The following is a 57,671-nucleotide window of genomic DNA, read 5'->3' on the forward strand; positions in this document are numbered from 1 at the left end:
GCAAAGCTCAAGCTGCTGACCATGGCGCGTTGCTCATTATTTGCGGCACCCGCATGGCCCCCTTCCATGTTTTCGAAATACAAGACATCGTGTCCCATTGCTTTCATCTTCGCGACCATTTTACGTGCATGCGCTGGATGCACGCGGTCATCTCGAGTCGATGTGGTAAAGAAGACTTTGGGGTAATCTGTTTGTTTATCGAGATTATGATAAGGTGAATAGGTTTTGATGTAGTCCCACTGCTCTGCAATATCAGGGTTACCATATTCACCCATCCAACTTGCACCTGCCAGCAATTGATTAAACCGTTTCATATCCAATAAAGGCACTTGGCAAATAACTGCGTTGTATAAATCTGGACGACGAGTAAAAGCCGCACCAACTAACAAACCGCCATTACTGCCCCCTTGGATCCCCAAATGCTTAGGTGATGTAACCTTATGCGCAATTAAATCCTCGGCAATGGCTTCAAAATCTTCATAGGCTTTATGGCGGTTTTCTTTTAATGCAGCTTGATGCCAACGAGGACCATATTCGCCACCACCACGGATATTAGACAAAACATACACCCCGCCTTGTTCTAACCAGTTTTGACCAATACTGGCTGAATAATAAGGTTGCATCGAGACTTCAAATCCACCATAGCCATACAGCAAGGTTGGATTTTTACCATCGTGTTTCATATTTTTTGCATGAACAATAAAATACGGGACTTTCGTACCATCCTTTGACGTTGCAAAACGCTGTTCAGCTACAAATTGACTGCTATCAAATTGTGATTTGGCGCCTTTTAATTTGGTGATCTTTAATTTATCACCCGACACTAAATACAAGCTTGAAGGCGTTAAAAAATCTGTGTAATTGACAAAGAAATCATCTTTATCCGTGTCAGTATTAAACACAGACACAGTGCCGGTTTCTGGAAAACCAATTTGATTTATTTGCCATTGACCATCAGCTTGTTCACTGTAGCGATAGACCTTATTTTTCACATCTTCCATGACCGTGACTAAGATGGCCGACTTGGTAAAGTTTATCCCCTTAATTGAGACCTGCTCGGTGGGTTTTATGAAGCTTTTAAACTGTGCTTTATTGGCCACTAAATCTTTTACATCGGCGTAAATCACTTCCGCTTGTGAAAACCCTTGCCACGCTGATTTTAACGCGATAAAGATTTTGCCATTATTGAGCCCTTTGAAGTCGGCATCAGTGGGAATTGGCAGCTTAATTTGTTTACCTTCATGGATTAAATACATGTCACTGGTGTAAAAGCTCGTGCCATCATAAATTAAATGATAAGCCTTATCACCATCATAAGCGGTATACCCTGCCGCAGAGACTGACTTTTTGTCTGCAGTATAAAGCGTCTTGGCTTCACTGAGCGCACTGCCGCGTTGCCACAGTTTCACCACACCAGGGTAACCAGAATCAGTCATTGAACCTGGACCAAAATCGGTGCCAACAAAGACCGAGTTTTCATCAAACCAACTAATGGCATTTTTGGCTTCGGTTAAACTAAAACCATCTTTCACAAAGGTGCGAGTGGTTATATCAAACTCTCGCACTACAGTTGCATCGGCTCCACCGCGTGAAAGTGATAACAAACAACGCTGATAAGCGGGATAGTGGCAATCCATTCCTTTATACACCCAGTTTTCATTTTCTTGCTTGGCAAGTGCATCAAGGTCGAGTACGGTTTCCCATTTTGGCGAAGCTTTTTGATATTCTTCAAATGTAGTACGGCGATACACACCTCGGACATGGGTTTCATCACGCCAAAAGTTATAGTAATACCCGGCCCGTTCAGAGGCGTAGGGAATGCGCTCTTTATCGTTTAAAATTGCGAGTGTATTTTCAAAAACTTGCTGGTAGCTGGCATGCGATTTTAACTGAGCGAGTGACGCCTCATTTTGCTGCTTAACCCAGTTCAGTGCTTTGTCGCCTTGGACATCTTCAAGCCAAATATACGGATCATCATTGGTCGCCTCAGCATTGGCGGCCCCTAATGTGCTCATTAATAGAGCGCTACTGAGTAAATGTATTCTTTTCAATGTGATTTCCTAACGTTCAACAAGTTCCCAACTGTATTACACCGTGCAACGCACAGCAAGCAATTGACTTTATAAGATAAAACCATAAATGTAACAAACGATGTCAACGCTGAGCTGTTATAAAAAAACTGACTCACAGCCTTATTGTCGGTAATATTAGCTGAACAGGAAATAGCTTTAAGGATAGACAGTGCTTGAATTAAGCCAACGACAGACCATTATCATTGCCATTTTTGTTTTGTTCCTCGGGAAATTTTTAAATAAGCACATTGGTTTTTTAAAAGAGTTCAACATTCCTGAGCCTGTGACCGGTGGTATGGTCGCTTCGTTAATCACCGGGGCACTGTATTTAGTGTTTGATTATGTTATTGAGTTTGAACTTGATGCCCGCGACCAATTTTTATTGATTTTCTTCACGACGATTGGACTCTCGGCACGCTTTACGACGTTAATCCAAGGAGGACGCAGCTTGATCATACTGCTGATCCTCGCAATTATTTACCTAGTGCTACAAAATATGACAGGAATTGCTGTCAGCCAATTTACCGGCCTGCCTTCTGCTGCAGGGGTTCTTGGTGGTTCAGTCTCGTTAAGTGGTGGTCATGGAACAGCAATCGCTTGGTCGCCAATTTTCTCCTCACGATTTGCGATAGAAAATGCGATGGAGATAGGGATTGCCTGTGCAACATTTGGCTTGGTGCTCGGCGGGGTACTCGGTGGCCCCATCGCGCAGTTTTTGATTAAGCGCTATCAATTAACGAGTCAGCAAGCCTCAGCAGTCGTTGTCAGTGGTGACTATAGTCAAGGTGAAAAAATATCTGTAGAGACCATTTTAAATTGTGTGTTAGTAATTAGTGTTGCGATTGGCTTTGGCTTGCAGCTCAATCGGCTTTTGGCATCACTCGGTTTAGCACTGCCTGAGTTTGTTACTGCTTTATTTGCAGGGATCGTATTAACAAATACGATTCCATTGCTATTTAAGTCAACAAATTGGCCGACGGGCACCCATTCACTTAACCTTATTTCGGACCTGAGCTTAGGGCTTTTTTTAGCCATGTCGTTAATGAGTTTACAACTTTGGACACTGGCTGCATTAGCTGGGCCGATTTTAGTGTTATTGGTTGCGCAAGTGATTGTGATTACGCTTTTTGTTGTTTTTGTCGTGTTTCGTTTATTGGGGAAAGATTATGATGCTGCCGTCATCGCCTCGGGCTACATTGGCCTAGGATTAGGTGCAACGCCGACAGCTATTGCCAATATGAATTCGGTCACCGATAAATTTGGCGCTTCAACAAAAGCTTTTATTGTTGTGCCTCTCGTCGGAGCGTTTTTTATTGATATTGCCAACGCATTAATCATTCAATTGATGCTCAATCAGGTTTAACCCCCTGCTAACAACGCGCTGCAGGGGAATAAACGAATGAAGAAAACGCTCTATTCGTCTGCAAAAATGCCAACATAGGTCGGCTGTGTGTTTGTTTTACTCGCGCGATACATGCCTTTGGTATTAAACGGCATACTGATTTCACCTTTAGTATTAATAATGATGACGCCTCCAGTGCCCCCTGCCGTAAGCATGGGGCCAAAAATCACCTCTTTGCCAGCGGTTTCAATACTTTTACCTTGGTATTGCACTCGCGCACAAATATCAGCAGCAACAGTATAACGAATAAAATACTCACCATGCCCTGTTGCTGAAACCGCACACGATTGATTATCTGCAAACGTGCCCGCACCAATAATAGGCGAATCACCAATGCGGCCAAAGCGCTTATTGGTCATGCCACCGGTCGAAGTACCAGCAACAATATTACCCGCTTTATCCAGAGCAACGGCACCAACCGTGCCGACTTTATATTCTACAGGCAATGCTTGATGGGCAGCTTGATAATCAGCATGTTTTTCGGCTTGTTTCAATTTTTCTTTAGCGCGTTTCAACGCCTCTAATCGATGCGGTGTATCAAATAGCGAATTATCAACCAATGGCATGCCTTGGCTTTGTGCAAATGCTTCGGCACCTTGGCCGCTTAACATCACATGCACTGATTTTTCCATGACAAGGCGAGCTAAATTAATTGGGTTTTCAATGTGTTTCACCCCAGATACGGCGCCAGCTTCACGGGTCTCGCCGAGCATAATCGACGCATCCATTTCATGGCTTTCATCATAGGTATAAACCGCCCCTTTACCTGCATTAAAAAAAGGCGAATTCTCTAGAATATTAATCGCTGTTGTGACGGCATCTAAGCTTGTGCCGCCCTTGTGTAATACCTCATAACCCGTTTCAACCGCCTGTTTTAGCGTGTCTCTGTAGGCTTGTTCTTGAGTCGGTGTAAAGCGGCTTTTTTCTATCGTCCCAGCACCGCCATGAATTGCAATAGCTATGGGGTCAGCTTTGGCACTCAATGAAGCTGAGGTGATGACTGCTGCCAGTAGGCTCTGAATAAGCATGTGTTTCATTATTGGTTTTCTCTTCGGTTGACACATTTATAAATCTTACTGTGCAAAATTAGCGCAACAATGACAAACAATTGCGATAAATGGAATTTTCACAGCTTGTTGTTCTAGATCAAGTTTTTAATTTTCAAAAGGCGTAACGTAATCATTAAGGAATAAGGAGATGAATATGACCGCCACCGCAGACATTTTGTCGCAATTAGAAGCCAAACAACGTCAATTGCTTAGCCGTATTCAAGCCATAGAAACAGACTTTAAACAAGGTCGCTCCGCAGACTTTGCTGAACAAGCGGCTGAGACAGAAAATGATCAAGTACTTGATGAGATTCACCATCAAGCAAAAGAAGAACTCATACTGGTCAAAGCAGCCATTGCTCAAATTAAACATGGACACTATGGTCAGTGCAACCAATGCGCAGCCCCTATCGAAGCTGCGCGATTAACTGCACTCCCTTATGTACAAACTTGTATTCACTGCGCACAATAGGATAAAAATTATGAATATTGAAAAACACGACATCCACCGTGAATTCCCTGAGTTTAAAGAAGAGATCCGCGAATTAAAAATGAATAACGGACACTTCTCTCGTTTATTCAAAGAGTATCACGAGCTTGATCATGAAGTGATCCGCATCGAAGAAGGTGTAGAGAATACCACTGATAATTATTTAGAAGGGCTGAAACTAAAACGTTTAAAGCTTAAAGATGAGCTTTACAGCATGCTTAAGAGCCACGCTGAAACAGCATAACCTCTATTGGTTTGTTACTTGCACTCAAGGCGCCTTCGGGCGCTTTTTTCATGCTTGTTAAGTAGTGGTGTACAGTAAAAAATTTCGACATAAAAAAAGAGCGAACAATCGCTCTTTTTATTTAAAACGCCGCTTATTGCGCGTTTTGGTCTGCTTTAATACGTGCTAGACGATTAACTTGGTGCATAGACGTTAGGAAAGAATAAATCGGACCTAAGAAACCACGCTTACGAATATCTAGGAAATCTTCGTCAGATAATTCATTTAGTTTTTTCTCGTCAATTAAGTAAATACCGTTGATATCACGTTTTTCACCGTTGATTTCAATCGTTAGCGTTTGCGCTGACAGTAACTCTTTATCTGCTAAGAATTTAGAGAATGCAGCTGTTACTTGTGAAAACTCAAGATAAGAAATCAGTGATTCTTTACGACGTTTAAGGTAGTCAGTCTCTTCACCTTTTTCATCGAATAACTCACGGCCTTCTTCTTCGTTAACTAAATCGCTCGATTGTACAATTGCAACCATCAGCTTTTCTTTATCTTCAGGGTTAGCAACCAATGCTAATGGGTAACGAACTAATGCGTGTGGAATGTACCTGCCTTCCCATTTATCATCTTTGATGAAAAGGTTTTCGTTTGGCTCAAGACCAAGCATCGCAACTGGCTGAAACTCGCCTGTTTCTGCATTTTTTACATACACAATTGGATATTCATTTGCTACACGTGAAAACTCATGCGCCACGATAGGCACTAAGTGTTGAGTTTTCATAAATTCAGTGTTGATGCCGTTTTTAATTTTTGTTTTAGCATGCGTTACATTGTGTAACGGTTGAATATTTGAATCCGTCATTTTACTGCTCCGATAAATACTATTTTAATGTGTTCAACTTACTGTTGCCCTTAAGGCTACTGGTTTTAGCGATAAATTGGAAGGGGAAAAACGTAGTTTCCCTTTCCAAGCTAAAAAAATAAATGCTTCGAATAAAAACCAAGGTTGGTCAGCTGTAACTCGTGTTTTACTTCTAAAGTTTGGCCATCCCATATTGTTTAATTTTATCAATCAGTTCACGATTAGAAGGTAATTGATTGGTTAACTGCTCGGTTAATTTATCTATTTGCTGCTTTTTCATTTTGGCTTGCGCTACATGAGGATAAGCGGATAAATTGTCCGCCACATTTGTTTTAAAACCCATGCCATATAAAACAAATAAATAACTATCAAGTACAAAGGGCTCAAATGCATTGTCAAAATCATGCTTACTTGGCGGGTGATATTGCCAGTGAGCTAACTTTTCTTGCAACGAAGCTGGAATAGATTTTGGATCGCAATTATCTCTCCAATACTGAGTATCTCTTCGATTTGAAATACAATAATGCAGCTTGATGAAATCAACACTTTTTTGCCATCTTAAAGAAAAAGTGTGATTAAATTTTTTCTCGACATACGGCATTGCTGCAAAATCGCGAGGAAATTGATCGGCAATCATATTCACCCCAGCTTCAATTAAGAAAATAGCCGACGCTTCTAAGGGCTCAATAAAGGCCGCTGACATACCGATGGCGACACAGTTTCTATGCCAAAATTTTTCACGATACCCTAGATTAAGGTTAATCTTTCTTACATCAATATCGTTTGCCATCTTACCGGCGTAATTTCGAAGCACTTTTTCAGCTTCAGCATCGTTAGTGTGTTGACTACTATAGACATATCCGACACCTCGACGAGTTTGCAAACCAATATCCCATGTCCAACCGGCGTCGTGAGCTGTTGCTATCGTATTTGAGGCTATCGGTGTTTGCTCAGATTCATAAGGCACTTGAAATGCCAAAGCGGTATCATTAAAAATAATGTCACTGATCCCTTTCCACTTCACGCCTAAGGTCTCCCCCAAGAGCAAGGCTTTTGATCCTGAGCAATCAATAAATAGGTCACCTTTAATCTCACCTGAGCTATCAGTCAAAACCGAATGGATATTGCCATCAACACTCAGATTCACCTGCGTTACATTCGCACTAATATGCTTAACACCTAATTTCTCAACACAGTGCTGAGTGAGTAACTCTGCAAACTTATTTGCATTGAGATGATAAGAATAATTTTGGATCGCTTGATATTGCGGTGTAGTGATTAACTTAGGTGCAAGACCTAATTGTGAAACACGACTTTGAGAGGCGGCTAATTGATCGTAAGGCATCTCCCCTAATTCACCTGCTAGCCAATAAGGTGCCAGATTAAAGTCATAAGAAGCGTGAAATACCGCATTGAGGGGGTGGAAATAGCTGCTTGATTCACCATTTATAGGCGTATTAGACCAGTTAACGAATTCTGCCCCTTGCTTAAAGCTGGCTTCGCAAAAGGTGATAAATTCAACTTCATCAATCCCTATCTCTTGTAAGGTAGTTCTAATTGTTGGCCACGTTCCTTCACCCACGCCCATAATCGGAATATCGGGTGATTCTACCAAGGTAATATTGACTGAGTCTGGAGCGAGTATATTGAGTTTTTTTGCCAACAATGCAGCTGACAACCAACCCGCTGTTCCCCCACCGACAATTACAATGTCATTTATTCTATTTTTCATATCAGTCTCTTAGGCATGTCAACTCACTAAATTTTACTGAAACCATGTCGATACACTTTATTTAAAAGCGCTCGGTTACTCGGTAAATCTTTGACTGCAAATTCAGTTATTTTTTTCACTTTATCAAAACTCATCGTCGCTTTATCAACCATGGGAAACAGGTCACGACTCGGCTCTAAGTTTTGTTCAAATTCCATCCCATTTAAAACAAATTGATAACTTTCTAGAGGGAATGGTTCATACACATTAGAAAAATCATAATTGCTAACCGGTTGCACCGACCAATGCGCTAATTGTGCTTTGAGGGAGTCAGGAATCGTTGCTTCATCTTTATTTGCTAACCAAAAAGGGTCATTTCGTTTTGATAAAACATAGTGTAACTTTATAAAATCAATGGTTTTATCCCAGCGAAATTTAAATGATTCATTAAATTTTCGTTCGGCATGTACCATGGCGACTCGCTGACGAGGAAATTGCTCTGCAAGCATATTTGATGCGGCTTCAATTAAGAAAATAGCAGACGCTTCGAGGGGTTCAACAAACGCAGCCGATAAACCGATTGCGACACAGTTTTTATGCCAAAATTTTTCACGATAACCGACTTCCATTTTTATTTTTCGGGTCATCAAGCCTTTCGCTTGAGGCCCTGCATAATCCAAGAGGATCCGCTCGGCCTCTTCGTGCGACATAAACTTAGAAGAATAAACATGACCAATGCCACGGCGGTTTGCAAGGCCTATATCCCAAATCCATCCGGCTTCTTGAGCGGTTGAAATTGTACAGCTACTGATTTCTGCATTCGGGTCATCATAAGGGACTTGAACCGTGACGGCATAATCTGTGAGCAAGGTGTCGGCAACTGATTTAAAACCGATATTGAGCGCTTTGCCTAACAATAAAGATGAAAAGCCCGTACAATCAACAAAGAAGTCAGCTTCTATCAATCCGCTATTTTGCGTAGTCACACCTGATATCGCACCGCTTTCATCTAAACACACATCAATGACGTCATCGGCAATAAACTGAACATTTAAATTCTCAATACAATGTTTCTTTAACATGTTAGAAAATTTACCCGCATCTAAATGATAAGCATAACTTTGTAGGCCATCGAACGCTTTGGTTGTGATTTGTTTAGGTGCTAAGCCTAATTCACAGCATAAAGCTTGTGGGCTCACTGCATTTGCATAAGTGAGTGAGTCATCCCCTGCATAACCAAGCTTCCAATAAGGGGATAGATTAAAATCGGTTGGATCATAAATTGAAGAAAATAGATGGTAGTAGTGATTGTTTTCATCATTGACTGGCTTGCTTTTCCAATTGACGAATTTTGTTGCTTGCTTAAATGATGCGCCACACTCTTTTAGAAATTCACTCTCATCAATGCCTATTTTAGCTAACGTTTTACGCATTGTTGGCCACGTCCCTTCACCAACTCCGATGGTTGGGATATTAGGAGACTCGATTAAGGTTATTTTAACCGCATCATTATTTTCACAATTTAAAGATTTCGCTAAATTGGCCGCCGTCAACCAACCTGCCGTTCCACCACCGACAATGACAATTGAGTCTAAGATTGCTTTTATAGCCATCACGCTCTCCTCCTAGACATATAAATAGAATTTATTCATTTACAACAGTAAAGGTAATAATTAAAAAAGGGAAGGCATAGCCTTCCCTTTTAAATATCAATTACTCGAGGTAATTAGAAGCGGTATGCTACTTTAACGGCATAACGTGAACCGTTATCAGTCACAACACGAAGCGTGTTTAAGCCACCACCAAAGTATTGGTTAGTGATTTCATTTGTTAAGTTAACACCTTCAAGAGACACATCTAAGTGCTCTGTCGCATGCCAAGTAACAGACGCATCTAAGAATTGTTGGTCTGAGAAGAAATCGTTACCGTTACCAAGCGCGGTACCTTCTGCATAGAACTCATCACGAGAAGTGTACGCAGCACGAGCTGTAAACATTTCGTTTTCGTAGTAACCCGTTAAGTTATACGCGTTACGTGAAGAACCTGGCAGGCGGATTTTATCGCCATCATCTGTTTCACCTGTTGCATCAACATACGTATAGTTGAACAACATACCGAAGCCATTGCCGAAGTTTGTTTGGAACTGGAATTCAGCACCTTCAATCTTACCACCACGACCTTGGTCAGGAACACTGACTTCATAAGTACCAGGTACTGGTACCTCTGTTAGGTTTTCAATGATTTTCTTCGTCGAAATGAACGATGCGATATCTTTGTTAAAGATTGCAAATGAAACAAGTGATGATTCGTTGTAGTACCACTCTAAACCGATGTCCATTTGATTTGCGCGGAATGGTTCGATCCCAGGGTTACCACGTGAAGCTTGTAAACGACCACTTTCAGGTGGAGTTTGCGGTAAACCTTTATAACCTGGCGTTAATTGGCTGTAACCAGCACGAGTCATTACTTTAGCCGCAGATACACGTAAGATCATATCTTCACTCAGATCTAACGCAGCATTGAAGCTAGGTAACCAATCACTGTAAGAACCTTCAAATACATCTTTACCTGTCAAGTTACCGTTATAAGCAGAACCTTCGGTATCAGTTTGAACATAACGAAGACCTAAGTTACCACGATAGCTATCGCCACTGAAGTTACCTTGTGCATACATTGCAAACACATCTTCTTTAACACTACCCCAGTTACCTTCTTGGAAATCCCAAGCTGTAGTGGCGTTGTTTAGTGCATTCCAGTACGCTTTACCATCAAGCTTAACATAAGAAGTCGGTGTACCACCTGTTACAACTTCACCGAAGTCTGATAAATAACCATCAGATACATCGCCAATGTTATTAAAGCTCAGTTGTGATGCATCAATAGTTGCACCGTATGCTGCATTTGAGAACTCATGTGAACGAAGTTTTAAACCCGCTTCAAACTGAGTAATTGCACCCCAGTCAACATCTAAGTCTAAATCAACTTGTGCATAAACTTCTTCATCTTCTAACTCAGTACGAGCAAGTGAATGACCTTGGAAAGCCTGCCAAGACGCATCACGCAGATCAACACCGTTTGGCACCATGATCATGCTGTTAGCTAAGTCCATGTTCACGTCTACAGTGATACCTGTAGAAGCATTAACTGGTTGACCCCATAAACCATTCGCATTACCACCATTACCACCGTCTGCCCACGTTTTACCGATAGCGCCAGATAGTTTATATGTATCACCTTGGTATGAAGCTTGAAGGTCAACTACGTTGCTCGTCATGACCGCATTACGAGTATTTGTATCTTGAGCTAACCAACCCGCATCATTAACTGTACCAACTAGCGGCTTGCCATTTGGAGCAATACGACCTGAAACGTTAGTCATCGTGTCGCCATCGGCACCAATTGTTAAAAAGTTTTGGTTTGTATTGAATGCGTCAAGCTCAGTGCGAAGATAATGTAGCGTGAAATCTAAATCATCAGATGGAGCAAACTGCATAGTCAGATCAAGAGCTGTTCTTTCACGATCTTGGTCAAAACCAGCAATACCAGATGCTGACCATGATTCTTCCCAGTAGTTTTCAGATTTACGACCACGACCAATTTGCTCTAGTTGAGAACCCATTGCCATGATACCGAATGTTTCATCTTCATTTTTCCAGCTACCAAGAACGGTTGCACCGAAGCCGTTATCGTCGCTTAATGAATTTGTATTTGCTTCTACTGATGCATAAACAGTCAGAGAGTCAAGCTCTAAAGGCTTACGAGTGCGCATTACAACAGTACCGCCCACACCGCCTTCATCTAAAGATGCAACAGGAGATTTGTAAACTTCAAGACCAGCAATCATTTCTGATGGCAAAAGATCCATATTGAAGCTACGCTTGTTCGCACCTTGAGAGAACCAAGATGTTGAAGCAACAAATTGACCATTTAATTGAACTTGAGTAAGCGTTGGATCAACACCACGAATTGATACTTCAGCACCTTCACCTACGAAACCACGGTTTATTGAGACACCAGCGACACGTTGTAGTGATTCAGCAATGTTTTTATCTGGGAATTTACCAATATCTTCTGCTGAAATAGAGTCAACAACCGCATTGGCAAAACGCTTAGTATTAACAGCCGCTTCTAAAGAACGACGAATACCGCGTACTTCAATGACCTCAACATCTTCTTGAACTTTGGCTTCTTCAGCCGCATAAACAGTACCAGTAAAACCTGCAGTCATCACAAGACCGATGTTTACTGCTAGTAAGCTTTTTTTGAAATTTTTAGCTAACACAGGATTCCCCTTGAATCAATTTTGTTGGTTTTTTATATCACTTCTGCCCAGTGATGATGACAACGCTGTCATCTAGTAACAAACCATACACGCAAAATTACAACTTCGCTACATTTTTTTTGCTCTTTTTGTACAAAAAAACCGCTCAACCCTGTTTTTAAATACAAAAAATTAACAAATTAGAGCGTTAAAGAATGACGCTAATCGTATTCTGCCCCTTTGCAGGCTCAATAGTACCTAGCGTTACGTAGGGATGTAAAGATATAAGCGATGAGAAAGTATTGATAAAAAGTGTAACTAAATTTAATAGATGCATTATAAATAAGAATTAATGTTTAAAATCAATAACTAAAAACATTTACTGATAAAAACACTAACTGGTTCGACCTTTATTAAGAACAAAGGTACACCACCTATAAGTTTGGAGGAGAAATTTTAAAGTTTCGCACTAGCTTGTTTATTCAAGGGGACCTAAAAGCCGTTCTATTTAAATTATCGGGCAGAATAACTTAACTATGCTTCGCGGTAGAATACACAAATGACAGCGCTGTCATTTGTGTATTCTACAACGCCTACTTTTAAAAATCCATCCTATTTAGACAGAAAAAATAAAATTCCATATCAATAATCAGACTTAAAACGCGAGCCAAAGCCATCACTCATATTTTCCCCATTTTTATTATTAACGTTTAAAGATCCCCTTTAATTAATCGCCTGTTAAGCTAGGTAAATAGAGGCTCTTTTCTAATCGACATGGTTCGCATAGCGTTACACTTTTTATGTTTCTATGAGACAAACAACAAAAGTTATCTTTGCACGCTAAAAGCTGATTATTGCATCAAGCTGTCTTATTAAAAATTTTTTCCTCTACCATACTTGAACGGTTTGATACGAATTTAAATTAAGTTCTTCCACTGAATTTTTCTATAATTTCATCCGCCCCTTCAAATTAAAATTACAAATAGCTATGCTTTTTAAGAACGGTTCACGAGCGATAAAAAATGCACCCAATTGGGTGCATTTTTTATCGCGTGACTCACACTAACATTTACGGAGCCCAATAAACCTCAACGGTGACATCATCTTGCTGAAGCACTGCACTTACAGGCATCTCACTCACCTTGTTATTCAACTTTGCTTTTTGATAAACATCGAGTTTTTCTTGGCCACTAATCAATAGCTTAATAACTTTAGAATTAAGAATACCGCTCAAGCTCAATGTCATTCGCTCGGTGATATCACCTGTAACTTCACTTTTATGCGCTGTAATCGCACAAACGAGTTGATCAGTCGTTAAGCCATGTTCCAATCCACCAGCCTCAGGAAATAACGATGCTGTATGCCCATCAGGACCCATGCCTAAAATCGTCACATCAAAGGGTTGTTTAAGTGTTTGATAAGCTGCTTCACATTCAAGTACGCCCACTTGGGCTGTCTGCGATGCGTTTTTCATGACAACAAAATTAGCTTCTTTTGCATGCCCTTGAAGTAGGGTTTGCTTGATAAATGTTTCATTACTTTTCTCGTGTTCTACATCGACCCAACGCTCATCGACCATCGCTACATCTATTTTATGCCATGGTAATGCTAAAGCTGATAAGTGTTTATAGGCTGGTGCCGGAGACGAACCACCGGATACAAGCAACGTTGCACGACCATCGGTTTCAATACCATTTGTTAATGCGGCTTCTAACGATGTTGAAAGCTCAGCATTTAATGCCTCTTTAGAATCGAAAAACTTTTCAATAATTGCCATCTTAATCTTCATCTCCTGCATTAAACCAAGTGTGATTGTTTTCAGCTAATAACTCATCAGCGTCCACTGGACCCCATGAACCCGCACGATACAATGCAGGAGTGCCTACTTTTTGCCATTGCTCTATAATCGGGTCTATCCACTTCCACGCTTGACGCACTTCATCACGATGGATAAATAACGCGGGGTTATTCGCGGCAGCATCCAGCATCAAACGCTTATACGCATCACCTTGATACCCATTTTTATAATCTTCAGCCAATTCAATATTCAATGTAACTGGTTCAAGCTCCATTTCTAATTTATCAAGACGCTTTGACATTAACGTCAACTGAATGCTTTCTTCAGGTTGTAATTGAATAATTAATCGGTTCGGTTGGATAGCGCCCACACTTTGTTCATACACATTATGTGAAACACCTTTGTATTCCACTACAATTTCAGCACAACGTTTTTTAAGACGTTTACCTGTACGCAAATAAAATGGCACTCCAGACCAACGCCAGTTATCAATATGTGCTCGAATGGCCACAAACGTTTCTGTTATTGAGTTATCACCGAGTTCCTCTAAATAGCCCGGAACAACTTTGCCATTGAGTGTACCTGGAACATACTGTCCCCTGACGATATTATCAGTTACATCTTTGCCAACTAGAGGGCGTAAGGCTTCTAATACTTTAAGTTTTTCGGTCCGGATACTATTTGCATTGAGTTTATGTGGTGATTCCATTGCTACTAAGCATAATAGTTGTAGCAAATGGTTTTGTACCATGTCGCGAAGCGCTCCCGCTTTATCGTAAAAACCCGCACGTGTTTCTAAGCCAACCGTTTCTGAAATACTGATTTGAATGTTGTCGATAGACTTGGCATCCCATAGGTTTTCAAACAATGCATTTGAAAAACGTAACGCCATTAAGTTTTGAACCGTTTCTTTTCCTAAATAGTGGTCAATTCGGAAAATTTGTTCTTCTTTAAAGAATAATGCAACTTGTGCGTTAATTTCTTCAGCCGATGCGCCGCAGTAGCCAATGGGCTTTTCTACTACAACACGAGAAGTCTCAGTAATTAAATCCATTTGTGACAACAGCTCACAACAGCGGCCATAGACTGCCGGAGGTAGCGAGAGATAGAAAACGCGAGAGCGATCAGCTTCCACCGATTCAAGGCGTTCTTTTAAAACGGTCCAATTGTCATCAATTTCTGTCACATTGATCGCGATGGGTTCAATATACTTAGCAAATGCAGTCCAATCTTTTTTGTTATATTCGCCTTTACTCAGATGGGCTTGTAATCCTTGATTGACCTTTTCGATGAATTCTTCACGGTTTGCTAATTCTCTGACCGTTGGCATGATGCGGCTACCTGATGGCAAATTGCCTTCCTGATATGCGCGATACCATGCAGGAAGCAATTTACGCAGCGATAAATCACCACCGCCACCAAAAATAACAATATCAAATGGGTTTAGCATAGTTAAATCTCTTTTGTTAGGAGCGAGAGCTCTATATCAATGGCACTGTCTGCAAATCAACTCGTGCTGAGGATTATAGTATCTTTTTATTGGGTAATTGTTTGGTTAAATTACCGTTTATTTTGCTGCTTTTTTTATGAATTCGTATGCAGCTGCTAATATTTATGTGAGTAAATATGCATGAAGCGGCGTATGGAGGCAATTAAAACGAGTGCTTTAATTCATTTTATGGATAAGGGGCTCAGAGTTTGCAACCCTCTCACAAATTGCAAACCCTAAAGACACCCGCGCTACCCGTTCAAAGGTTCATTTACCACGGTATAGATAATGAGCCTTAGAGACTCTGCAATCCCTCTCACAAAATTACAGGTCCTAAGTACTCAGCGCTACCCGTTCAAAGGTATTCAGTCTTACAAAAAAGGGTCTCTGAGATTACTTGTCTCACATCAAGTAACCCCAGAGGACGCCAGCGCTACTGGTTCGGAGCAACAATGCTCACTAAAATTAAGCTCTTTTTTGTTTAAAATAATTTATTAAATTATTGGTTGAACTATCGTGTTCAGTAATTTCATTTTGATTCGCTAGTTGTGCTTCAATATTGGATGCTAAGCCTTTACCTAGTTCCACACCCCATTGGTCAAATGAACAAATCTCTAATAAAATGCCTTGGCAAAATATTTTATGTTCGTATAACGCAACCAATCGACCTACTGCACGTGCGTCTATTTTGTCCAATAAAATAGAGGTGGTTGGGCGATTTCCTTGATGCACTTTATGCTTCACCAGTTCATTAATTCGTGCTTCTGAGACACCTTTACTCGTTAAATCGGCTCTGATCGCCTCTTCATTAACGCCATCCATCAATGCTTGAGTTTGAGCAAAAAAATTAGACATCAACACTTGATGATGTTGACCGATATCAACACTCGGCGTCACAGATCCAATAAAGTCAGCCGGAACAATCGTCGTACCTTGATGCAAATACTGATAGAACGCATGCTGCCCGTTAATTCCTGTCATCCCCCAAATAAGCGGCACAGTGGTGTAACTAACTGAGTCACCAGAAAATGTGACAGATTTTCCGTTACTTTCCATTTCTGCTTGTTGCAAATATGCAGGGAGCATATGCATGGTTTGATCGTACGGTAAAATTGCTTGTGCATCAGCGCCTAAAAAGCTGGTATTCCAAACACTGAGTAAAGCCATGATCACCGGAATATTGTGCTCGAAATCCGCCGTTAAAAAGTGCTGATCAATTTCATGGGCACCAGCGAGTAACTCTTCAAATAATTCAAAACCCAGATACAAAGCAATTGGTAAACCGATTGCTGACCACATTGAAAAACGACCACCAACCCAATCCCACATAGCGAACACATTATCGCTATCAATACCAAAGTCTGCGGTTTTAGCTAAATTCGAGCTTACCGCCACAAAATGTTTAGCCACTGCGCCATCAGCAGACGTTGCTTTATTTAACCAAGCAAGCGCAGTTTTTGCATTCGTCATGGTTTCAGACGTAGTAAATGTTTTAGAAGACACCACAAAAAGTGTCGTTGCTGGGTCAAGCTGTGCTAATACCTGGTGAATTTGCACACCATCCGCATTAGAAACATAATGGATATTTAAAGTATCGTCTGCATACGTTTTTAAAGCTTCTGTAGCCATCTGCGGACCGAGGTTTGAACCACCGACTCCGATGCTAACCACATTTTTAATAGCCCGGCCGTCAAAGCCCCGCCACTGTCCTGAACGCACTCGCGCCACAAACGCTTTTATTTTAGCCAGTTCTTGGTGAACACCTTGGTTCACATCTTCTCCCTCTAGATACAAAGGGGTCTGCGCTGGTTGACGCAGTGCAACATGAAGAACAGCACGATCTTCAGTGATATTAATTTTTTCACCGGCAAACATCTTATCGCGCCATTGGCGCAAATCAGTTTGCTCTGCTAGATTCAACAATTGCGTAAAAACATCGTGAGTTAGTCGCTGTTTAGAGTAATCAAACAACACACCCTCAATAGCAACAGAAAATTGATTAAAACGTTGAGGATCACTTGCAAACATTTGCTTTAAATGCAGGTTCTTAACTTGCTCGGCTGATGTTTGTAGTGCTTGCCATGCAGGCAAAACAGAACGGCTACTCATAATGTTTCCTTTATCGCTAAATCTAAACGTTGTTTAATCTAACTAAATTTTGTTCTAACACGTCATAAAATGAACATGTTTAATGTATAGAAGTTAACAATAAGTAAAAATGACAACGCTGTCAATAAGTCGAATAAACTTTTTGACACCGTTGTCATGTTTAATAAACGAAATATTTTCTGCTATCTTGCATAGAAGTTAGATAAACTAAGCAAAATCAATCGGGATGCTCAGTTAAAAATTTCAAGAAGAAATATTTCAATGTAAACTCATTGCCGATAAATCTTTGGCTTTATACGTTTTTGCTGACAAGTAAGGTATGTTTCGCTCACTACGAAAAATAAAATAATAATATGAAAGTAACAATTAACGACGTCGCGAAACTCGCCGGCGTATCAATGAAAACCGTGTCACGTGTGATGAACAACGAGCCATCAGTACGTAAAAAGACGTACGATATCGTGATGGAAGCGGTCAATGAATTAAAGTATCAACCCAATCTTGCAGCACGCAGTTTAGCGGGAACAAAGTCATTTACTATCGGATTAGTTTATGACAACCCCAATGCTTACTATGTTTTAGACATGCAAAAAGGGATTTTGTCTCGTTGCAAAGAAGAAGGTTACGAACTCCTTATCCACCCATGCTCTGGCAGTGATGACATGATGCTTGAAGAGTTAGCAACCATGGTGAAGCGAGCCCGAATTTCAGGTTTGATTTTAACTCCCCCATTATCAGAGCGACCTGACGTAATTGACATGCTTGATCAGCTTAATGTCAATTACGTCCGAATTTTATCGGGTTGTGAACACTCACCTGAGCAAACAGATTGTATTTATGTGAATGACCGTGATGCGAGCTTTGCAATTACTGAGCACCTTATTTCATTGGGCCACCAACACATTGCTTTTTTAGCGGGTGATAAAGAGCATAAATCAACACTTGAGCGTTTAGCTGGTTATAAAGAAGCACTGAGTAAAAACGACATAACTATCGATGAATCATTGATTATCGATGGCCAATACTCATTCGAATCTGGAGTGACCAATGCTAAGCAATTACTCGCTGACAATAAAAGCGTCAGTGCCATATTTGCATGTAACGATGAAATCGCTGCAGGGGCGCTTTTTGCCGCACGCTTAATGACGATAAAGATCCCTCAGCAACTTTCGATTGCAGGATTCGAGGATAACCCATTTTCTCGTCAAACATGGCCAAAACTGACCACGGCTCATCAGTCTATCGATACCATTGCGCAGCATGCTGCAAAACTATTATTTGCAAAAACACGGGGTACCCGAAATCAAGATAAAGAGTTACGTAAAATGTTTACTCCTGAACTCGTTATCCGCGACAGTACAGGCGCACAAGAATAAATGAATTTAAAACACAATAATGCCGATGAACTTACCATCGGCATTATCAGTTATTCAATAGCGACCCCCACACTCAACGCTGCTTTACAGCAAAGCCAAGCCTCCTCGAATATTATACACGTGCTCAAAACCAAGTTGCTGCAAGTTTAAACATGCTTGACGTGAACGATTTCCACTGCGACAAATTAAAACGTATGACTGTTTTGGGTCTAGGCGCTTTTGCCATATCGCATCCGAAATACGGTTTAACGGTACGTTAAGTACGTATTGCTCATCAATACTCAGCAGGGTTGCCAGTTGACTTGCGCTATGTTCGTAAGGCTCACGTATATCTAATAATATTGCTCCCTCTTCTGTCATAAAGCTCAAAGCCGCGGTTAATGATTTTTCAACCAGCGTATCTGATGTCGGGCTGACTACAGCACCACAAAAATACTCGACTTGTTCCGCTAAAAGGTGATCAGAATCTCGTTTTTGTTTAACAAATTCTTGTTTATCTATTTGCTCTGTCACCACATTATTGAGCAATGGATTAATCATCAGTTGACTGTGCCAATCAATGGCAAAACTTTGTGCATAATCATGAGAAGAACAGAGAACACTATCAGGTGATAAGCGTTGACTGAGTGATAATAAGGAATCAAACATTTGTGCTGGATCAGAGTCATCAAGGTTCGTTCGCCCTAGCCCACCGGGTAAGATCAAATCACCACAAAAACAAATCAGAACTTTGTCTTGATCCATTAATAAATACGATTTGCTATTTTCGCTATGGCCTGGCGTTTTTATACTTTTAAGTTGATTGCGGCCAATTTGGATAGTATCCGATTGTTTGGGCCAGCCAAATAAATCGCAATTGTTCGCTTGTGTTAATCCTGCGAGTGCATAAAAAGAGCTTAACGGTTCATCATTATTGTGCTGATGAGTAGCGAGCATCGCTTTTAAAGTTAAATTTTGTCCTTGGATCACATTCATCAATCGGGGCAGTAACTCAATAATAGGATCAATGATCACCGCTTCTTTTTCATCACTAACAAACAACCAGCAGCATGCACCTTGATGCTTGTATTGGCTCAAGCCAAGCGCACAGTTCTCCTGATCACCCACATGAGAATCAGAGACCACTAAACAGGCAGAAGCTAACACTGATTTTAATTGTTCGATTCGTTTACATGCTTCATCAATCTCTGCTTGAGTCGTAGCCGGGCCAAACGATAATCGAATCGCATTTTCTGATTGCCAATTGGCCACCCCCATTGCATCGAGCACATAACTTCGCGAAGCGCCAGAGCTACACGCTGAGCCAGCACTGACACGGATGCCAGCGGCATCAAACAAGTCCATTATTTCTTTGCTCGAAATATTTTTAACCGCAAAGTTCAAAGTCGTGGGCACACTCAAATCAAACCTGTGATTAAAAACAACGTGTGGAAAAACATATCGCAGCGTTTTCTCAAGTTGCTCACGGTAGCCATAAAGTTGTTGATGAGATCCGAAAACTGTTTGTAGGGGATCAATTAACAAAGAAAACAATCGATTTAAACCTGCGATGCCTGGTAAATTTTCTGTACCTGAGCGCATGCCACTTTCTTGCCCCCCACCGGCAATAAACGGAGTATATGGGCTATGCTCACGAATATACAAAAAGCCAATTCCTTTAGGTGCGTATAATTTGTGACCCGAAAAAGGTGCGTAATCAATCGATGTGTCACTTAAGGCTAAATCGAGTTTACCTAAGGCTTGTACGCAATCGACCATCCAAGCAACGGTTGGATTATTTGCTCGGATCACTTGCTCTAACAAGGCTAAATCTTGTCTAACACCCGTTTCATTATTCACAGCCATGGTGCAAATCATCAGCGCATTACCAACATGTTCAGCAATAAATGCTTGATCTAATAAACCATCTCCATCAACAGGAATCGCCACCATGGTTGCATTAATCCCAAGCACACTGTTCCAGTGCGCTAAGGTATTTGGCACTGCTTTATGCTCCGTGGCGCCATACATTAGAATAGGCTGGGTAATATTATGCTCTTTAATTGCCAGTAAAGCAGAGACTATGGCTGTTTGGATGCCTTCTGTTGCACCCGAGGTAAACAAGATATCCCCTGTCTGCGCCCCAATCACGTCTTTTGCCAACTGGCGTGTTTCTTCCATCAAGTGCTTTGCTTTAATTCCAGTAATGTGTGAGCTTGAAGGATTACCAAAACACACTTGCATGGTATGAGAAACAATATCAGCGATCTCAGGTAAAACCGCAGTGGTGGCATTCGCATCTAAATAAACTTGCGGTTGATTACGATGAAAATCAATTGAGGTGAACATAAAACGCCTTTATTACTTTATGGTATATCTTATAACTCAATTTTACACAGATACACACAGATAGCTAATAACCAATCGCAGTAACAACGGCTCTTCTTATGAAAAAACAAAAAAACCTGCCATGAGGCAGGTCTTTTTCAAATATTAGGCTCAACTAAGTGCTGTGACCACCACCACCACTACCATCATTAACTGCAATGCGAGACTTAAAAATGATAGGCCTCGAATAAACGATAAGCTCCATGGATGTTTGACATACGGATATAAATTACAGCGTTTTAAGCTCATCGCATAAAACAGCATCAACATAGTCATCAATGTACAAGCAAACGATGTCTCACTTTTAAAATCAAAGTCAGGCATAAAGAAAAAGAAAAGTTGAACCGGGAATAACCAACATGCCAAGGCATGTAAACCATGAACTAAACGAATACGCTTAATTTGCTGCTCAGGACTGAGTTCTTTAATACCAAAGTCTTTTTCTAAGAGCTTAATGACATTTCGATAACCAAGGCTTACTGCCAATTGATAGGCGGTCAATCCATCCGTATTTTTAACCGTATAATCAATACCACTTTTGAGCATTAATGCGATACATTGCTCATTTTGGGCCATAACAGCTTGATGTAATAACGTATGATTTGCCTGATCGGTCTGCTTCAAAACCGCTTCATCTAGCTGATTTACTAATACATCGATGAATCCACGTTTGGCAGCCCACATTAACGCTGTCATGCCTTGGTTGTCTGCTAGTGTGCCTGTTGCTCCTTGTGCTAGGAAACGTTTACACAATGTTTGCTTGGCGCTGTCATCCCGAATATGAGCCAAGAGCGCTTGTTCAAGTAAAGTTAAATCTGTATCGTCATGTTGCAGTGCTACCAACAAACCAAAATAATCTTCGCCATTAATCAATCGCGTGGTAATCGTCTCGAGTAAGCTTGTGGTCTGCCTGACCGCTTTACCTAAATAGGGCAATAACAACGCATGTAATTCAGCATCTTGCCATAAAGTTAAAATATCTTGCTCACTAAGCACCAGCTCATTCTCAAGCAGCATTTTTAGCACATTAAAATAATGAAGTTGCAAACATAAGCATGCCGGACTGACTAAAGAGAAGTGTTCAAACTGAGTCGAAAAATCAACATACTTAGCCAGGCGCTCAAGTAATAGCAACGTCACTTTTTCATTTTGATCAAGTTGCGTTTTTAAATGTATTAAAACCTGTTCAACATACTGCTGTTCAACATCGTCATACTCGAAAATATGCTGAAAAACACACTCTTGAAAAGGCTCTGCTGGTTTTTGCCACAATAAATAAAAAAGTGGCGGTAAGAGAGTCAACGTCAGGCCATCGGCATCTGTTTTTTCTTCACATTGAGGCCATTGCTCTAATGCGTCAAGAATATGCGCACCGTTTTGCTCTAACAACCCTTTAAGCAACAGAGGATATTGTTTGGGCCAAATAAGCACATTTTCGTTTGACAAGGCACTACCTCATTTTATTCAATGATAATTTCGCGGCTATATTAGCAGGAAACTATATCAGCAAAAAGCGAAGTTTGAACACGATTACACTTTATTAGCTAATGACTTTTCACAGATTTTGGCGCATGCTAAAAGGAAAGGTTATGAGGTAGTCAACCATGCAAACTTGGCAGGTTATTTTAATCATTGCAATTGTTTTTGGGTTCGTTTGGGGCAACATTGCCTTGTTAAAATCGAGCGCCAAATACGACATGAAACAATTCAACAAAGATCCAATAGAAAAAGCCAAAGCATCTTTGGCAGCAAAACAGCAAGCTGAAGCTGAAAATACACTCAATGAAGATAAAAAAAACGAACATCCTTGATGTTCGTTTTTTTTAATCCTTTTTGGTTACACCAACCAATGCGCCATCAATGCAATGACCGGCAGCGTTATTAGTGTTCGTAATAAGAAAATCACAAACAGCTCAACAATATTCACCGGTATCTTACTGCCTAGCAATAAAGCGCCTACTTCTGACATATAAATCAACTGAGTGACACTCATCGCCGCAATAATAAAACGCGTTACATCACTGTCTATCGAATTGGCCGCTAAAATTGATGGAATAAACATATCAGCAAACCCAACCACAATCGTTTGCGCTGCTTTTTCAGCTTCAGGTACATTGAGGAACTCTAAATACGGAATAAAAGGGGTGCCAAGAATTTGAAATACGGGTGTATACTCAGCAATAATCAACGCAAATGTTCCCACCGCCATAACCACAGGTAAAACGGCAAACACCATATCAAATGCATTTTTTAGTCCCTCTTGCACCGTCCCTTTAATTCCTGGAGCATAATACGCTTTAGTGAGCGCTACATCTAAACCATGCTTAAACAATGTTTTCCCTTCAGGCAAGGCTTCGGCATCTCCACTGGGCACTGTCCCATCAACATACTGATGTTTTTTCCAACTTAGTGGCGGTAAACGCGGCACAATTAACGCAGCCACAATCCCAGCCAAACATACAGTTAAGTAAAAAGGTGCAAATAAATGTTCGAGTTTAACCTGACCAATCACCACTAAACTAAAGGTAATTGACACCGCAGAAAAGGTGGTCCCAATAATGGCTGCTTCTTTTGCCGTAAAAAATTTTTCTTCGTATTGTTTTGCAGTCATCAAAATACCAACACTGCCGTCTCCCAACCATGATGCGACGCAATTGACAGCACTGCGGCCAGGCACTCCAAATAATGGACGCATTACTTTAGTAAGCAATGTGCCCACCAGCTCAAGCAAGCCAAAATTCAGTAATAAAGGTAATAATAAACCTGCCAGAATAAAAACAGAAAATAATACAGGCATTAAATCATGTAACACTAAATGGCCGGTGTTATCTGAATAAATCGCTTCTGGTCCGACTTTAAAATAAGTCATTACTACAAACACCATGCCTGCTAAACGAGTGAACACCCATACATAACTGACATCAAATAGGTGATGTAAAAAGCCAATCCGCGTTATAAATGCTGGCTTAAATAACTTAACTAATAAGCCAGTCACGGCCGTAAAACAAATAATGCCTGTCACCATCGCTGTGATATGACCGGCCACTAACTGCTGGACTTGCTTTGCCAACACAGCTATTGGAATTGTAAAAACGTCACCTAATGGAACCGGTGTCATAAACAAAAATACACCAATTAAAGAAGGAACAATAAAAGCGAACAATGTTCGCCAATGATATAAATTTAATTGTTCATCGTGCTGATTTTGCATAGCAGTGCCTTTATTATTTTTATATTCGAGCATTGAGTGCTCAAATAACAACTTTAATACAGACAAAAGAAAAGAGCCGCTAGTGCTCTTTTCGTTTGTCTATCTAGCCTTGTATTACTGGATACAAGGCTATTTAACATGATTTAACTATTTAAATATCTACACCTTTTTTGCGCAGCACTTTGATTAGTGCTTGATGTAAATCATTCATCGTGCCTGGTTCCAAGACTTCGCCCTCACCGTCCATCCAAGTCAAACTTGTTCCGCCGGTTTCCAACGTCTCTATCAAGATTTGGTACTGGCCACTGTCTAATGGCAGTTCAGACAAATCATCGCCCCAAATCGAATCCCACACGCTGGCGTCAGGTTTGTCATACGTTGCGCTGATTAACCCCGTTTTATCATTAAGCTCTGTAATTGCAAAGTTTAAACTTTCTAGCAATGCTGCAAAGCGTGTAAAACCGACTACATATTCTTGCTCGGTGATTAAAGATGCATTGCCTTTGTTATCAAAACCCATCTTTAATGAAATTATGCCACGCTCTTTTTGTTGCTGAACCGCAAATTGTCGATAGTTAAAATCATATTGAGTAACAAATGCGTTTAACGCGCCCACCTCTAGTTGCTGCTTTAACACCCCAGTTAGTGGCTCATCTTTTGACTGATAATCTACAAGTTTCACTAAAACTGACGCAGTACGCTGATGATCTTTTTGCTCAATTGTAAATTCAAAACGCTGACGACTGACTTCTTTTTCAGACTCCCAAAACCACACTTCTATCGGCTTATGGATTGAGTACCAATCGGTTTCCATTGTTCCTTTTGCTTCGTTTTCTTGAAGGGCTTGAGTGCGATAATCAGCCATTAAATCTTGTAGAGCTTGCCAGATAAACCCTTTTAAATCAGTCACACCATCAGGCTTATCAAAATATATACGGGCTTGAGAATCCCCTTCTTCACTCCAACTCCCCGCAGCAGTATTTAGCACTTGCGCCGGTGGCTTTAAGCTATCAGTGACAGCCGCTTTCTTATATTGCTTGGGTTCCATGATAAATTCAGGATTTTGATAAGGTTTCGCTAGATTCGCAGGAACTTTTAACTGCTCAGAAACACGATAGTTTTTCTCGTGGTGGGCATTGTTGGTAAACACACTACAACCCGATAACCCTGCAATGACGCTTAACACTAACGTGTTACGAATCCAATACTGCACTTATTCTTCTCCTTTGCATGCCTTAATATTCGAAGCTTTGAGTCGGCACACTTAAAATGGTTCAGTCTATTTTGAGGTCTAAAGCAACACTCAATTTTTATTATTGGGTAGATTACACTAAATTGAGCGTAACCCGATAGATAAAACGCACTTATGGTACGTGCACCTTGAGGTAAACACAAGAATGGCTAATCTTTTCTTCCGATTTATGTTAGAGTTGCGCGCCAAGAAAGACATAGGGTGGAATAAATGACGGGATTTGCAAATCATCAATTAGTGCTTACAGCAATCGGTGAAGATAGAACTGGAATTGTCGGCGCATTAACTCAGCTTGTCAGTGATTGCCACTGCAATATTATTGACAGTCGCATTGCGATTTTAGGTAACGAATTTTCGTTTATCATGCTGCTTTCTGGTGATATGTCGGCCATCAGCCGCGTCGAACACATCCTGCCAACCAAAAGTGTCGAACTCGGTTTGTTAACGATGATGAAACGAACCTCCAGCCGAAAGAACACTGAATTTAGCGCTGGTTACACCATCGAATACTCAGGCATCGACTCCCCAGGAACGCTGAGTCGAGTCACGACGCTTTTAGGTGAAAACCGCATCAATATTTGCTCGCTTAAATCCGATACTTTTGAAGAAGCAGAGCAAACTCATATGCGCTCCGAACTTGAAGTTAATTTATCCGTAGACGTAGAATTCGACACCTTTAAAGTACAATTTGAGCAGCTATGTAATGAACTTAACCTTGAATATATTCTTAGACGCATTCGATAAGGAATAATTATGAACATTATCAATCCCCTTAAAGCGGGCGATAACGCTCCATTTTTTTCATTACTTAATCAAAATGAGCAAACAGTTGCTCTTGAGCAATTGCTTAAAGACAACCAAGTTCTTGTTTATTTTTATCCAAAAGCATCCACACCTGGATGTACCGTGCAAGCTGAAAACCTTCGTGATAGTAAACAGGCATTGCTAGATCTCAATACAACAATTGTCGGGATTAGCCCCGATCCTGTGAAGCGCATCACCAATTTTGTCAATAAAAAAGAGCTCAACTTTCATCTCCTCTCTGATGAAAGTCATGCTATTGCAGAGGCATTTGGCGTGTGGGGTTACAAAAAATTTATGGGTAAAGAATACGATGGCATTCACCGAATTTCGTTTCTAATCGGTCAAGATGGCAAGATAAAGCATGTTTTTGACAAATTTAAAACCAAAGATCATCACGAAGTCGTTATGGCGCATTTAAAAGACTAATCAGTCTTTACATTCATAAAAAAGGCACCATTGAGGTGCCTTTTTTATATCTGTTGCGCTCGTAGATTAAAAACGATCCGCTATGCTTTTATTTCTTGTGGCTGCATCGACCATGCATTGAGTAAAGCACGCACTAATGATGCCAGTGGAATCGCAAAAAAGACGCCCCAAAACCCCCATAATCCACCAAAAAATAACACCGCAACAATAATATACACAGGATTTAAGTCGACCGCTTCTGAAAACAAGAGCGGCACGAGCACATTACCATCGAGCGCTTGAATAATACTATAGGCAATGATGATGTACCAAAACTCAGGGCTAACACCAAACTGAAACAATGCCACCGCAGCAACAGGTATAGTCACTAATGCAGCGCCAACAAATGGGATCAGTACCGAGCAACCAACCAACACGCCTAGTAACGCTGCATAACGCAACTCAAACATTGTGAATGTAATAAACGATGCACCACCGACAATCAAAATTTCAATCACCTTACCACGAATATAATTCATAATTTGTTGGTTCATTTCCAGCCAAACTTGGCTAATCAATCGACGTTGGTCTGGTAACAAACGCCCAATCCCTCCAACCAGCTCTTGTTTATCTTTCAGCATAAAAAAGACTAATAAAGGCACTAAAATCAGATAAATTAACAAAGCCACAATATCTTTTAATGAGGTGAGTGAGACAGACAAAATCACTTGTCCAAATTCAATAAACTTATTTTCAACCGTTTCGACCACTGTTTTAATTTGCATCTGGGTAATTAATTGGGGGTATTGCTCAGGCAGTTGCATTAAAAATGACTTACCTTGCTCGAGCATGTGCGGGGCTTCTTGTAATAAATTTGAGGTTTGTTGCCAAAGGACAGGCACAATACCAAAAAATGCAGCAACGGCGATGCCACTAAAGCAGAGCATTACAACCGAAGATGCCATCAACCTTGAAAAACCTAATAATGCCAAACGTTGGACAGGCCACTCTAGTAAATAAGCAACCACAATGGCCACTAAAACCGGAATAACTAACGAGCCGACAAAATAAAGTAATGACACTACAGCACAAATAACCAGTAATAAAGTGACCGAATGAGGATCGGAAAATTTACGTTCATACCAGGATTTAACAAATTCAAACACTGTTGGCTTGCTCCAAAACAAATACACACTGGAACAGCTCTCGCTGTTCAATACGATAACGAAGGTGGAGATGTGTCAAATAACGCTCAATATCTGCAATATCTGCATCATGAGCCACCATAAACACACCCGATTGATTATTTAGCGTCATTTTTTTCAGGTTAAACTTAAACTGCACAAATAATTGCGGGCATATATACTCGCTTAAATCACACTCTACCATGCTTTAACAACAACAATAATCAACTTTAAACCTCATAGTAAGCCACTGTGTTAACTCGGTAAACTCAAAAAAGTTAATTTGCCTAAATAGCAAACAAAACAGGCTTTTTTTGCTATTTTTAAAAGAGTCGGCATATACCAAATCTCTGCAATGCTTTATGCTAAAAAGATATCTTTAAGTGGGTCAGTTACATGTCAAAACAAAATAGCAAAGCCAAGTTACCAGATAACCCAACACTCAAAGAAATCAACTGGTATAAAAAACAACTTAATTGGGGAGAACTTCCACCTTTTTACCATATGGTGGCTTCCTCATTGGCGGAGTCTGAAGGCATCTTAAGCCATGGTTTTGACAATGCGGTGAAACGGATCATAGATAAACGTAATTGGCATGTCGAACTCCTTGGTGGGTCGATTAGCCACTCTGGTATTATAGATTGTGATGAAAAGCCCCGTATCGCTTTACATCAAGTATTTACCGATCGTGGTTTTGAACTCCACGCCTTTCCATTTGCAAAAGACAAGCAAATCGATCAATACATCAGTGAAAATAAATATATGGAATTTCGAGTCTGGGATCCATACACCATGAAGATGGTATTACGCATCAATCAATTACATAAGTATATTCAGTTTTTCTTTCAAAGAGGTGATGATGCAGATAAAGCATTAATCATCTATTCACATAAGATCGTGCATAAAATCATTGAGTTTTTGAAAAAAGAATTGAACGTTGTGAGTGTCAAAGGCGTCTCAATAAAAGAATTTTATGATTTATGTGAAAAAGAAAGGACTGTCGATCAAGACGATTTAGCTTTAGCAAGGTTGATTAGCCCTGAGCCGACAAACAAGGAATAAAATGAAAAGACGCACCCTATTGGCCGCTTTAATCAGCAGTAATTTATTCTTAACATCTAGTACCTATGCACAAACATCATTCAACTTACCAGATTTAGGCACTTCCGCCGTCAGTGTGTTGCCAATTGATAAAGAACAAGCGATTGGTGAGCTAATGATGATGAAAATTAAAAGCACCTCACCTATTTTTGACGATCCAGTCCTCGATGAATACCTTACCAACATCGGGAATAAACTCGTGGCCAATGCCGCTGATGTGCGTTTTCCATTTAAGTTTTTTTGGCTTCGCAATGCGGATATTAACGCCTTTGCTTTTTATGGCGGTCATGTCGGCGTCCATACAGGGCTCATTCTAAATGCAGATACGGAAAGTCAATTTGCGTCTGTATTAGGCCACGAGATTGCCCACGTCACTCAGCGACACCTTGCTCGGCGCCTTCAGTCCCAACAAGATAATGCGCCGTTAACAATTGCCGGCATGATTGCCGGGATCCTAACAACGATTGTCGCGCCAGATGCAGGCATGGCGATCATTTCAGCCAATCAAACCCAAGCGACCTTAAGTCAGATGAGCCATAGCCGAGGCGCTGAGCAAGAAGCAGATCGCATCGGCATGACCATTTTAAATAATTCAGGCTACGATCCCCGCGCCTCAAGTGAGTTCTTAGGTAAATTGGCTGCACAGCTACGCTTTAAGAAAAAACCTCCCGTCTTTTTGCTCACTCACCCCCTTCCTGACAGCCGTGTCTCAGACATACGTTTAAGGGCCGAGCAATTTCCAGCCAAAGACATTCCGTCTAGCATTGAGTTTTTATTAGCAAAGAGCCGCGTTATTGCTCGTTTTAACGATAAAAGTGAACACGCCGAGCGCTTTTTTAGAAATGAACTTAAAAAAACCATTACCACCGATACCCGAGCACTGGAATATGGCTTAGCATTAACCCTACTCGATCAAAAAAAATTAGACGAAGCTGATGCCCTATTATCAGAGTTATTGAAAAATGATGCGTCGAATCCTTTTTATCTCGATACTAAAACCGATTTACTCATTGCTCAAAATAAAGCCGAACAAGCTGTCGAGATGCTCAGTAAACAACATGAAGTAAAACCCAATAATCAAGTCATCACGCTTAATTTAGCCAATGCCGCCATGACAGCAAATCAACTTGATAAAGCCGAAATATTACTGAAAAACTTTTTACTCGACAAACCCGAGCATAACCTAGCAAAACAATTATTGGCTGACTGCTATAAACGCCAAGAAAAGCACTCTGCGTATCACGAAACCGTCGCCAGTATTTTAGCCAGTAATGGAGGGTATCAAAGGGCGTCCGATGAAATTCAAAAAGCACTGAATTTTGTTAGTCTCGATGAGGACATCAAACAACAGCGCTTAAAAGCCTTACTTAAGCAGTACCGTCAAATGCAAAAAGAGCTCGCAAGACTTTAAGTCTTGCGTTGCTTTGCCTACAATAGCGCAAACTATTTTAAGGTGATCCTATGACTGTTCAAATCTTCCATAACCCACGCTGTTCCAAATCGCGTGAGACACTCGCATTACTTAATTCACATAATATTAATGCTGACATCGTTGAGTACCTCAAAGACAGCCCTTCAGTCGAATCGCTGCAAAACATTATCAAACAGTTAGGGTTTGATTCAGCCCGCCAATTAATGCGTACCAAAGAAGACCTTTACAAAGAATTGGCTCTCAAAGAACAAAATGATGAAGCGGCATTAATCCTAGCTATGCATCAACACCCCAAGCTTATTGAGCGCCCTATCGTTATTCACAATAACCGTGCTGCAATTGGTCGTCCGCCAGAAGCCGTGTTAGCTTTATTCGAATGAGTTATATTCTCGTTCTTTACCATTCTAGCCACGGCTCAGTTAAACACTTGGCACATGAAATTGCCGATGCGATTGAGCAACATGGCTGTGAAGTGAAACTGCGCACATTTGTGGTGCAAGAGCCTAATGATATTGTGGTCAGCAAAGATGAGTTGCGAGATTGCCAAGCGCTCGCTTTTGGCACACCGACTCGTTTTGGCATGATGGCCGCACAAGCAAAAGCCTTTTGGGAAACAACCAGCGACCTATGGCTTAAAGGGGAGCTCATCGATAAACCGGCCTGCGTATTTAGTTCCAGTTCAAGTATGCACGGAGGCAATGAGACCACGCTCTTAACCTTAGCTTTACCATTATTGCACCACGGAATGATGTTATTGGGTGTCCCATACGATGTGCCAGAACTTGCAAGTACACAAACAGGTGGCACCCCCTACGGCGTAACGCACGTATCGGGCTTAGACAATGAGAGCGAGCTCAGTAAAGACGAGCAAAAAATTTGTCATGCCATCGGAAAGCGATTAGCCATCATTTCAGAGAAACTAGCATCATGAAAATCGAAAAAAAACCGATTACTAAGAAATTTCAGCGTTTAGCCCTATTTGGCTACACAGGCTTACTCATTTTAATGCCATTGTGGATGTTTGTATTCGCACGACCTGCAGGCTACAGCGATGGATTCCTATTTAGTCTCTATGTTTTACCATTATTGCTACCTTTAATAGGCATTATTTTAGATAAAACATATACCTATGCATGGGCCAATTTTATTGTGATGATCTACTTCATTCATGGCTTCACTCTGCTTTGGACAGCACCCGAATTAAGACTATGGGTCATGTTAGAACTGATGTTTGCCAGCGCCATGTTTATTGGTTGCACGTATTATTCGCGCCATCGAGGTCAAGAGTTAGGTCTTAAAATTCGTAAACTAAAAGATGACTTAGCAGACGAAAAAGCCGCTCATTCAGATCACTCATAATAAATACAAAAAACGCTCAGTCATACTCAGCGTTTTTTATTCCTGCTTGACTAATTAATCCCCAGATATTTATGCACTTGTACAGATAATCGCCAGTTTTTCTCGGTGCAAACTTCGATGGCTAATTGCGTCGCTTTAGCTTTTTGAGAAATCGGTTGCAAATAAATCAATTTGGGTGAAACCCCACATGCGTCAATCAATTGCTCCAGCTCTTCCACATGCTTCATCATAGCAATGGGATGTTTAATTTCGTTCGCACGCTCCATGGCACTTTTAAGTACCGGATAACCACCACGCATATTAATTTTTGGCGACACCGTCACCCATGTTTGTGCTGGGACTTTTATTTCAAACGTGCCGCTAGTTTCAACTTGCGTGTCATAGCCTGCTGCATGTAAACCATCACATAATGGATTTAAATCGTACATGCAGGGTTCACCACCAGTGATCACGATATGCTTTGCACGGTAGCCTTTTTCTTTAAAGACTGCTAATAATTGGTCGACTGTCACATCGGCCCAGAGTTCAGAGTCTGCTTTTTTCTCTACCGTTTTCAATAAGTCGACTTTATAGGTATCTGAGGTTTCCCAAGTTTGCTTTGTATCACACCAAGCGCAACCAACAGGACATCCCTGCAGACGGACAAAAATCGCTGGCACCCCCGTGAAGCTCGCTTCGCCTTGGATGGTTTCAAATATTTCATTAATTTTATACAAAAATAATTTCCTATAACTGCACGTACTAACACGTTAAACGATAAATCGGCTTAATTGAGATATTAAGTACTAAAAATTGTTATTTCATCAACGAACGTGTAATATATCGCGCCCTGACAAAACCTCTATTATACCCAGAGCGAGACGATTATGCCGCAAAAAGTTGTTGTTATTTATTCCGGAGGAATGGATTCTTTTACAGTGCTAAACAAAGCCATCAACCAAGGCCACGAAGTCTATGCCCTCTCTTTCGATTATGGTCAGCGACACGTTAAAGAACTCGAAGTCGCTGCAAAAGTATGTCAGCATTTAAATGTCCCACATAAAATTGTCGATATTTCCGCAATTAACCAATTAATTGGTGGCTCATCACTGACCGATGACATTGATGTTCCTGAAGGTCATTACGAAGAAGAAAGCATGAAAAGCACTATCGTGCCAAATCGTAATATGATTTTATTGTCACTGGCTGTCGGTTACGCTGTGTCACTAAAAGCGAGTCAGGTGTATTATGGCGCACATTCGGGCGACCATGCTATTTATCCAGATTGTCGTCCTGAATTCGTGAAAAAAATGGATGATGTGTGCAAAATTGCCAACTACGATGCCGTCGAAATCATCAGCCCTTATCTCAATAACACCAAAATTGATATTTTAACGGATGGCTTAAAAATGGGTTTGGATTACAGTCAAACTTGGACCTGTTACAACGGTCGCGAAAAAGCATGTGGTAAATGCGGTGCATGCCAAGAGCGACTTGAAGCATTTTCGTTAAATGCAGTCACTGATCCGCTCGAGTACGAAGCTTAAGTCAATCGCCCTGTTTAATCAGGGCTTTTTATTTCTAGCCTTTCAACATCAATCGCAAATTACGCGCTCGCAAATCAATCGCATTATATTTACTTAACCTCAGATCTGCATAAGAATTAAAGCCGAGTCACTTTTATACTCGGCTTTTTAGTCTGAAAAGTATAGGCAATTAATCCAGCCATTAAATTAACCATAAATGAGATGCAGCTGCGGTGCCTTGTGTGGTCTATTTGAGCCATATTTTTCAGCTGGTCGAAAACTGTTTCAATGATGAAACGCTTTGATAACATCGCTCTATCCCAAGATGATATTGGCTGACGTTTCATATTACTTCGTTGACCTGTAATAAAATCAATGCCTTGCTCAGCAAGTTCCGCTTTTAAGTTTGCAGATACATAACCTTTATCAGCGTATAAACTACCTGTAACATTATCAACCATATCTAATACCGGCTGTCTATCATCAACATTCCCAGCTGTCACTTTTACAGCTAATAAACCCCCTTCATCATTCATGATGAGGTGAAGTTTAAAGCCATAAAACCAGCCCATTGTTCCTTTGCCTCGTTTGGCTTCTCCCGCGAAAACTTGGTGACGAGGAATACGCATGTTGTGACACACCTTGAGAGAAGTGGAATCGATAAATGCAATGCCTGTTGGTTTATCAAAGCGCTGCTTCAGATAGCTGCACAGAGCAGGTAACGTGGCCTGAAGTAACTTCAACATACGTGTATAACTGACTAAATCAGGAAAATAATGTCGCCAATACTGACAAACAAATTTGGTGTAGTAAGTTTTAAAATCGCGATAACCTGATTGATGAAAAGCAATTAATATAGTCATCACTTCGCTAGAGGATAGTCGAGATGGCTTAATGCGTTGCTTTTCACCTGATTCTATTAGGTGTTTAAGCCATTGAGGTTCAAACAATAAACAAAAATCATCGACATCTACGTAAATTGCATCTAAGTTATTCATGCCCTTGCCTCGGTAATCTTATGTTTCTTGGTCGAAAGATCTGATCACCGCAAGGGCATTTAGTTCCATTTCTTATGTGCGGCTCAGGTTACTTACATTTTTTTAGCCCACTCAATACCGATTTTGCCAAATAATGACTTTTGTCAGTTGGCAACTGAGTCAATATTAATGATACTGACACTTTCAAGTTAATTAACGTTCGAGATGAGACCATTCGTCACGGATAACATGCAGGAGCAATCTATGAACGGCACAACGATGATCGTCCTTATCGTCTTTATTTCCGTTGGTTTTGGAGTGATATTCGATATGTATAAAAAACACCTCGAATTTAAAGAGAAAACGCTTGCCCACAACAGTGAAAGCGATGAGGAGAAAAAACAACTCAAACAACAATTATCTGCGTTAACTGAACGTGTTCAGATACTCGAAAAAATAGTTACAGATAAAAACTATTCATTAAAAGACGAAATAGATCAGCTTTAAACACTGATCTATTGCCAGAACTCGCGTTATAAATTTGTATACACGAGTGCTTTCAAACTGCGATCTGTATCCACTTCGATGAAGTTAGGCGCTGGCGCTAAACGCTGTTTAAACGTTAAACGATTATCGCAATGTTCACTAATCAGTTGTTTAAATGCCTGCTCTGACAATTCAGGGCTGTTAGCACAAAACAACACTTGCGCATTGTCAGACAATAGCTCAGGTACACGGCGAATAATTTTTTGGTAATCTTTTGTTAAAACAAAACTGCCTTTTTGAAAGCTTGGCGGATCGACCACTACCAAATCATATGGACCCATCTTTTTTAATTTGCCAAATGACTTTAAAATATCGTGCGGTAAATAGCTGACATTGCGATCCACATCATTCAATTGATGGTTTATTTTGCCCACTCTTAACACACCTTTATTCATGTCCATATTCACCACCCGATCAGCCCCACCTTTCATGGCAGCAACCGAAAAACCACAAGTATATGAAAATAAATTCAGAACATTAGCATGCTTTGCATGAGTCATCACAAACTGGCGACCTTCACGCATATCGGGAAAAATACCGGTATTTTGATGACGAGTCAGTTCCACCTGATATTTAACACCCAGTTCTTGGATTACAAATGCCCCCGGATCATCCCCCATCAATACACTCGTTTGAGTTTGCTGCCCTGCGCGGTGTTGATAAATCATTCCCGTGATGGCTCTAGACCAATGGCACTCGATTGTATCGAGTAAGGCGGTAGATAATTGTGCCAATTGCGACTCTGTAAGCGGTTCATAAGCACTAATAAATAAATAAGGTGGATAAAAATCTACATTTAAGTGGCTAAGCTCAGCAATGGCATGACCTCGACCATGAAAAATGCGCTGCAGCTCAGCGCTATGAATATCGGCCTTGGCCAATGCATCTGAAATAGGCGTAAAATCTAAATTAGGCATGAATTAAACTATGTTGTAATTGTTGGATTTGATCTCGAAGTTTTGCGGCTTTTTCAAATTCAAGCTCACGGGCATGCAAGAGCATCTGGCTTTCGAGGGATTTAATTTGCTCAGCTATCTGACCCGGTGATAGCTGGGCACTGAGCGCTGGAATAGTCTCTGAATTATCCTTTTTAACCTCTTCGCCTACATCCATAATATCGGTGACTTTCTTATTTAATGCCACGGGGACTTTACCGTGTTTGACATTATAAGCATGTTGAATTTCGCGACGACGCTCAGTTTCTTCTATTGCTTTGGCCATCGACTTAGTGACTTTATCACCATATAAAATAGCTCGACCATTTAAATGTCGTGCTGCACGACCAATCGTCTGAATTAAAGATCGCGTTGAGCGTAAGAACCCTTCCTTATCAGCATCCAAAATTGCAACTAATGAAACCTCAGGCATATCGAGACCTTCCCTGAGCAAGTTAATCCCGACTAACACATCAAACACGCCCAAACGTAAATCACGAATTATCTCAATCCGTTCAACCGTATCAATATCTGAATGAAGATAACGCACTTTTACGTTATGCTCTGAGAGGTAATCGGTTAAATCTTCCGCCATGCGTTTAGTTAACGTAGTCACCAAAACACGCTCTTGCAGCTCAACTCGTTTATAAATTTCAGATAACAGGTCATCGACTTGCGTCGTGACAGGCCGGACTTCTATTTCAGGGTCGAGTAGCCCTGTTGGGCGAATAACTTGTTCTGCCACTTCACCGCAAGACCGTTCTAACTCATAATCACCAGGTGTGGCCGAAACATAAATAGTCTGCGGTGCAATGGCTTCAAACTCATCAAATTTAAGCGGTCGGTTATCCATAGCTGAAGGCATCCGAAACCCATATTCAACCAAGTTTTCTTTTCGACTACGATCCCCTTTATACATGGCACCAATTTGTGACACTGTGACATGTGATTCATCGATGATCATCAAACTATCATCAGGAAGGTAATCAAGTAACGTCGGTGGTGGCTCGCCAGGGGCGCGACCTGATAAATAGCGGCTGTAGTTTTCGACTCCGGAACAATAGCCCAGCTCGACCATCATCTCAATATCGTACTGTGTACGCTGAGTCACGCGTTGCTCTTCGACTAATTTATTATGCTTGAGTAAAAACTCTCGGTGCTGTTTAAGCTCGGCTTTAATCGCTTCTGTGGCATTTAAAATTGTTTCCCGAGGTGTCACATAATGTGACTTCGGATAAATCGTCGCACGAACAATATGCTTTTCGACCGCACCTGTAAGGGGATCAAAAATACTCAAACGCTCGATTTCATCATCAAACATTTCAACACGAATAGCGTACGTTTCAGACTCAGCAGGAAAAATATCAACCACTTCCCCTCTGACTCGGTACGTCGCACGCCCAAAGTCAATATCATTACGGGTATATTGCAATTCAGATAAACGCCTAAGCATATCACGCTGATTGACCGTCTCACCCACTTTGAGTAATAGCATCATTTTCATGTATGAATCAGGATCACCTAACCCATAGATCGCTGACACTGATGCAACTATAATTACATCTCGGCGCTCCAACAACGCTTTTGTCGCTGACAAACGCATTTGCTCAATGTGTTCATTAATTGATGCATCTTTTTCGATAAACGTATCACTGGCCACAACATAGGCTTCAGGTTGATAGTAATCATAATAAGAAACAAAATATTCAACCGCGTTATTAGGAAAAAACTCTTTCATCTCACCATAAAGCTGAGCTGCTAATGTTTTATTGTGCGCCATGATGATGGTTGGCCGATTCAAATCATGGATAATATTGGCCATTGTAAATGTTTTACCCGTCCCTGTAGCACCTAATAATGTTTGGTGTGCCAGCCCGGCTTCTAACCCTTCACACAGCTGTTTAATCGCTGTCGGCTGGTCGCCACTTGGGGTAAAATCTGAGACTAACTCAAAGATGTCACTCATATTAAACACTCTTGAGATTGTTGTTGGTTTACTTTTTCAAGATATTTAACAAACCAACGATATGCGATACAAGCAGTAAAGATATTCCCCACTACGGCACCTACAAATAAACCTTCTAAACCGGCAATTACGCTGCCGATATACGCAAACGGCAAATAAAAAACAAATAAACGTACAACACTCAAGATAAGTGCATTCATCGGCTGATGTAAGGCATTAAACGATGAATTAGTCAAAATGATAATGCCCTGAATCCCATAACCTAAAGGTAACACCCACATAAAAAGTTTAATTACCTCAATAACATGTGGATCATCCGCAAATGCACGACTGAGCCAATGCGAAGTCGCTATCAGCAACACATAGATGGCAAATTGCCATACCATAATAAACTTCAGGGTAGCTTTATAGGCATATTGCACACGATCGAGTTTTTGTGCGCCAAAGTTTTGGCTGATGAAAGGCGGCAGGGTCATCGACAGTGCCAACACCACTAAACAAGCTATCGACTCAATGCGGCTTCCCACCCCAAATGCTGCCACTGCTGTTTCGCCATGTCGGGCCACAAGAGCCGTCATTACCGCCATCGCAATGGGAGTAAGCATATTCGCACTGGCGGCAGGAAAACCAATTTTGAGCATTTTTTTTGCTGCTCGTAGAAAGGTTTGCTGGCCAGCATCGAGGCTCAACAGCTGTTTTTTAACAATGAGTATATAGAGAATCAAGATAACCGCAGAACTCCACGCGATGACACTGGCAAGCGCTGCGCCTTGAATCCCTAGTGCTGGCACAGGTCCAAACCCAAAAATTAATATTGGATCTAAAACAGCATTCACCACGCCCGCAAAACCCATGATAATACTGGGCGTTTTAGTATCTCCGCTAGCTCGCAACACCGCATTACCGATCATTGGCGTGATCAAAATAACACTCCCAATAAACCACACCGACATATAGTCGTGTATATATGGCATTAAACGCTCACTGGCCCCTAATAAGCTAAAAATAACATCAATCGCCAAGTAACCGATAAACGCTAAAATGGCCACCATTAATGCTGATACAATTAAAGCCACCACGCCGTCATAACGAGCTTCGTCAAGCTTCTTAGAGCCCAAAGCTTTTGCGATCACTGCAGAGGTACCAATACTCAAGCCAATTGCTAAGCTAATCACCGTGAATGTCACCGGAAACGTGAAGCTAATTGCAGCCAAGGGCTCCGTTCCCAATAAACCAACAAAGAAAGTATCAACCAAATTGAATAACATCAGCGTTATCATTCCAAACAGCATAGGAATGGTCATTTTTCGCAGAGTCAATGAAATAGGATCGGAGAGTAAATCAGGTTTCTGTGATGATTGAGTTTGCATACTGACGCCATTTTTTCAGGGATGGGTATTCTAAAACATCCAGCCGAGGGCTTCTATCTAAATCGATAAAATAATCAGCTTAAATTGCAACATATGATTTAACACCCCAATTCAAATCCCAATCGGTCACTAATGTGAATAAATGATTTTTCGTCGAGTAAAAACACCACAGTGAGATATACAAAAAACACCCTATTAATTTACATGTTAGTAACAACTAGCGCTGTAGGTGTTTTATTTTTGCACAATCATTTCAAATCAATTACATTGAACGCAATAAAGCTAAAAATTTGCAATCAAATAGTTTGACTTTGATAACTAACTGATATTAAAGCAATAAATAAAAGTGAAATAAATCTTGATCTCGCTACATCACTGGCAAATAAAGGCGTTAAATAACTTTTAAAAGTTTCATAAACAGAGTTATCCACAGAAACCGTGGATAACTAATTCTACGCCTTATTCTATAAGGCTTATGAAAAATCCTTCCCTATTTACTTCATTTAACCCCTCTTCAATCGGAGTCAGCAACAGCCCAATCATTTCACTGTAACCGCCGCCTCAAAATGATAAACGCCACGGGTAGAAATGATAAAAGGCAAGGAAGGTAGTGTTTTGGCGTTTTCTTAGCAGTTATTTATCATTTGACGGCGTATTTCTCATATTTCACACTTTACTTTTTCACACTTATTTTTGACCAACATTCCTTTCAATCCCTTATTTTATCTCACTTAATCCCACACTCTCTTATCTATTCCCTGATTATCATTTAAATATATCAGTTACATTCACGACTTCTTCCCTTTAGGTCTTGTCTCATTGCATAACGCATCAAAATTATTGGTTTAGTACTTCCTTTATTACAAAACGACTGCACCCACAGCCAAATAAGCTGCTTAAATTAAAAACAAAAGCATCAAAAATTCAGCTTATTGAGTAGAAAACAAGCGAACAAACCTAATTATTGAATTATTACAATATTATTTGTTGACACTTTGCAGTGCGGTCATTAATATTTCGCCCCGTTGAGAGACACACGCTTCCCCCTTAGCTCAGTTGGTTAGAGCGACGGACTGTTAATCCGCAGGTCCCCCGTTCGAGTCGGGGAGGGGGAGCCAAGTTTCTAAACACCCTATGTAGTTCCCCCTTAGCTCAGTTGGTTAGAGCGACGGACTGTTAATCCGCAGGTCCCCCGTTCGAGTCGGGGAGGGGGAGCCAACTACATACTACTTTTATTGTTCCCCCTTAGCTCAGTTGGTTAGAGCGACGGACTGTTAATCCGCAGGTCCCCCGTTCGAGTCGGGGAGGGGGAGCCAATTTAAGTACACTGCCCTATTTTAGTTCCCCCTTAGCTCAGTTGGTTAGAGCGACGGACTGTTAATCCGCAGGTCCCCCGTTCGAGTCGGGGAGGGGGAGCCAAATTCAACATCGCATTAACACTTCTTTTATATAGACATTCACCCTACTTTGCCTTAACCTCCTTATTTGAAATTTATTTGTTTAAGAATAGATATTTACCTGTCGGTAACCTAAATTTACCACTGTGAACAACTTAAAATAAGACACGGACCATGGCTGGAACAACACGATTTTTATTGCTGCAAATTTTCTTCTTTCTCTTTTCCTTCACATTAGGCACCTATTTATTTGTAAGTAATTTACAAGGGCTGTCTTCACAGCAACAATTAAAAACTCAAAAAGCCGTTGATTACCACCTGAAAAACACCCCTTTCAATGTAGAAGCTGACGTTCTTTCAAAACAGTTGATACTAACTTTTAGTTTAAACCGCCTGATCATTAGAGATTTAGATGGCAATATTTTAGACTCTGAGTCTGGTAGAAGTAGCCTCCCCGCCCTTGCGGATCTCATTCACAGCTACTCACCCATCATCCGTCCCCAATATGTAATCAATAACGACAGTAATTTAAAATTAGAGTTTACGATTAACTTAGATAACGAAATAGAGTACGCCCAAAATCAATTTTATGTGTTTGTCTTTCTCATTATCATTTTATCTTTTGCGCCTTTTCTCAGTGTAAAAACCATTATTAAGCGCGCTCAAGAAAGCATTGGCAACAATATGTCGCTGTTAGTGGATAGCTTTATAGAAAAAAATGACAAAAACAGTCAGCTCGATACCAGCATTGCCAAACAAAGTGTTTCTGCCATTTTTCCAAGTATTGTCCGCCTGAACACGTACTTAAAACGTAAACAACAAGAAATTGAAAACTCGGCTCTTTCTATCAAGCAACAAGCTTTCAAAGACTCTGTAACTGAATTAGGCAATCGAAACTTATTTGTTGAGTATTACGAACAAAACATTGAAAACACCGAAGCCAATCAATTTGGTACTCTTGCCATGATCCGCTGCAGTGAACTGCAACTTATTAATCAAACTCGTGGTTATCATCACGGTGATGAATACATTAAAGAAGTCGCCCACCTATTAGTTAAAGCGGCTGGTACTTATGCGGGCGCAACCTGTTACCGCTTAAACAGCTCTGATTTTGCTGTTTTGTTACCTAATATTCCAATTAAAGAATCAGAACGTTTTGGCCAAGATCTACAAGCTAAATTCACAGAATATCAGCGAGGCGTCGAGCTTAGTTCTGTAGCCAACACAGGGATTGTCTCCTACTCGTCAACCAAACCTCTTGGGGAGCTCTTGTCACAGGTCGATACTGCGCTGAGTTTAGCCCAGAGCAAACAAGTCAATGCATGGCATGTTCAAAAAGAAAGCGATTTAATGGATAATGTCAGTGCTAATTTTGGTAATCAAAATTGGCGAACCGTCATTGATGATGTATTAAATAACTCTCGTGTACAGTTATTAATTCAGACTATTATGCCAACCAATCGCAGTGCCCGCGTCTATTCTGAAATTTTAGCGCGCTTTAAAACAGCCGAAGATCAAATCCTCCCAACTGCTTCTTTCTTAGCAATGGCCGAGAAACTGGACCAAATTTTTCATGTCGATAAAATGATCGTTGAAGCGGCCCTCAACTCAATAAAAACGCTTAACTTAGCAGGGCAATTTTTTGGCATTAACATTACCGCCCGCAGCGCACACGATGAACAATTTTTGATTTGGCTTGAAAGACGGCTATTAAAAGACAGCAATATAGCCAGTAAACTTATTTTTGAAATCAGTGAATTTGGTTTGCAACAAAACGTGAAAGCCAGTAAACGCTTTATTGATATGGTGCACCGCGTGGGTGCGCGAATTACCGTTGAACGATTTGGAGTAGGCTTAACTTCCTTTAAGTTTTTCCGCGATTTAAAACCTGACTTCATTAAAATGGATGCTAGTTACACTCGAGGTTTAGAAGAAGATAAAAATAATCAGTACTTTATGCGATTAATCGTCGATTTGGCACACCGCATTGGGGTAACTGTTTTAGCCGAAGGTGTCGAAAGCCAAGAAGAAAAACACATTGTAGAACAACTTTGTCTCGACGGTGCTCAAGGCTACTACATTGAAAAACCACGAGAAATATAAGGTTATTTCTCCGTCAAGTTTCGCATTTACAGTCTATTAGGCAGTAAATGCGATTAATTGCTATTTTTCCCCTGCGATCTCCCCTTTCAAGTTGTTAAATCCTGAAGAAAACTGGATAATAAGCCAGTTTTTTAATGTGCTGGAAGTCAACCATGTCTGAATACCTGTTACTTTTGATAGCAACGGTGCTGGTTAATAATTTCGTTTTAGTTCAATTTTTAGGGTTATGTCCTTTTATGGGTGTCTCTGGAAAACTAGAAACAGCCATCGGTATGTCTTTGGCCACCACATTTGTCCTTACATTAGCCTCTGTCACTAGCTATCTGGTCAGTCACTACATTTTGATGCCTCTGGATCTCGAGTTTTTACGTACAATGAGCTTTATCTTAGTTATCGCCGTTGTCGTTCAATTTACTGAGATGGTCGTAAAAAAAACCAGCCCAACTTTATACCGGCTACTGGGTATATTTTTACCGCTGATCACCACCAATTGTGCGGTACTGGGCGTGGCGCTGTTGAATATCAATAAAAATCACAATTTTATTCAGTCAGCTGTGTATGGGTTTGGTGCCGCCGTCGGCTTTTCGCTAGTGCTAATTTTATTTGCGGCATTACGCGAACGTTTAAGTGCAGCAGATGTCCCCTTGCCTTTCAAAGGTGCATCCATTGCCATGATAACCGCAGGATTGATGTCAATGGCGTTTATGGGTTTTACAGGTTTGGTTAAGTTTTAATGATTTTAGTTTATGCACTTATTTCTCTTGGCGTTCTCGCCCTTACATTCGGTTTAATCCTCGGCTATGCCGCGATTAAATATCGTGTAGAAGGCAACCCTATTGTCGATCAAATCGATGCTATTTTACCGCAAACACAGTGCGGGCAATGCGGCTACCCTGGCTGTCGCCCTTACGCTGAGGCGATCGCCAACGGTGATGAAGTCAATAAATGCCCTCCTGGTGGCGAAGCAACCGTTAAAGAACTGGCCGATTTAATGGGGGTAGAAGCTAAACCACTCGCTGGCGGAGAAGCTAAAGAACCAATAAAAACAGTAGCCTACATTCGTGAAGACGAGTGCATAGGCTGCACTAAGTGTATTCAGGCATGTCCGGTTGATGCCATTGTCGGTGCAACGCGACAAATGCACACTGTGTTAATTGATGAATGCACTGGCTGTGATTTATGTGTCGAGCCTTGCCCTGTTGATTGCATCGATATGTTGCCAGTTAAAACAACCAGCCAAAACTGGAAATGGCAGCTAGATGCTATTCCAGTCACACAGATTGACTAAGAGGTAGTCGTGGATAATTTACTCAATCAAATTGATCGTGGTGTGCTGTGGCAATACCCGGGTGGGATCCACCCTCAAACACATAAAAAGCAGTCAAATCAAGGAAGCATCAAACCGGCCAATATCCCTGCACAATTAACAATTCCTTTAAAGCAACATATCGGCAGTTATGGAACATTAATTGTCAATAAAGGTGATACCGTTCTTAAAGGTCAAGCTTTAACACTCGCAAAAGGCCATTGGGCAGTTCCCGTTCATGCCCCTACCTCTGGCACAGTGATTGACATATCCCCCTGCGCATCAGCTCACCCTTCAGCTTTACCTGAACTAAGTATTTTAATCGAACCTGATCATCAAGATACTTGGGCACAACTTGAGCCATGCCAACATTGGAAAGAACTCGAAAAATCTGAGATTATCGAAAAAATTCGCCTCGCGGGGATTAGTGGCATGGGCGGCGCTGGTTTTGCAACATACGTCAAAGCCCAAACAGTACAAAACATAGAGTATTTGATCATCAATGGTGTCGAATGTGAGCCTTATATCACAGCCGACGATCGGTTAATGCAAGAACATGCGGCACAAATCATTCAGGGCTGCCTGATACTTGCCCATGTTTTACAACCAAGCCGTGTTTTGATTGGTATTGAAGACGACAAACCGGAAGCTATATCAGCTATGACTGCGGCGGCAGCGAACCACCCCGAGATTATTGTTCGCGCTATTCCGACCAAGTACCCAAGCGGCGGTGAAAAGCAGTTAATTCAGGTGCTCACTGGACGAGAGGTCCCTAGTTCAAAATTACCTAGCGACATTGGTATTGTTGTACAAAACGTGGCAACAATGTTTGCTATTGAACAGGCTATCACCTTAGGTAAACCCTTAATCGAACGAGTCGTGACTGTCACTGGACAAACGGTCAAAAAACCCGGCAATACATGGGTATTGCTTGGTACACAAGTTCGTGATGTGTTAAACACTCACCAATTTGAACCCGAGCCGGAACAACGCGTTATTATGGGCGGCCCCATGATGGGTTTTACTTTACCAACAGTAAGGGTGCCTGTGGTCAAAACAACAAACTGTTTACTGGCCCCCAATACAATTGAAATGCCTTTTGCAGGTGATGAGCAAGCCTGTATTCGCTGTAGTGCCTGTGCTGATGCATGCCCTGCGAGCCTTTTACCGCAACAACTGCAATGGTTTGCTAAAAGCAAAGAGCATGACAAGCTTGAAGAACATAATCTTTTTGACTGTATAGAATGTGGCGCATGTGCATTTGTATGCCCCAGCGACATACCACTGGTGCAATATTATCGTGTCGCTAAAGCAGAAATTAAAGAGGCCAAAGCCGATAAAATTAAGGCTGAACGCGCCAAAGAGCGTTTTGAAGCGAGAAACCTTCGCTTAGAACAAGAACAAGCTGAACGACAAAATAGGCATAAACGTCCTGCTCCGCGTGCAAAAGAGCAAGACAAAGATAAAACCGATGCGGTAGCCGCAGCACTTGCCCGTGCAAAAGCGAAACAACAAACCGAATCGAACAGCCACGAAGAAGACATGTCAGCAAAACGGGCACAAAGAAAAGCCGAAGCACGAGCTTACAAAGAGCAGAAGCTGACACCTGAAAAAACAGAAGTTGAAAACTCTGAGGATAAAAAATCAGCCGTTGCTGCTGCCATTGCCCGCGCGAAAGCGAAAAAACTCGCAGCCCAAGATGGGGGATCTGAGCAACAAAGCACTGATTCACCTCAACCCCCAGCGGATGATAAAAAAGCAGCCGTTGCCGCCGCCATTGCCCGTGCAAAAGCAAAAAAACTCGCAGCCCAAGATGGGGGGTCTGAGCAACAAAGCACTGATTCGCCTCAATCGCCTGCAGATGATAAAAAAGCAGCCGTTGCCGCGGCTATTGCCCGTGCAAAAGCGAAAAAACTCGCAGCCCAAGATGGAGGATCTGAGCAACAAAACACTGATTCACCTCAATCGCCTGCAGATGATAAAAAAGCAGCCGTTGCCGCGGCTATTGCCCGCGCTAAAGCGAAAAAACTGGCTGCCCAGCAAAACGACTCGCTGCCCAATGTCGAACAACCAGTTGAGGCCACCAGCGAGCAAGACGATAAAAAAGCCAAAGTCGCCGCTGCCATTGCCCGTGCAAAAGCGAAAAAACTAGCTACCCAGCAAAACGAATCACAGCCCAATGTTAAACAATCCGTTGAGTCCACCAGCGAGCAAGACGATAAAAAAGCCAAAGTCGCCGCAGCCATTGCTCGTGCAAAAGCGAAAAAACTAGCTACCCAGCAAAACGACTCGCAGCCCAATGTCGAACAATCTGTTGAGGCCTCCACCGAGCAAGACGATAAAAAAGCTAAAGTTGCCGCGGCTATTGCCCGCGCTAAAGCGAAAAAACTGGCTGCCCAGCAAAACGACTCGCAGCCCAATGTTGAACAATCCGTTGAGCCCACCAGCGAGCAAGACGATAAAAAAGCTAAAGTTGCCGCGGCTATTGCCCGCGCTAAAGCGAAAAAACTGGCTGCCCAGCAAAACGACTCGCAGCCCAATGTTGAACAATCCGTTGAGCCCACCAGCGAGCAAGACGATAAAAAAGCCAAAGTCGCCGCTGCCATTGCCCGTGCAAAAGCGAAAAAACTGGCTACCCAGCAAAACGACTCGCAGCCCAATGTTAAACAATCCGTCGAGTCCACCAGCGAGCAAGACGATAAAAAAGCCAAAGTCGCCGCAGCCATTGCTCGTGCAAAAGCGAAAAAACTCGCGTCACAGCAAGCAGCTCACACAACAACGAATACCAATGAGGATGACACCCAATCATGAAACTCAGCATGTTAAGTTCACCCCATAGCCACAGCCAAAAATCCCTGTCTTCATTAATGATCAGCGTGATACTCGCGTGTATTCCTGGCTTGATTGCGATGTGGTACTTCTTTGGTTATGGCGTATTTATCCAGTTAATTTTGGCTATTGCCACAGCTATAAGCTGTGAAGCCGCCGTACTCAAGTTGCGCAAGCGCCCCATTTTTCCCGCACTCAAAGATTTCAGTGCAGTATTAACCGCGGTGTTACTTGCACTGAGCATCCCTTCACTCGCTCCTTGGTGGATAATTGTGATTGGCACTTTTTTTGCGATTACGATAGTCAAGCAGCTTTACGGTGGTTTAGGGTTTAATTTATTTAATCCCGCTATGGCTGCTTATGTGTTATTGCTAATTTCTTTTCCTGTCCAGATGACGTCTTGGTTACCTATCGAAACCTTACAAATTCATGCGCTGAGCGCAGCTGATCATCTTTGGGTTGTATTGACTGGTTTTACACAAAATGGCTTTAGCCTCGCGCAACTTAAACTCGATGTAGATGGCATGACCATGGCCACTCCTCTTGACACTCTGAAAACCGACCTCAATAAAGGCTTAACCGTAACCGAAAGTATGCAGCATGCTATCTTTGGCCAAATGGCTGGTTTGGGTTGGCAGTGGGTTAATTTAGGGTTTCTCGTCGGTGGTTTATACCTAATAAAAGCGAAGGTGATTAACTGGCATATTCCCGTGTCAATTTTGGCCAGTATCACAGTGTGTGCCAGCATTGGTTACCTACTTTCACCCGATCAAACCGCGGGCCCAGTCTTTCATTTATTAAGTGGCGCAACCATGTTTGCCGCGTTTTTTATTGCCACTGATCCAGTCAGTGCAGCGACCACCAATAAAGGTCGGCTCATTTACGGCGCACTTATCGGCTTTTTAATTTACCTTATTCGCACTGTCGGTGGATACCCTGATGCCGTAGCCTTTGCAGTGTTACTGCTTAATATGTCGGTGCCTTTAATCGATTATTACACTCAGCCGCGCACCTACGGCCATAGGAATGCCTCATGATTTTTCCTTCAATGAGTAAGAATGGTTTAACCTTGGCTGCGTTCGCTTTATTAACGACGGGCGCTGTCACCTTGGTTCAGTTAGCAACGGCCGATCAAATCGCCCTACAAGAACAAAAGAAATTAATGAAAACCTTATCTCAGGTACTGCCAAGTACTGAGTATGATAATCAACTGTATCTTGATTGCACGATTGTCAGTGCCCAAGCGCTTGGTACATTAGCGCCACACACTATTTATCGAGCCAGAAAAGCAGGGCAAAACATCGCCTTACTGGTGCAAAGCACCGCGCCAGATGGCTACAGTGGCAAAATAGAAATTCTCTCTGCTATTTATCGCGATGGCACCGTTGCTGGCGTGCGAGTCCTCAACCATAAAGAAACGCCTGGACTCGGTGATAAAGTCGAACCTGAAAAATCAGATTGGATCCACTCATTTGTAGATCAACAACTCCTGTTTGCGGACGACAGCCGTTGGGCGGTAAAAAAAGATGGCGGGCAATTTGATCAGTTCACTGGCGCGACGATCACACCCCGCGCGGTGGTTAACAGTGTCAAATCAGCCAATGCGTATGTTCAAACGCATTTTGATGCCTTATTTTCCGAGCGCAATCAATGCAGCGGGAGTCAATCATGAATGAAGCACTAAAAAATATCACTGAGCAAGGGTTATGGAAAAACAACCCAGCCCTTGTGCAATTACTTGGCTTGTGCCCGCTGCTAGCTGTGACAGCGACCATAACCAATGCTTTAGGCCTCGGGTTAGCAACGTTGTTGGTGTTGATGGGCTCAAATATAACGGTATCATTAGTGCGTAATTGGGTACCCAAAGAAATACGTATCCCGGTATTTGTGATGATCATTGCCGCCTTTGTGACCATCATTGAGCTGCTAATGAATGCCTATACGTTCTCACTGTATCAATCACTTGGTATTTTTATCCCACTGATAGTTACTAATTGCGCCATAATTGGCCGTGCAGAAGCCTTTGCATCAAAAAATACCGTGGCTTTATCTGCTTGGGATGGCTTGATGATGGGCTTAGGCTTTACGTGTGTCTTAGTAGTGCTTGGAACAGTACGAGAACTACTTGGTCAAGGCACGTTATTTGATGGCGCTCACTTATTGCTAGGCCAATGGGCAACTGTTTTACGGATTGAAGTATTTGAATTTGAAAGCCAATTCTTGCTTGCGATCTTACCACCCGGCGCATTTATTGCCATGGGATTTTTAATCGCTGCAAAAAATATCATCGATGAACAACTAAAAGCACACCAAGCGCCGGCTGCAGAAACACAAAAAGCCCCCAGAGCCCGTGTGACCAGTTTAAATTAGTGCCAGTTAGGTTAAGCCAATGAATAAAGCAAAACGACTTGAGATTTTGATGCGCTTGCGTGAAAACAATCCGCACCCAGAAACTGAACTCGAATACTCATCCCCTTTTGAGTTGCTTGTTGCCGTGACGCTATCGGCACAGGCCACCGATGTAGGTGTCAATAAAGCCACGCGTAAGCTTTTTCCTGTTGCCAATACTCCACAAGCTATTTTAGATTTAGGCCACGACACACTGCGTGATTACATTAAAACCATCGGCTTATTTAACTCAAAAGCCGCGAACGTCTACAAAATGTGCCAAATACTCGTGGATCAACATAACAGTGAAGTCCCCGAAAACCGCGAAGCGTTAGAAGCCCTACCTGGCGTGGGCCGAAAAACGGCCAATGTTGTTCTCAACACCGCTTTTGGCTGGCCGACCATAGCGGTAGATACCCACATCGACCGCGTATCCAACCGCACTAAATTTGCCATGGGTAAAAATGTCGTTGAAGTTGAAAATAAGCTTTTAAAAGTAGTGCCGAAAGAATTCAAAGTTGATGTTCACCACTGGCTGATTCTACATGGCCGTTATGTATGTACCGCCAGAAAACCGAAGTGTGGCAGCTGTATTATTGAAGATTTGTGTGAGTTTAAGGAAAAGACTGAATAACTTACCTTATTAAAGTTTAAACAGTGGTGACTGTATACAGTTACCACTGTTTAAATAACTTAAACTACTCCAAAAATTCACCAGCTAAGTTAACCAAATAATTATAATTAGGCATATAGTCACCACCATTACCAAGAATGACAATAAAGGCGTTCCTGTCACGATTTATTGCGTATATTGTTCTAAATCCGTCATTACCACCAGCGTGACCATAGGTTGTTTTACCGTCTTCACTGAAATAAAAAATACCGTAGCCAGTACCATTGAATAAGGACTCACCTTCCTTAGAGTATGAGGTTAGCATCAGTTCTTTGGTTTCTGGCTGTAAAATTTGTCCCGACATAAAAGCATATAAAAACCGTTGCATATCAATCATTGAACTAACTTGTGACGATGAACCTACACTGTTCACGTTATTGCCAAAAATCTTATGGCTTGTGGCTAGGTTCATTGCGGTGAATTCATTAACTTGTGCAAATTCATCAAATATATAAGTATCACTCATATTCAAAGGTAGATAAATTTCATTTGCCATATACTCGGAAAATCCATACCCCGATACTCGATTGATAATCTCAGCTAATAGAACATAGCCTGTATTACTGTAATCTTCTTTGCTTCCTGGGCTAAACTCCAACACAGGGTTATCGATAAAGTATCGAACAATATTTTCATTAGTAATGCCGTCGGGAAGAATATCATTAGCGTTAAAGTCATTTGCGAAATCAGGGATCCCTGACTGGTGCGCCAGCAAATGATGTATAGTGACTTCTTGCCAAGATTGAGGTAACTCAGGCATCAAATCAACAATCGAGTCTTGCAAATCAATAACGCCCTGCTCATACAATTTCAGTATTGCGATTGCAGTAAAGGTTTTACTGACTGAGGCCAAACGAAACTGGGTTAGCTCTGTAATAGGTTGGTTAGCTCTGGCTATTCCTTTCGCACCAGTGTATAGGTTCACCTCATTTTGCCAGACTGAAATAATTAACCCTGCCTCGGTATCATTTAGGTTAGTCTCTAATGCGGTATCGAGTGTTTCCGCTAGCGTTGATTGAATACCCGTTTCAATCGTTTCATGTTTTTTTCCATTACTATTACATCCGACAATAACAGATAGCATCGTACACAATATCAAAACGTGAATAACGCGTTTTATTTTCATTTGTCATTTTCCATTAAATTATTGTTATCATTCCGTACTAGATTAAGGGTTTCACAAATGATGAAAAGTAGTACAGTAGCAATTAATGACCAAGCGTATAGGAAACTGACATTAATTTAAGTAACCTACTGATTAAAATAAACAATATAAAAAGTCAGGATATTGAAAACTTGATAAACCGTATACCTTTAGCGCAACCAAACACCAAAAGCATAACAATTTTCTTCGCTATTGTTATAACCCTTGCTTGCCTTTTGCTATTGATGGTTAATTCTGGGAAAAGCTCAAGCGACAATCGTCACGGGACAGCTATCACTATGGTGAAATCTCACACGCCGATCGCGCCTGTAAGTACTACGTCTTTTATCAATGGTTCAGAAAAATCATGGTTTTCTTTGCCTAGCGGCACATTTAATCTTGGTCAATTTCGCTATGGCATGATGAAAATACAGCTAGCGCAAACAGTCGAAAAATTCCCAGAGGAGATAATCATTGCGATAAGCAAAAACAATGTTTTTACTGACAGCCATCTATACTACCTACAAGGTAACAAATTCGTCGCTCTACACCTAACACAAGCAGTTGATAACAAAAATATTTTACAGGTTACGCTATCTAAAAAGCTAGCGACCAAAAGCTTATACCTTTCGCTTTCAGGCCGCTATTTAAGGGGTAAAATACATATTTTCACCCCAACAAAGTTTAATCAACACATTAAAACGTCAGCCATTAGTGATGGTATTTATGTTGGCGTTATCGCTTTATTCTTATTGTTGAGTTTACTGAGCTACATAGTTTTAAAAAAAACAATCTTTTTCAAATATGCAGTGTTACTTACCACTATGTTTCTGTGGATAGCAGCAGGTGAAGGTTGGCTTAACAGCTATATACCTGCGACACAAAGCTTGCCATTTTTTACCGCAAACTCGCTTGGGTTACTATTTTTTATCGCCTTCAGCTACTTTAGCTATGATTATTTAGCGCTCAATAACCTTACGTCAAAAAATGGAAAAATACTTAAATTTAGCCAAAGGTTGCTAGTCATTATTTGGCTTGGATATTGTTTTTCCTTCAACCGCCTTGAGTCCACGCTGTATCAAGTTTTTTATGCCGTCACATTAATAATCTGCGCTGTTATAGTAGTAACAGCTTTTATCTCAGCAATTAACTCACTAAAGCAAGGCAACAAACTAAGCTTATTCTATGTCGCGGCCATGGGTGTGTTTGTGCTGTTTAGTATAACTTCAGGGTTATCAATGACCAATATCATCAATGTTTACCTTGGCTGGACGTTTATAAAGGTTAGCTCGCTAATAGAAGTAAGTCTGCTCTCATCAGGGCTGATATATTGGTATAGAGACTCGATGAATACGTTTGTTGATGAGCAAATAAAACATCGAGCGGCGCAAGCAGAGTTAGCAGCAACCAAGCAACAATTAACTGACAATGAAACCTTGTTAACAGAACAACAAAGCAATACAGTATTTTGCCCTCAAATAGCAAAAGTCATTAGCTTAATCAATAATATACTATACATTAAAGCAGCAGGAAATTACGCCGAAGTTATTTATCGTAACGGGGGAAATGTTAAAACTGAATTGCTTGATATTAACCTTCAGGAAATTGAACAGGCGACTCATTTACATAAGTTAATCCGCTGTCATAAGTCATTTTTAATCAATCTAAAGTATGATTTTAAACTGACTCGCCGAACATCAGCAGACTATGATTTAGTTATGGAGGCACTACACGTCCCAGTTGGCAGGCAATACCTAAAAGCTGTTCGAGTATTTTTCAATTAAGACTGATGAGCATATAGAAAGATTGTTATAAATCTTAAGAAAGTAATACATTTTATTGCGTCTACCTTCCTAATGTTTCGGTTGGCCGACAATTGCCGTGGACACACATCGATCGCGTATCCAACCGCACTAAATCTGCCACAGGTAAAATGCCGTTGAAGTTGAACAAAAGCTTTTAAAAGTAGTACCTGTTGAGTTTAAAGTCGACGTTCACCACTGGCTGATTCTACATGGCCGTTATGTATGTACCGCCCGAAAACCCAAATGTGGCAGCTGTATTATTGCAGATTTGTGTGAGTTTAAGGATAAAACAGAGTAGCCAAAGGCTGTTTTGTGCCAATTGTGGACGGTGGTAACTCCATAATAGAGGCTATAATTGGTTATTATTGTGATTCATAAAATAGTACTAACCCTTTTGAAAGTCCAACAGGAAAAGTTGAGTAATGATCGGTTCCTTCTACCACTTCATCCGCTAGTTTTAATCCTTGGTAATTACGTGAGCGTAAACGATTAGCAAACTTTACATGGCCTGCGACCATATCTTCTTTCATCCCATTTTCTAAAGTCTCCAACGCACCAGTCGCCATAAACACATTAGCCTGCAAAGATTTGTTTTTCTCGGCATATTTATTTTCTAATTCAAATATCCAATCATTTTTAAACCAGAGCGAAGGGCTGGTTAAAATGTAAGTAGAAAACAGTTCCGGTTTGGTTAATAGTACCCAAGCGGCAAAAGACCCTCCCAATGACTGCCCAGACAATATTCTTTGTTCAGTGTTAACTCGGTAATTGTGCTCAATGTACTGAAAGACTTCTTTTTCGATAAACGCTAAGTACTCAGTTGCCCCACCCGTTGTGTATTTTGTCCAGCTCTGATCAACGACAGGTGTTAAGTCTCTAACTCGGCTAAATTGAGCATTTTCTCCATGGGCAAATGAAATACCAACAACAATGGCTTTATCCATGTTTCGCATGTGAGTGATACCTGCAGCCACTTTGAAAGTATAAGGTCCATCATTTAAGTAAAGTACAGGATATTTTTTAGATTTATTTTCTGCTAAGAAATAACTACGCGGTACTTTGATAAATAAATCATATTTTTTACCCAGCACTGTGGATTCAATTGTTACTATTTTACTGTTAGCAATTTCAAAACTACGGCCTTCTGCCACTGCTGCATTGAAGTTGATTATATTGAGCATCAAAATTAAAGCTAAGCTTTTTACAAAACGAATGGACTTAAAGTTCATCAATTTACCTTTCCAAAATTGTGTAAGTTAAAAACTTACGCTTTTACTTTTTAAAAACCTTATATTCGTCAAAGCGTTTATCAAGAAATTCAGTATTTTCGCTTTGATGGCGTAGCGCATTTTGGGGAATGCTTTTACTATTAATTAGCGCGGCGATACGTCCTTGTTTATTAAAAGTAAATAATTCAGCGTCGTAGTTTGTTGCTATTGGATCTTTATATGCATCTCGCGGTGAGATAATTTCCCAACCATTTGTGCGGATGTGTTCAATTAGTTTCCCCAAATACATCGCAGCCACTTCATTTTCATGCAACAACAAAACGTGTTTTGGTGAGCGGTTTAAATATTTTTGCGCGAGAGAATCGTAAAAAAGAATTCCTTGCCAAAGGGTATCTACATAAAGTTGGCCGAGCTTTTCATAATCAACAGTTAAGTCTAGCTCTTTAGCTTTCAGAAGTTTGGCATTGATATACCAATCAAAATTATCAATGGTTACATAACCAATCTCGTATTCATTTTGTCTTAAATGAGTTTCAATAATTTTCCTCTTTGCTGGGGTATTGCCGTAATGTAGATAAGGAAATCTGTGGTATTTAACGATGTTATTAAACTGCTTAAGAGCTGAATGTGCAGTATCAAAATCATTTAAGTATGTTTTCACATCGACTTTGTTTGCAGAAAGGTGACTGTGGCTATGGTGCGCTAAATGAAAGCCTGCATTTGAATATGCTAGTAACCTACTTCTATCTGATTCGGAGGTTACATTTCCTGTTGTTACAAAAAACAGCGCATCAGCAACATTGCTATCTTTTAGGTGCTTGATTATTTTATTGGTTTTTTCATCTCCACTCATTATATGACTTCCCCCTAAAGGTGCGTCGTCAAAAGTAATGGATATTTGCTTTGAAAAAGATAAGGGTGCAAACAATAAAATGCAAATTGTCAAAAAAGAAGTCGATTTCATTTTGGCTAAATCCTTTGCTATCGATAATGTTAAAATTGGAACTTTTTGGTGTGGTAAACAGTAAATAGATGATCATCACAAATTTTAATAAACTTCCAAAATCAAAGTGTGACATGTGTCACAAAGTTGCTTTTTAACATACAGGACGTTAAAGTGCGACACAAGTCACACTTTTGCGTATTTATATGAAACCCAATTCAACAGAGTTAGAAATACTGAAATTACTTTGGAAAAAGCAGCCACGTACAGCCAAAGAAATTCATGAACACTTAGAATCAAAGTATGGTTGGTCATACTCATCTACACGTAAAACCTTAGAAAGAATGGGCAATAAGGGAATTTTAGAAGTTGGCTCCTCTGGCAACAAAAAAACCTTTAAAGCATTAATTGAGAAAATACCGACGCTAGCATCCTACATGCAGGAATTCGCAACCAATGTCTTAGAGTTAGATGAACCACTACCTGTCACTATGTTCGCTGATAGCCGTTTAATAAATAAAGCTGAAGTCGATGAGTTAGAGGAATTGTTAAATCAACTTTCAAAGGATGAAAAACAAAAGTAGTGGACTCTTTCATCATTCAATTCATAGTAAACAGTCTCTTTCCTTGGCTTATATTTTCTGGGCTTGTTTATGCTTGCTCATCTTATATAACCAAGTCCGATAATAGCTCACCAAGTATTTGGTGGTCTGCGCTTTTAGCCAGCTTTTTACCTTTTATCCCTTTATCTCTTGGCACTATTAATATATCAATCCCTGATTTGGATTATATAAACTCAAGTTTGCAAAGCGCACAAATAGTAAAGCAAGCCAGTATCACCCATGCAAGTTTGCAGAAAGTGGATTTAATCGCAACAGCGCTAATTATTGGTTACTTTGGTTTTACCTGCTTAAAACTCGTTAAATTATTGGTTGTGTGGCAAAAACTCAAAAGCTTATCAAGATCTTCTGAATCAATAAATGAGTTGCCGACTAGTAAGGTGAAGGTTGTAATTTCCTCTCAAAACCATAGCCCTTTTGTCATTGGCATAACAACACCCTATGTTGTGCTACCTAACTATTTTTCATCGCTAAAAAAAGATCAGCAAAGCATTCTGATTCGTCACGAGCTAACCCATATTACAAACAAAGATCATATTACAATTCTTTTATGGAGGGTCTTAAGCACACTTTTATGGATAAACCCATTTGTTAAAAAGATGGAATGGCAGTTCATTCGTGCTATGGAACACAGGTGTGACAAGCTGACGATACGTCGCTTTAATATTAACAAGCATGATTATGCCAAAGCACTGCTGCAATCATTAAAAAAAAGCGTCCAATTTGATAACAACAATCCAGTTGCTCAATTTAATTCTGGTGTGCTTTGCGCTGATGATTACAAAGCGAGGCTTACAAACATTGCTTCTCCAGTGAATAAAAGTCGACTTACTTTAACTTTAAAGTTCTCTTTAATGATACTTATTATTTTTAGTCTATATACACTCTTAAAAGCTCCCACAATGGCGGGAAAGCTAACTTGGCAGCATCCACTAGATAGCCATACGATAAGCTCAACATTTCGAAGCATAAGTAAGGTCAGAGATTATAAGCCACATAGAGGTGTAGACTATGTTGCCCAAAGAGGAAGTCCTGTGCTGTCTGCTGCTGATGGAATTATAGTTATTTCAGATAACAAAACCATGCATTCGAACTATGGGAATACTGTATTAATTCAGCATAAAAATGGCTACCAAACGTTATATTCACATCTAGAATCGAGTGATGCCAAAGTCGGCTCTTGGGTTAAAGCTGGGCAGGTTATTGGCGTCATTGGTGATACAGGTAAAGCAACAGGCGTTCATCTTCACTTTGAAGTAATCAAAGACAATCAAAGAGTTGATCCTAGTTTAGTGCTCGGCGCTAAAACTACAATGTAATGGATTCTATTTCAAACACTTATAGCGTTATAAAGGTGTCGTATGTTTCAAAAAAACTTTTTTATTATTTTTACTCTTCTTTTTAGTTCATTTAGCTATGGTGGTGAAATATTTGAGAGCCTCCCTGACAAAATAAATTCATCTGATAAGTATGTTTTTTATTCTCACGGACTCATAGTCGAGGGCACAGATCCTACACCTATCCATGAGCGCTGGGGGCAATTTAACTTTCCAGCTATTAAAAAGGAACTTGCCGACTCAAGCTATCATTTAATTGCTACTCATCGGCCAGCTAAAACTCATCCTTTTAAGTATGCTGAACAGTTAGCTAAACAAGTAACTAAATTACTAAAAAATGGCGTACCTGCGAGCAATATATCGTTAGTAGGCTTTTCTCGTGGTGGGTTTATTACGGCAATTGCATCGAGCAATTTAAAAAATATGGATGTTAACGTTGTAATCTTAGCGGCTTGTACCAGCGGATTAGCTGAAAAAGCAGAAATCGCTATGTATGGTCATTTATTTTCAGTGTATGAAACATCGGATTCTGTTGGTTCGTGTGATGATGTAGTTGCTAGGAGTGTTGGTACCGTTAGTTCTTACAAAGAAATTTCGATTTCAACGGGTAAAGAACATGGCGCTTTTTTCAC

49 protein-coding genes, 4 tRNA genes and 1 pseudogene (2 of these 54 running past the window's edge) are annotated in these 57,671 nt (G+C 40.9%); 31 read left to right on the forward strand and 23 right to left on the reverse strand.

From position 1 onward, the window contains the following. A protein-coding gene (locus tag AC3KVK_RS10020; RefSeq protein ID WP_490312331.1) for a prolyl oligopeptidase family serine peptidase crosses the window boundary here: on the reverse strand, positions 1 to 2,015 show its 5' portion. It extends 25 nt beyond the left edge of the window; only the first 2,015 of its 2,040 coding nucleotides appear in the window; its start codon is at positions 2,013 to 2,015; the stop codon falls past the left edge of the window. Between the two features lie 226 nt (positions 2,016 to 2,241). Between AC3KVK_RS10020 and gltS the strand changes: the two genes are divergently transcribed. Beyond that, positions 2,242 to 3,435: a sodium/glutamate symporter gene (gene gltS, locus AC3KVK_RS10025; RefSeq protein WP_490312240.1), complete on the forward strand. Its 1,194-nt coding sequence runs from the start codon at positions 2,242 to 2,244 to the stop codon at positions 3,433 to 3,435. 50 nt (positions 3,436 to 3,485) lie between these two features. Here the strand turns inward: gltS and AC3KVK_RS10030 are convergent, their stop codons facing one another. Continuing rightward, on the reverse strand, positions 3,486 to 4,502 hold the full coding sequence (locus AC3KVK_RS10030; RefSeq protein WP_490312330.1) for an isoaspartyl peptidase/L-asparaginase family protein: 1,017 nt from the start codon (positions 4,500 to 4,502) through the stop codon (positions 3,486 to 3,488). A 169-nt stretch (positions 4,503 to 4,671) separates the two neighbouring features. On the opposite strand from AC3KVK_RS10030, the gene AC3KVK_RS10035 reads away from it, so the two are divergent. Both AC3KVK_RS10035 and AC3KVK_RS10040 read left to right on the forward strand, forming a co-directional pair. Next, positions 4,672 to 4,995, forward strand: coding sequence for a TraR/DksA family transcriptional regulator (locus tag AC3KVK_RS10035; RefSeq protein ID WP_490312239.1), 324 nt, complete (start codon positions 4,672 to 4,674; stop codon positions 4,993 to 4,995). A 10-nt stretch (positions 4,996 to 5,005) separates the two neighbouring features. After that, complete coding sequence (locus AC3KVK_RS10040) at positions 5,006 to 5,257, forward strand: HP1242/YdcH family protein (protein ID WP_490312238.1); 252 nt, start codon at positions 5,006 to 5,008, stop codon at positions 5,255 to 5,257. 133 nt (positions 5,258 to 5,390) lie between these two features. On the opposite strand, the gene AC3KVK_RS10045 is transcribed toward AC3KVK_RS10040, so the two are convergent. From AC3KVK_RS10045 to pgi, 7 genes are all read right to left on the reverse strand, one after another. Further along, positions 5,391 to 6,107 (reverse strand): SapC family protein, encoded by a 717-nt coding sequence (locus AC3KVK_RS10045; protein WP_490312237.1) that lies wholly within the window; start codon positions 6,105 to 6,107, stop codon positions 5,391 to 5,393. A 172-nt stretch (positions 6,108 to 6,279) separates the two neighbouring features. Next, a complete protein-coding gene (locus tag AC3KVK_RS10050; protein WP_490312236.1) occupies positions 6,280 to 7,839 on the reverse strand; it encodes a tryptophan halogenase family protein in 1,560 nt (519 codons plus the stop codon). A gap of 26 nt (positions 7,840 to 7,865) precedes the next feature. Further along, complete coding sequence (locus AC3KVK_RS10055; RefSeq protein ID WP_490312235.1) at positions 7,866 to 9,431, reverse strand: tryptophan halogenase family protein; 1,566 nt, start codon at positions 9,429 to 9,431, stop codon at positions 7,866 to 7,868. A gap of 113 nt (positions 9,432 to 9,544) precedes the next feature. Further along, positions 9,545 to 12,100, reverse strand: coding sequence for a TonB-dependent receptor (locus AC3KVK_RS10060; protein WP_490312234.1), 2,556 nt, complete (start codon positions 12,098 to 12,100; stop codon positions 9,545 to 9,547). A gap of 1,048 nt (positions 12,101 to 13,148) precedes the next feature. After that, positions 13,149 to 13,856, reverse strand: coding sequence for a 6-phosphogluconolactonase (pgl, locus tag AC3KVK_RS10065; protein WP_490312233.1), 708 nt, complete (start codon positions 13,854 to 13,856; stop codon positions 13,149 to 13,151). A 1-nt stretch (position 13,857) separates the two neighbouring features. Then, positions 13,858 to 15,327 (reverse strand): glucose-6-phosphate dehydrogenase, encoded by a 1,470-nt coding sequence (gene zwf / locus AC3KVK_RS10070; protein ID WP_490312232.1) that lies wholly within the window; start codon positions 15,325 to 15,327, stop codon positions 13,858 to 13,860. A 504-nt stretch (positions 15,328 to 15,831) separates the two neighbouring features. Then, positions 15,832 to 17,475 (reverse strand): glucose-6-phosphate isomerase, encoded by a 1,644-nt coding sequence (pgi, locus tag AC3KVK_RS10075; RefSeq protein ID WP_490312231.1) that lies wholly within the window; start codon positions 17,473 to 17,475, stop codon positions 15,832 to 15,834. 353 nt (positions 17,476 to 17,828) lie between these two features. Between pgi and AC3KVK_RS10080 the strand changes: the two genes are divergently transcribed. After that, a complete protein-coding gene (locus AC3KVK_RS10080) occupies positions 17,829 to 18,851 on the forward strand; it encodes a LacI family DNA-binding transcriptional regulator (protein ID WP_490312230.1) in 1,023 nt (340 codons plus the stop codon). Positions 18,852 to 18,935: 84 nt separating this feature from the next. Here the strand turns inward: AC3KVK_RS10080 and AC3KVK_RS10085 are convergent, their stop codons facing one another. Together AC3KVK_RS10085 and AC3KVK_RS10090 are read right to left on the reverse strand one after the other, a co-directional pair. Then, a complete protein-coding gene (locus AC3KVK_RS10085) occupies positions 18,936 to 21,179 on the reverse strand; it encodes an aminotransferase class V-fold PLP-dependent enzyme (RefSeq protein WP_490312229.1) in 2,244 nt (747 codons plus the stop codon). A gap of 150 nt (positions 21,180 to 21,329) precedes the next feature. After that, the gene (locus AC3KVK_RS10090) at positions 21,330 to 22,664 is read right to left on the reverse strand and encodes an ankyrin repeat domain-containing protein (RefSeq protein ID WP_490312228.1); all 1,335 of its coding nucleotides are present in this window, start codon (positions 22,662 to 22,664) and stop codon (positions 21,330 to 21,332) included. A 158-nt stretch (positions 22,665 to 22,822) separates the two neighbouring features. Here AC3KVK_RS10090 and AC3KVK_RS10095 point away from each other — a divergent pair, with 158 nt between their 5' ends. After that, entirely contained in the window at positions 22,823 to 23,029 is a 207-nt protein-coding gene (locus AC3KVK_RS10095) for a DUF2897 family protein (RefSeq protein ID WP_490312227.1), read from the forward strand. A gap of 26 nt (positions 23,030 to 23,055) precedes the next feature. On the opposite strand, the gene AC3KVK_RS10100 is transcribed toward AC3KVK_RS10095, so the two are convergent. Continuing rightward, positions 23,056 to 24,429: a YjiH family protein gene (locus AC3KVK_RS10100; RefSeq protein ID WP_490312226.1), complete on the reverse strand. Its 1,374-nt coding sequence runs from the start codon at positions 24,427 to 24,429 to the stop codon at positions 23,056 to 23,058. Positions 24,430 to 24,580: 151 nt separating this feature from the next. Beyond that, the gene (gene bamC, locus AC3KVK_RS10105; protein ID WP_490312225.1) at positions 24,581 to 25,642 is read right to left on the reverse strand and encodes an NlpB/DapX family lipoprotein; all 1,062 of its coding nucleotides are present in this window, start codon (positions 25,640 to 25,642) and stop codon (positions 24,581 to 24,583) included. Between the two features lie 249 nt (positions 25,643 to 25,891). On the opposite strand from bamC, the gene AC3KVK_RS10110 reads away from it, so the two are divergent. Next, positions 25,892 to 26,425, forward strand: coding sequence for a glycine cleavage system transcriptional repressor (locus AC3KVK_RS10110; protein ID WP_490312224.1), 534 nt, complete (start codon positions 25,892 to 25,894; stop codon positions 26,423 to 26,425). A gap of 9 nt (positions 26,426 to 26,434) precedes the next feature. After that, the gene (bcp, locus tag AC3KVK_RS10115) at positions 26,435 to 26,911 is read left to right on the forward strand and encodes a thioredoxin-dependent thiol peroxidase (protein ID WP_490312223.1); all 477 of its coding nucleotides are present in this window, start codon (positions 26,435 to 26,437) and stop codon (positions 26,909 to 26,911) included. An 80-nt stretch (positions 26,912 to 26,991) separates the two neighbouring features. On the opposite strand, the gene AC3KVK_RS10120 is transcribed toward bcp, so the two are convergent. Next, on the reverse strand, positions 26,992 to 28,056 hold the full coding sequence (locus AC3KVK_RS10120; RefSeq protein WP_490312222.1) for an AI-2E family transporter: 1,065 nt from the start codon (positions 28,054 to 28,056) through the stop codon (positions 26,992 to 26,994). Next, positions 28,049 to 28,207: a hypothetical protein gene (locus tag AC3KVK_RS10125; RefSeq protein WP_490312221.1), complete on the reverse strand. Its 159-nt coding sequence runs from the start codon at positions 28,205 to 28,207 to the stop codon at positions 28,049 to 28,051. The genes AC3KVK_RS10120 and AC3KVK_RS10125 overlap by 8 nt, the downstream gene beginning before the upstream one ends. A 263-nt stretch (positions 28,208 to 28,470) precedes the next feature. Between AC3KVK_RS10125 and AC3KVK_RS10130 the strand changes: the two genes are divergently transcribed. From AC3KVK_RS10130 to AC3KVK_RS10150, 5 genes are read left to right on the forward strand one after another with little or no spacing between them, the layout of a single operon-like run. Continuing rightward, complete coding sequence (locus AC3KVK_RS10130) at positions 28,471 to 29,136, forward strand: hypothetical protein (protein ID WP_490312220.1); 666 nt, start codon at positions 28,471 to 28,473, stop codon at positions 29,134 to 29,136. A 1-nt stretch (position 29,137) separates the two neighbouring features. Continuing rightward, on the forward strand, positions 29,138 to 30,586 hold the full coding sequence (gene bepA / locus AC3KVK_RS10135; protein ID WP_490312219.1) for a beta-barrel assembly-enhancing protease: 1,449 nt from the start codon (positions 29,138 to 29,140) through the stop codon (positions 30,584 to 30,586). 50 nt (positions 30,587 to 30,636) lie between these two features. Further along, positions 30,637 to 30,987 carry an arsenate reductase (glutaredoxin) gene (arsC, locus tag AC3KVK_RS10140; protein WP_490312218.1) on the forward strand — a complete coding sequence of 117 codons (351 nt, stop codon included), beginning with the start codon at positions 30,637 to 30,639 and terminating at the stop codon, positions 30,985 to 30,987. Continuing rightward, a complete protein-coding gene (wrbA, locus tag AC3KVK_RS10145; protein ID WP_490312217.1) occupies positions 30,984 to 31,538 on the forward strand; it encodes an NAD(P)H:quinone oxidoreductase in 555 nt (184 codons plus the stop codon). The genes arsC and wrbA overlap by 4 nt, the downstream gene beginning before the upstream one ends. Next, the gene (locus tag AC3KVK_RS10150) at positions 31,535 to 31,966 is read left to right on the forward strand and encodes a DUF2069 domain-containing protein (protein WP_490312216.1); all 432 of its coding nucleotides are present in this window, start codon (positions 31,535 to 31,537) and stop codon (positions 31,964 to 31,966) included. The genes wrbA and AC3KVK_RS10150 overlap by 4 nt, the downstream gene beginning before the upstream one ends. Before the next feature lie 50 nt (positions 31,967 to 32,016). On the opposite strand, the gene queE is transcribed toward AC3KVK_RS10150, so the two are convergent. Next, positions 32,017 to 32,682 (reverse strand): 7-carboxy-7-deazaguanine synthase QueE, encoded by a 666-nt coding sequence (gene queE, locus AC3KVK_RS10155; RefSeq protein WP_490312215.1) that lies wholly within the window; start codon positions 32,680 to 32,682, stop codon positions 32,017 to 32,019. Positions 32,683 to 32,832: 150 nt separating this feature from the next. Here queE and queC point away from each other — a divergent pair, with 150 nt between their 5' ends. Beyond that, entirely contained in the window at positions 32,833 to 33,492 is a 660-nt protein-coding gene (gene queC / locus AC3KVK_RS10160) for a 7-cyano-7-deazaguanine synthase QueC (protein ID WP_490312214.1), read from the forward strand. Between the two features lie 116 nt (positions 33,493 to 33,608). Here the strand turns inward: queC and AC3KVK_RS10165 are convergent, their stop codons facing one another. After that, positions 33,609 to 34,469, reverse strand: a complete 861-nt coding sequence (locus AC3KVK_RS10165) for an IS982 family transposase (RefSeq protein WP_248532008.1) — start codon at positions 34,467 to 34,469, stop codon at positions 33,609 to 33,611. Positions 34,470 to 34,712: 243 nt separating this feature from the next. Here AC3KVK_RS10165 and AC3KVK_RS10170 point away from each other — a divergent pair, with 243 nt between their 5' ends. Further along, positions 34,713 to 34,955, forward strand: coding sequence for a hypothetical protein (locus AC3KVK_RS10170; RefSeq protein ID WP_490313748.1), 243 nt, complete (start codon positions 34,713 to 34,715; stop codon positions 34,953 to 34,955). A gap of 26 nt (positions 34,956 to 34,981) precedes the next feature. Here AC3KVK_RS10170 and AC3KVK_RS10175 read toward each other — a convergent pair whose 3' ends face one another. The 3 genes from AC3KVK_RS10175 to AC3KVK_RS10185 are packed head-to-tail and all read right to left on the reverse strand — an operon-like array spanning position 34,982 to position 39,265. Continuing rightward, positions 34,982 to 35,911: a class I SAM-dependent methyltransferase gene (locus AC3KVK_RS10175; RefSeq protein ID WP_490313749.1), complete on the reverse strand. Its 930-nt coding sequence runs from the start codon at positions 35,909 to 35,911 to the stop codon at positions 34,982 to 34,984. Beyond that, positions 35,904 to 37,895, reverse strand: a complete 1,992-nt coding sequence (uvrB, locus tag AC3KVK_RS10180; protein ID WP_490313750.1) for an excinuclease ABC subunit UvrB — start codon at positions 37,893 to 37,895, stop codon at positions 35,904 to 35,906. The genes AC3KVK_RS10175 and uvrB overlap by 8 nt, the downstream gene beginning before the upstream one ends. Next, on the reverse strand, positions 37,892 to 39,265 hold the full coding sequence (locus AC3KVK_RS10185; RefSeq protein WP_490313751.1) for an MATE family efflux transporter: 1,374 nt from the start codon (positions 39,263 to 39,265) through the stop codon (positions 37,892 to 37,894). The genes uvrB and AC3KVK_RS10185 overlap by 4 nt, the downstream gene beginning before the upstream one ends. A 1,041-nt stretch (positions 39,266 to 40,306) precedes the next feature. Here AC3KVK_RS10185 and AC3KVK_RS10190 point away from each other — a divergent pair. The 12 genes from AC3KVK_RS10190 (at position 40,307) to nth (ending at position 49,922) form a co-directional block, all read left to right on the forward strand. After that, a tRNA-Asn gene (locus AC3KVK_RS10190) sits at positions 40,307 to 40,383 on the forward strand. 23 nt (positions 40,384 to 40,406) lie between these two features. Then, positions 40,407 to 40,483 (forward strand) — tRNA-Asn (locus tag AC3KVK_RS10195). Between the two features lie 21 nt (positions 40,484 to 40,504). Beyond that, positions 40,505 to 40,581, forward strand: a tRNA-Asn gene (locus tag AC3KVK_RS10200). Between the two features lie 26 nt (positions 40,582 to 40,607). After that, a tRNA-Asn gene (locus AC3KVK_RS10205) sits at positions 40,608 to 40,684 on the forward strand. Positions 40,685 to 40,836: 152 nt separating this feature from the next. Continuing rightward, entirely contained in the window at positions 40,837 to 42,765 is a 1,929-nt protein-coding gene (locus AC3KVK_RS10210) for an EAL domain-containing protein (RefSeq protein ID WP_490313521.1), read from the forward strand. Between the two features lie 152 nt (positions 42,766 to 42,917). Then, entirely contained in the window at positions 42,918 to 43,499 is a 582-nt protein-coding gene (rsxA, locus tag AC3KVK_RS10215; protein ID WP_490313522.1) for an electron transport complex subunit RsxA, read from the forward strand. Further along, positions 43,499 to 44,053, forward strand: coding sequence for an electron transport complex subunit RsxB (gene rsxB / locus AC3KVK_RS10220; RefSeq protein WP_490313523.1), 555 nt, complete (start codon positions 43,499 to 43,501; stop codon positions 44,051 to 44,053). The genes rsxA and rsxB overlap by 1 nt, the downstream gene beginning before the upstream one ends. A gap of 9 nt (positions 44,054 to 44,062) precedes the next feature. Beyond that, positions 44,063 to 46,882, forward strand: coding sequence for an electron transport complex subunit RsxC (gene rsxC / locus AC3KVK_RS10225; RefSeq protein WP_490313524.1), 2,820 nt, complete (start codon positions 44,063 to 44,065; stop codon positions 46,880 to 46,882). Then, positions 46,879 to 47,937 (forward strand): electron transport complex subunit RsxD, encoded by a 1,059-nt coding sequence (gene rsxD / locus AC3KVK_RS10230; RefSeq protein WP_490313525.1) that lies wholly within the window; start codon positions 46,879 to 46,881, stop codon positions 47,935 to 47,937. Before rsxC ends, rsxD begins: the two co-directional genes overlap by 4 nt. After that, entirely contained in the window at positions 47,934 to 48,572 is a 639-nt protein-coding gene (gene rsxG / locus AC3KVK_RS10235) for an electron transport complex subunit RsxG (protein ID WP_490313526.1), read from the forward strand. Before rsxD ends, rsxG begins: the two co-directional genes overlap by 4 nt. After that, positions 48,569 to 49,270 (forward strand): electron transport complex subunit E, encoded by a 702-nt coding sequence (locus tag AC3KVK_RS10240; protein ID WP_490313527.1) that lies wholly within the window; start codon positions 48,569 to 48,571, stop codon positions 49,268 to 49,270. The genes rsxG and AC3KVK_RS10240 overlap by 4 nt, the downstream gene beginning before the upstream one ends. A gap of 19 nt (positions 49,271 to 49,289) precedes the next feature. Next, a complete protein-coding gene (gene nth / locus AC3KVK_RS10245; protein WP_490313528.1) occupies positions 49,290 to 49,922 on the forward strand; it encodes an endonuclease III in 633 nt (210 codons plus the stop codon). Positions 49,923 to 49,986: 64 nt separating this feature from the next. Here nth and AC3KVK_RS10250 read toward each other — a convergent pair whose 3' ends face one another. Next, positions 49,987 to 51,087: a serine hydrolase domain-containing protein gene (locus AC3KVK_RS10250; RefSeq protein WP_490313529.1), complete on the reverse strand. Its 1,101-nt coding sequence runs from the start codon at positions 51,085 to 51,087 to the stop codon at positions 49,987 to 49,989. Between the two features lie 317 nt (positions 51,088 to 51,404). Here AC3KVK_RS10250 and AC3KVK_RS10255 point away from each other — a divergent pair, with 317 nt between their 5' ends. Next, positions 51,405 to 52,889 carry a 7TM diverse intracellular signaling domain-containing protein gene (locus AC3KVK_RS10255; protein ID WP_490313530.1) on the forward strand — a complete coding sequence of 495 codons (1,485 nt, stop codon included), beginning with the start codon at positions 51,405 to 51,407 and terminating at the stop codon, positions 52,887 to 52,889. Positions 52,890 to 52,965: 76 nt separating this feature from the next. Continuing rightward, positions 52,966 to 53,208: pseudogene (locus tag AC3KVK_RS10260) on the forward strand (iron-sulfur binding domain-containing protein); the annotation flags it as partial. 64 nt (positions 53,209 to 53,272) lie between these two features. Here AC3KVK_RS10260 and AC3KVK_RS10265 read toward each other — a convergent pair. After that, positions 53,273 to 54,139, reverse strand: coding sequence for an alpha/beta hydrolase (locus AC3KVK_RS10265; protein ID WP_490313531.1), 867 nt, complete (start codon positions 54,137 to 54,139; stop codon positions 53,273 to 53,275). A 43-nt stretch (positions 54,140 to 54,182) separates the two neighbouring features. Continuing rightward, a complete protein-coding gene (locus AC3KVK_RS10270; protein WP_490313532.1) occupies positions 54,183 to 55,103 on the reverse strand; it encodes a polysaccharide deacetylase family protein in 921 nt (306 codons plus the stop codon). 185 nt (positions 55,104 to 55,288) lie between these two features. On the opposite strand from AC3KVK_RS10270, the gene AC3KVK_RS10275 reads away from it, so the two are divergent. The 3 genes in view from AC3KVK_RS10275 to AC3KVK_RS10285 are tightly spaced (at most 42 nt apart) and all read left to right on the forward strand, a layout consistent with a single transcriptional unit that may run on beyond the window. Next, a complete protein-coding gene (locus AC3KVK_RS10275; protein WP_138608539.1) occupies positions 55,289 to 55,666 on the forward strand; it encodes a BlaI/MecI/CopY family transcriptional regulator in 378 nt (125 codons plus the stop codon). Continuing rightward, on the forward strand, positions 55,666 to 57,021 hold the full coding sequence (locus tag AC3KVK_RS10280; protein ID WP_490313533.1) for a peptidoglycan DD-metalloendopeptidase family protein: 1,356 nt from the start codon (positions 55,666 to 55,668) through the stop codon (positions 57,019 to 57,021). The genes AC3KVK_RS10275 and AC3KVK_RS10280 overlap by 1 nt, the downstream gene beginning before the upstream one ends. A 42-nt stretch (positions 57,022 to 57,063) precedes the next feature. Further along, positions 57,064 to 57,671 carry the 5' portion of an alpha/beta hydrolase family protein gene (locus AC3KVK_RS10285; protein WP_490313534.1) on the forward strand. It continues 115 nt past the right edge of the window, so the window shows 608 of its 723 coding nt (coding positions 1–608); the start codon lies at positions 57,064 to 57,066; its stop codon lies beyond the right edge, outside the window.

The sequence above is a fragment of the Pseudoalteromonas sp. J2K-J979 genome, assembly GCF_058169715.2.

Excerpts from the sequence above, each read along its gene's own strand:
- AC3KVK_RS10270 (WP_490313532.1), bottom strand. The coding sequence starts at position 55,103 with ATGAAATCGACTTCTTTTTTGACAATTTGCATTTTATTGTTTGCACCC.
- AC3KVK_RS10240 (WP_490313527.1), top strand. The coding sequence starts at position 48,569 with ATGAATGAAGCACTAAAAAATATCACTGAGCAAGGGTTATGGAAAAAC.
- AC3KVK_RS10265 (WP_490313531.1), bottom strand. The coding sequence starts at position 54,139 with ATGAACTTTAAGTCCATTCGTTTTGTAAAAAGCTTAGCTTTAATTTTG.
- zwf (WP_490312232.1), bottom strand. The coding sequence starts at position 15,327 with ATGCTAAACCCATTTGATATTGTTATTTTTGGTGGCGGTGGTGATTTA.
- AC3KVK_RS10095 (WP_490312227.1), top strand. The coding sequence starts at position 22,823 with ATGCAAACTTGGCAGGTTATTTTAATCATTGCAATTGTTTTTGGGTTC.
- AC3KVK_RS10080 (WP_490312230.1), top strand. The coding sequence starts at position 17,829 with ATGAAAGTAACAATTAACGACGTCGCGAAACTCGCCGGCGTATCAATG.
- AC3KVK_RS10150 (WP_490312216.1), top strand. The coding sequence starts at position 31,535 with ATGAAAATCGAAAAAAAACCGATTACTAAGAAATTTCAGCGTTTAGCC.
- AC3KVK_RS10130 (WP_490312220.1), top strand. The coding sequence starts at position 28,471 with ATGTCAAAACAAAATAGCAAAGCCAAGTTACCAGATAACCCAACACTC.
- AC3KVK_RS10255 (WP_490313530.1), top strand. The coding sequence starts at position 51,405 with ATGGTGAAATCTCACACGCCGATCGCGCCTGTAAGTACTACGTCTTTT.
- AC3KVK_RS10210 (WP_490313521.1), top strand. The coding sequence starts at position 40,837 with ATGGCTGGAACAACACGATTTTTATTGCTGCAAATTTTCTTCTTTCTC.
- arsC (WP_490312218.1), top strand. The coding sequence starts at position 30,637 with ATGACTGTTCAAATCTTCCATAACCCACGCTGTTCCAAATCGCGTGAG.
- AC3KVK_RS10045 (WP_490312237.1), bottom strand. The coding sequence starts at position 6,107 with ATGACGGATTCAAATATTCAACCGTTACACAATGTAACGCATGCTAAA.
- AC3KVK_RS10170 (WP_490313748.1), top strand. The coding sequence starts at position 34,713 with ATGAACGGCACAACGATGATCGTCCTTATCGTCTTTATTTCCGTTGGT.
- rsxA (WP_490313522.1), top strand. The coding sequence starts at position 42,918 with ATGTCTGAATACCTGTTACTTTTGATAGCAACGGTGCTGGTTAATAAT.
- rsxD (WP_490313525.1), top strand. The coding sequence starts at position 46,879 with ATGAAACTCAGCATGTTAAGTTCACCCCATAGCCACAGCCAAAAATCC.
- bepA (WP_490312219.1), top strand. The coding sequence starts at position 29,138 with ATGAAAAGACGCACCCTATTGGCCGCTTTAATCAGCAGTAATTTATTC.
- AC3KVK_RS10035 (WP_490312239.1), top strand. The coding sequence starts at position 4,672 with ATGAATATGACCGCCACCGCAGACATTTTGTCGCAATTAGAAGCCAAA.
- pgl (WP_490312233.1), bottom strand. The coding sequence starts at position 13,856 with ATGGCAATTATTGAAAAGTTTTTCGATTCTAAAGAGGCATTAAATGCT.
- wrbA (WP_490312217.1), top strand. The coding sequence starts at position 30,984 with ATGAGTTATATTCTCGTTCTTTACCATTCTAGCCACGGCTCAGTTAAA.
- AC3KVK_RS10055 (WP_490312235.1), bottom strand. The coding sequence starts at position 9,431 with ATGGCTATAAAAGCAATCTTAGACTCAATTGTCATTGTCGGTGGTGGA.
- AC3KVK_RS10165 (WP_248532008.1), bottom strand. The coding sequence starts at position 34,469 with ATGAATAACTTAGATGCAATTTACGTAGATGTCGATGATTTTTGTTTA.
- AC3KVK_RS10125 (WP_490312221.1), bottom strand. The coding sequence starts at position 28,207 with ATGACGCTAAATAATCAATCGGGTGTGTTTATGGTGGCTCATGATGCA.
- AC3KVK_RS10110 (WP_490312224.1), top strand. The coding sequence starts at position 25,892 with ATGACGGGATTTGCAAATCATCAATTAGTGCTTACAGCAATCGGTGAA.
- AC3KVK_RS10030 (WP_490312330.1), bottom strand. The coding sequence starts at position 4,502 with ATGCTTATTCAGAGCCTACTGGCAGCAGTCATCACCTCAGCTTCATTG.
- rsxB (WP_490313523.1), top strand. The coding sequence starts at position 43,499 with ATGATTTTAGTTTATGCACTTATTTCTCTTGGCGTTCTCGCCCTTACA.
- uvrB (WP_490313750.1), bottom strand. The coding sequence starts at position 37,895 with ATGAGTGACATCTTTGAGTTAGTCTCAGATTTTACCCCAAGTGGCGAC.
- AC3KVK_RS10085 (WP_490312229.1), bottom strand. The coding sequence starts at position 21,179 with ATGTTCACCTCAATTGATTTTCATCGTAATCAACCGCAAGTTTATTTA.
- AC3KVK_RS10185 (WP_490313751.1), bottom strand. The coding sequence starts at position 39,265 with ATGCAAACTCAATCATCACAGAAACCTGATTTACTCTCCGATCCTATT.
- AC3KVK_RS10050 (WP_490312236.1), bottom strand. The coding sequence starts at position 7,839 with ATGAAAAATAGAATAAATGACATTGTAATTGTCGGTGGGGGAACAGCG.
- AC3KVK_RS10175 (WP_490313749.1), bottom strand. The coding sequence starts at position 35,911 with ATGCCTAATTTAGATTTTACGCCTATTTCAGATGCATTGGCCAAGGCC.
- queC (WP_490312214.1), top strand. The coding sequence starts at position 32,833 with ATGCCGCAAAAAGTTGTTGTTATTTATTCCGGAGGAATGGATTCTTTT.
- AC3KVK_RS10040 (WP_490312238.1), top strand. The coding sequence starts at position 5,006 with ATGAATATTGAAAAACACGACATCCACCGTGAATTCCCTGAGTTTAAA.
- AC3KVK_RS10250 (WP_490313529.1), bottom strand. The coding sequence starts at position 51,087 with ATGAAAATAAAACGCGTTATTCACGTTTTGATATTGTGTACGATGCTA.
- AC3KVK_RS10100 (WP_490312226.1), bottom strand. The coding sequence starts at position 24,429 with ATGCAAAATCAGCACGATGAACAATTAAATTTATATCATTGGCGAACA.
- bcp (WP_490312223.1), top strand. The coding sequence starts at position 26,435 with ATGAACATTATCAATCCCCTTAAAGCGGGCGATAACGCTCCATTTTTT.
- pgi (WP_490312231.1), bottom strand. The coding sequence starts at position 17,475 with ATGAGTAGCCGTTCTGTTTTGCCTGCATGGCAAGCACTACAAACATCA.
- rsxG (WP_490313526.1), top strand. The coding sequence starts at position 47,934 with ATGATTTTTCCTTCAATGAGTAAGAATGGTTTAACCTTGGCTGCGTTC.
- nth (WP_490313528.1), top strand. The coding sequence starts at position 49,290 with ATGAATAAAGCAAAACGACTTGAGATTTTGATGCGCTTGCGTGAAAAC.
- AC3KVK_RS10275 (WP_138608539.1), top strand. The coding sequence starts at position 55,289 with ATGAAACCCAATTCAACAGAGTTAGAAATACTGAAATTACTTTGGAAA.